General features: G+C 67.4%; 54 protein-coding genes and 1 pseudogene (2 of these 55 only partly in view). 31 read left to right on the forward strand and 24 right to left on the reverse strand.

Annotation, left to right across the window (positions count from 1 at the left end; translation table 11 throughout):
- The 3 genes from tatC to glmU form a co-directional block, all read left to right on the forward strand.
- Nucleotides 1-260, forward strand: the end of a protein-coding gene (tatC, locus tag B9A95_RS15975; protein ID WP_084048215.1) for a twin-arginine translocase subunit TatC. The gene continues 514 nt to the left of window position 1, outside the view; the window shows 260 of its 774 coding nt (coding positions 515-774); the start codon falls outside the window, past its left edge; the stop codon is at nucleotides 258-260.
- 130 nt (nucleotides 261-390) lie between these two features.
- Complete coding sequence (locus B9A95_RS15980; protein WP_084048216.1) at nucleotides 391-1,326, forward strand: prolipoprotein diacylglyceryl transferase; 936 nt, start codon at nucleotides 391-393, stop codon at nucleotides 1,324-1,326.
- Between the two features lie 106 nt (nucleotides 1,327-1,432).
- On the forward strand, nucleotides 1,433-2,881 hold the full coding sequence (glmU, locus tag B9A95_RS15985) for a bifunctional UDP-N-acetylglucosamine diphosphorylase/glucosamine-1-phosphate N-acetyltransferase GlmU (protein WP_084048217.1): 1,449 nt from the start codon (nucleotides 1,433-1,435) through the stop codon (nucleotides 2,879-2,881).
- 321 nt (nucleotides 2,882-3,202) lie between these two features.
- Here the strand turns inward: glmU and B9A95_RS15990 are convergent, their stop codons facing one another.
- Nucleotides 3,203-4,585 carry an MFS transporter gene (locus B9A95_RS15990; protein WP_084048218.1) on the reverse strand — a complete coding sequence of 461 codons (1,383 nt, stop codon included), beginning with the start codon at nucleotides 4,583-4,585 and terminating at the stop codon, nucleotides 3,203-3,205.
- A gap of 83 nt (nucleotides 4,586-4,668) precedes the next feature.
- On the opposite strand from B9A95_RS15990, the gene B9A95_RS15995 reads away from it, so the two are divergent.
- Nucleotides 4,669-5,076, forward strand: coding sequence for a GNAT family N-acetyltransferase (locus B9A95_RS15995; protein WP_170928672.1), 408 nt, complete (start codon nucleotides 4,669-4,671; stop codon nucleotides 5,074-5,076).
- Here the strand turns inward: B9A95_RS15995 and rnhA are convergent.
- Entirely contained in the window at nucleotides 5,063-5,623 is a 561-nt protein-coding gene (gene rnhA, locus B9A95_RS16000) for a ribonuclease HI (RefSeq protein ID WP_084048220.1), read from the reverse strand. The two genes, B9A95_RS15995 and rnhA, sit on opposite strands and share 14 nt — an antisense overlap.
- 40 nt (nucleotides 5,624-5,663) lie before the next feature.
- Between rnhA and B9A95_RS16005 the strand changes: the two genes are divergently transcribed.
- Genes B9A95_RS16005 through B9A95_RS16015 form a run of 3 tightly spaced genes read left to right on the forward strand, consistent with a single transcriptional unit; the run spans nucleotide 5,664 to nucleotide 7,503 of the window.
- Nucleotides 5,664-6,164: a DUF4870 domain-containing protein gene (locus B9A95_RS16005; RefSeq protein ID WP_084048221.1), complete on the forward strand. Its 501-nt coding sequence runs from the start codon at nucleotides 5,664-5,666 to the stop codon at nucleotides 6,162-6,164.
- Nucleotides 6,165-6,174: 10 nt separating this feature from the next.
- Nucleotides 6,175-6,747, forward strand: coding sequence for an NADPH-dependent FMN reductase (locus B9A95_RS16010; RefSeq protein WP_245808332.1), 573 nt, complete (start codon nucleotides 6,175-6,177; stop codon nucleotides 6,745-6,747).
- A gap of 3 nt (nucleotides 6,748-6,750) precedes the next feature.
- Entirely contained in the window at nucleotides 6,751-7,503 is a 753-nt protein-coding gene (locus B9A95_RS16015; RefSeq protein ID WP_084048222.1) for a PIG-L deacetylase family protein, read from the forward strand.
- Between the two features lie 465 nt (nucleotides 7,504-7,968).
- Here the strand turns inward: B9A95_RS16015 and B9A95_RS37195 are convergent.
- A pseudogene (locus B9A95_RS37195) lies at nucleotides 7,969-8,349 on the reverse strand (DUF4384 domain-containing protein); the annotation flags it as partial.
- Nucleotides 8,350-8,456: 107 nt separating this feature from the next.
- On the opposite strand from B9A95_RS37195, the gene B9A95_RS16025 reads away from it, so the two are divergent.
- From B9A95_RS16025 to B9A95_RS16065, 9 genes are all read left to right on the forward strand, one after another.
- Complete coding sequence (locus B9A95_RS16025) at nucleotides 8,457-8,999, forward strand: SRPBCC family protein (RefSeq protein WP_084050770.1); 543 nt, start codon at nucleotides 8,457-8,459, stop codon at nucleotides 8,997-8,999.
- Between the two features lie 1,596 nt (nucleotides 9,000-10,595).
- Nucleotides 10,596-11,666 (forward strand): phosphogluconate dehydrogenase (NAD(+)-dependent, decarboxylating), encoded by a 1,071-nt coding sequence (gnd, locus tag B9A95_RS16030; RefSeq protein WP_084048223.1) that lies wholly within the window; start codon nucleotides 10,596-10,598, stop codon nucleotides 11,664-11,666.
- Nucleotides 11,663-13,288 (forward strand): glucose-6-phosphate dehydrogenase, encoded by a 1,626-nt coding sequence (gene zwf, locus B9A95_RS16035; protein ID WP_084048224.1) that lies wholly within the window; start codon nucleotides 11,663-11,665, stop codon nucleotides 13,286-13,288. Before gnd ends, zwf begins: the two co-directional genes overlap by 4 nt.
- A gap of 96 nt (nucleotides 13,289-13,384) precedes the next feature.
- Entirely contained in the window at nucleotides 13,385-14,359 is a 975-nt protein-coding gene (locus tag B9A95_RS16040; RefSeq protein ID WP_084048225.1) for a glucose-6-phosphate dehydrogenase assembly protein OpcA, read from the forward strand.
- Entirely contained in the window at nucleotides 14,356-15,033 is a 678-nt protein-coding gene (gene pgl / locus B9A95_RS16045; protein WP_084048226.1) for a 6-phosphogluconolactonase, read from the forward strand. The genes B9A95_RS16040 and pgl overlap by 4 nt, the downstream gene beginning before the upstream one ends.
- 310 nt (nucleotides 15,034-15,343) lie before the next feature.
- Nucleotides 15,344-18,109, forward strand: a complete 2,766-nt coding sequence (locus B9A95_RS16050; protein ID WP_084048227.1) for a M16 family metallopeptidase — start codon at nucleotides 15,344-15,346, stop codon at nucleotides 18,107-18,109.
- 77 nt (nucleotides 18,110-18,186) lie between these two features.
- Nucleotides 18,187-19,290: a tRNA epoxyqueuosine(34) reductase QueG gene (gene queG, locus B9A95_RS16055; RefSeq protein WP_084050771.1), complete on the forward strand. Its 1,104-nt coding sequence runs from the start codon at nucleotides 18,187-18,189 to the stop codon at nucleotides 19,288-19,290.
- 62 nt (nucleotides 19,291-19,352) lie between these two features.
- Complete coding sequence (locus tag B9A95_RS16060) at nucleotides 19,353-19,748, forward strand: nuclear transport factor 2 family protein (protein ID WP_084048228.1); 396 nt, start codon at nucleotides 19,353-19,355, stop codon at nucleotides 19,746-19,748.
- Nucleotides 19,749-19,801: 53 nt separating this feature from the next.
- Nucleotides 19,802-20,659 (forward strand): glutaminyl-peptide cyclotransferase, encoded by an 858-nt coding sequence (locus tag B9A95_RS16065; protein ID WP_084048229.1) that lies wholly within the window; start codon nucleotides 19,802-19,804, stop codon nucleotides 20,657-20,659.
- Nucleotides 20,660-21,190: 531 nt separating this feature from the next.
- On the opposite strand, the gene B9A95_RS16070 is transcribed toward B9A95_RS16065, so the two are convergent.
- Complete coding sequence (locus B9A95_RS16070) at nucleotides 21,191-21,382, reverse strand: hypothetical protein (protein WP_139806827.1); 192 nt, start codon at nucleotides 21,380-21,382, stop codon at nucleotides 21,191-21,193.
- Nucleotides 21,383-21,530: 148 nt separating this feature from the next.
- Here B9A95_RS16070 and B9A95_RS16075 point away from each other — a divergent pair, with 148 nt between their 5' ends.
- Together B9A95_RS16075 and B9A95_RS32375 are read left to right on the forward strand one after the other, a co-directional pair.
- Nucleotides 21,531-21,956, forward strand: a complete 426-nt coding sequence (locus tag B9A95_RS16075) for a PadR family transcriptional regulator (RefSeq protein WP_084048231.1) — start codon at nucleotides 21,531-21,533, stop codon at nucleotides 21,954-21,956.
- Nucleotides 21,957-22,475: 519 nt separating this feature from the next.
- On the forward strand, nucleotides 22,476-22,769 hold the full coding sequence (locus B9A95_RS32375; protein ID WP_139806828.1) for a hypothetical protein: 294 nt from the start codon (nucleotides 22,476-22,478) through the stop codon (nucleotides 22,767-22,769).
- Nucleotides 22,770-23,026: 257 nt separating this feature from the next.
- Here B9A95_RS32375 and B9A95_RS16085 read toward each other — a convergent pair whose 3' ends face one another.
- A complete protein-coding gene (locus tag B9A95_RS16085; protein WP_084048233.1) occupies nucleotides 23,027-23,515 on the reverse strand; it encodes a peroxiredoxin family protein in 489 nt (162 codons plus the stop codon).
- Between the two features lie 44 nt (nucleotides 23,516-23,559).
- Between B9A95_RS16085 and B9A95_RS16090 the strand changes: the two genes are divergently transcribed.
- Both B9A95_RS16090 and B9A95_RS16095 read left to right on the forward strand, forming a co-directional pair.
- On the forward strand, nucleotides 23,560-24,321 hold the full coding sequence (locus B9A95_RS16090; protein ID WP_084048234.1) for an ABC transporter substrate-binding protein: 762 nt from the start codon (nucleotides 23,560-23,562) through the stop codon (nucleotides 24,319-24,321).
- Nucleotides 24,322-24,334: 13 nt separating this feature from the next.
- On the forward strand, nucleotides 24,335-25,030 hold the full coding sequence (locus B9A95_RS16095) for an amino acid ABC transporter permease (protein WP_084048235.1): 696 nt from the start codon (nucleotides 24,335-24,337) through the stop codon (nucleotides 25,028-25,030).
- Nucleotides 25,031-25,081: 51 nt separating this feature from the next.
- Here the strand turns inward: B9A95_RS16095 and B9A95_RS16100 are convergent, their stop codons facing one another.
- The 3 genes from B9A95_RS16100 to B9A95_RS16110 form a co-directional block, all read right to left on the reverse strand.
- Complete coding sequence (locus B9A95_RS16100; RefSeq protein ID WP_084048236.1) at nucleotides 25,082-25,408, reverse strand: DMT family transporter; 327 nt, start codon at nucleotides 25,406-25,408, stop codon at nucleotides 25,082-25,084.
- Nucleotides 25,405-25,740, reverse strand: coding sequence for a DMT family transporter (locus B9A95_RS16105; RefSeq protein WP_084048237.1), 336 nt, complete (start codon nucleotides 25,738-25,740; stop codon nucleotides 25,405-25,407). Before B9A95_RS16105 ends, B9A95_RS16100 begins: the two co-directional genes overlap by 4 nt.
- Nucleotides 25,741-26,803: 1,063 nt before the next feature.
- Complete coding sequence (locus B9A95_RS16110) at nucleotides 26,804-27,094, reverse strand: hypothetical protein (RefSeq protein ID WP_084048238.1); 291 nt, start codon at nucleotides 27,092-27,094, stop codon at nucleotides 26,804-26,806.
- 35 nt (nucleotides 27,095-27,129) lie between these two features.
- Between B9A95_RS16110 and B9A95_RS34645 the strand changes: the two genes are divergently transcribed.
- The 6 genes from B9A95_RS34645 to B9A95_RS36325 all read left to right on the forward strand — a co-directional run bounded on the left by B9A95_RS34645 (nucleotide 27,130) and on the right by B9A95_RS36325 (nucleotide 31,907).
- A complete protein-coding gene (locus B9A95_RS34645; RefSeq protein ID WP_084048239.1) occupies nucleotides 27,130-27,321 on the forward strand; it encodes a helix-turn-helix transcriptional regulator in 192 nt (63 codons plus the stop codon).
- A 53-nt stretch (nucleotides 27,322-27,374) separates the two neighbouring features.
- Nucleotides 27,375-28,091 carry an AzlC family ABC transporter permease gene (locus B9A95_RS16120; protein WP_245808333.1) on the forward strand — a complete coding sequence of 239 codons (717 nt, stop codon included), beginning with the start codon at nucleotides 27,375-27,377 and terminating at the stop codon, nucleotides 28,089-28,091.
- On the forward strand, nucleotides 28,088-28,390 hold the full coding sequence (locus tag B9A95_RS16125; RefSeq protein WP_084048240.1) for an AzlD domain-containing protein: 303 nt from the start codon (nucleotides 28,088-28,090) through the stop codon (nucleotides 28,388-28,390). The genes B9A95_RS16120 and B9A95_RS16125 overlap by 4 nt, the downstream gene beginning before the upstream one ends.
- Before the next feature lie 61 nt (nucleotides 28,391-28,451).
- Nucleotides 28,452-30,233: a PASTA domain-containing protein gene (locus B9A95_RS16130; RefSeq protein WP_084048241.1), complete on the forward strand. Its 1,782-nt coding sequence runs from the start codon at nucleotides 28,452-28,454 to the stop codon at nucleotides 30,231-30,233.
- A gap of 48 nt (nucleotides 30,234-30,281) precedes the next feature.
- Nucleotides 30,282-31,415, forward strand: a complete 1,134-nt coding sequence (locus tag B9A95_RS16135; RefSeq protein WP_084048242.1) for a cysteine desulfurase family protein — start codon at nucleotides 30,282-30,284, stop codon at nucleotides 31,413-31,415.
- Nucleotides 31,416-31,772: 357 nt separating this feature from the next.
- On the forward strand, nucleotides 31,773-31,907 hold the full coding sequence (locus B9A95_RS36325; protein WP_281255876.1) for a hypothetical protein: 135 nt from the start codon (nucleotides 31,773-31,775) through the stop codon (nucleotides 31,905-31,907).
- Nucleotides 31,908-32,121: 214 nt separating this feature from the next.
- On the opposite strand, the gene B9A95_RS16140 is transcribed toward B9A95_RS36325, so the two are convergent.
- Nucleotides 32,122-32,790 carry a Nif3-like dinuclear metal center hexameric protein gene (locus B9A95_RS16140; RefSeq protein ID WP_084048243.1) on the reverse strand — a complete coding sequence of 223 codons (669 nt, stop codon included), beginning with the start codon at nucleotides 32,788-32,790 and terminating at the stop codon, nucleotides 32,122-32,124.
- Entirely contained in the window at nucleotides 32,787-33,245 is a 459-nt protein-coding gene (locus B9A95_RS16145; protein ID WP_084048244.1) for a P-loop nucleotide/nucleoside kinase family protein, read from the reverse strand. The genes B9A95_RS16140 and B9A95_RS16145 overlap by 4 nt, the downstream gene beginning before the upstream one ends.
- A gap of 249 nt (nucleotides 33,246-33,494) precedes the next feature.
- On the opposite strand from B9A95_RS16145, the gene B9A95_RS16150 reads away from it, so the two are divergent.
- Together B9A95_RS16150 and B9A95_RS16155 are read left to right on the forward strand one after the other, a co-directional pair.
- Nucleotides 33,495-34,679, forward strand: coding sequence for a sugar ABC transporter substrate-binding protein (locus tag B9A95_RS16150; protein ID WP_084048245.1), 1,185 nt, complete (start codon nucleotides 33,495-33,497; stop codon nucleotides 34,677-34,679).
- Between the two features lie 53 nt (nucleotides 34,680-34,732).
- Nucleotides 34,733-35,212, forward strand: coding sequence for a hypothetical protein (locus B9A95_RS16155; RefSeq protein ID WP_139806829.1), 480 nt, complete (start codon nucleotides 34,733-34,735; stop codon nucleotides 35,210-35,212).
- Nucleotides 35,213-35,283: 71 nt separating this feature from the next.
- Here B9A95_RS16155 and B9A95_RS16160 read toward each other — a convergent pair whose 3' ends face one another.
- A complete protein-coding gene (locus tag B9A95_RS16160; RefSeq protein ID WP_084048247.1) occupies nucleotides 35,284-38,049 on the reverse strand; it encodes a valine--tRNA ligase in 2,766 nt (921 codons plus the stop codon).
- Nucleotides 38,046-38,543, reverse strand: coding sequence for an NUDIX domain-containing protein (locus B9A95_RS16165; RefSeq protein ID WP_245808334.1), 498 nt, complete (start codon nucleotides 38,541-38,543; stop codon nucleotides 38,046-38,048). The genes B9A95_RS16160 and B9A95_RS16165 overlap by 4 nt, the downstream gene beginning before the upstream one ends.
- Before the next feature lie 570 nt (nucleotides 38,544-39,113).
- Between B9A95_RS16165 and B9A95_RS16170 the strand changes: the two genes are divergently transcribed.
- Entirely contained in the window at nucleotides 39,114-39,785 is a 672-nt protein-coding gene (locus B9A95_RS16170) for a GNAT family N-acetyltransferase (RefSeq protein ID WP_084048248.1), read from the forward strand.
- A gap of 110 nt (nucleotides 39,786-39,895) precedes the next feature.
- Here B9A95_RS16170 and B9A95_RS16175 read toward each other — a convergent pair whose 3' ends face one another.
- The 3 genes from B9A95_RS16175 to B9A95_RS16185 all read right to left on the reverse strand — a co-directional run bounded on the left by B9A95_RS16175 (nucleotide 39,896) and on the right by B9A95_RS16185 (nucleotide 42,483).
- On the reverse strand, nucleotides 39,896-40,417 hold the full coding sequence (locus B9A95_RS16175; RefSeq protein ID WP_084048249.1) for a DUF4388 domain-containing protein: 522 nt from the start codon (nucleotides 40,415-40,417) through the stop codon (nucleotides 39,896-39,898).
- A 150-nt stretch (nucleotides 40,418-40,567) separates the two neighbouring features.
- Nucleotides 40,568-41,707 carry an NAD(P)/FAD-dependent oxidoreductase gene (locus B9A95_RS16180; RefSeq protein WP_084048250.1) on the reverse strand — a complete coding sequence of 380 codons (1,140 nt, stop codon included), beginning with the start codon at nucleotides 41,705-41,707 and terminating at the stop codon, nucleotides 40,568-40,570.
- A gap of 296 nt (nucleotides 41,708-42,003) precedes the next feature.
- Nucleotides 42,004-42,483, reverse strand: coding sequence for an FKBP-type peptidyl-prolyl cis-trans isomerase (locus B9A95_RS16185; RefSeq protein ID WP_084048251.1), 480 nt, complete (start codon nucleotides 42,481-42,483; stop codon nucleotides 42,004-42,006).
- A 101-nt stretch (nucleotides 42,484-42,584) separates the two neighbouring features.
- On the opposite strand from B9A95_RS16185, the gene B9A95_RS16190 reads away from it, so the two are divergent.
- Nucleotides 42,585-43,790, forward strand: a complete 1,206-nt coding sequence (locus tag B9A95_RS16190; RefSeq protein ID WP_084048252.1) for a molybdopterin molybdotransferase MoeA — start codon at nucleotides 42,585-42,587, stop codon at nucleotides 43,788-43,790.
- A 65-nt stretch (nucleotides 43,791-43,855) separates the two neighbouring features.
- Here the strand turns inward: B9A95_RS16190 and B9A95_RS16195 are convergent, their stop codons facing one another.
- Nucleotides 43,856-44,284: a CoA-binding protein gene (locus tag B9A95_RS16195; protein WP_084048253.1), complete on the reverse strand. Its 429-nt coding sequence runs from the start codon at nucleotides 44,282-44,284 to the stop codon at nucleotides 43,856-43,858.
- Nucleotides 44,281-45,636: a glutamate-1-semialdehyde 2,1-aminomutase gene (gene hemL / locus B9A95_RS16200; protein ID WP_084048254.1), complete on the reverse strand. Its 1,356-nt coding sequence runs from the start codon at nucleotides 45,634-45,636 to the stop codon at nucleotides 44,281-44,283. Before hemL ends, B9A95_RS16195 begins: the two co-directional genes overlap by 4 nt.
- A 145-nt stretch (nucleotides 45,637-45,781) precedes the next feature.
- On the opposite strand from hemL, the gene B9A95_RS16205 reads away from it, so the two are divergent.
- A complete protein-coding gene (locus B9A95_RS16205) occupies nucleotides 45,782-48,271 on the forward strand; it encodes a G8 domain-containing protein (protein WP_084048255.1) in 2,490 nt (829 codons plus the stop codon).
- Nucleotides 48,272-48,334: 63 nt separating this feature from the next.
- Here B9A95_RS16205 and B9A95_RS16210 read toward each other — a convergent pair whose 3' ends face one another.
- The 7 genes from B9A95_RS16210 to B9A95_RS16240 all read right to left on the reverse strand — a co-directional run.
- A complete protein-coding gene (locus B9A95_RS16210; RefSeq protein ID WP_245808335.1) occupies nucleotides 48,335-48,889 on the reverse strand; it encodes a hypothetical protein in 555 nt (184 codons plus the stop codon).
- Between the two features lie 144 nt (nucleotides 48,890-49,033).
- The gene (locus tag B9A95_RS16215) at nucleotides 49,034-49,915 is read right to left on the reverse strand and encodes an aldo/keto reductase (RefSeq protein ID WP_084048257.1); all 882 of its coding nucleotides are present in this window, start codon (nucleotides 49,913-49,915) and stop codon (nucleotides 49,034-49,036) included.
- Between the two features lie 45 nt (nucleotides 49,916-49,960).
- A complete protein-coding gene (locus tag B9A95_RS16220; protein WP_084048258.1) occupies nucleotides 49,961-50,587 on the reverse strand; it encodes a thiamine diphosphokinase in 627 nt (208 codons plus the stop codon).
- A gap of 20 nt (nucleotides 50,588-50,607) precedes the next feature.
- A complete protein-coding gene (locus tag B9A95_RS16225; protein WP_084048259.1) occupies nucleotides 50,608-51,660 on the reverse strand; it encodes a hypothetical protein in 1,053 nt (350 codons plus the stop codon).
- Between the two features lie 60 nt (nucleotides 51,661-51,720).
- Nucleotides 51,721-52,680 (reverse strand): ABC transporter ATP-binding protein, encoded by a 960-nt coding sequence (locus tag B9A95_RS16230; RefSeq protein WP_084048260.1) that lies wholly within the window; start codon nucleotides 52,678-52,680, stop codon nucleotides 51,721-51,723.
- Nucleotides 52,677-53,807, reverse strand: coding sequence for a serine hydrolase (locus tag B9A95_RS16235; RefSeq protein WP_245808336.1), 1,131 nt, complete (start codon nucleotides 53,805-53,807; stop codon nucleotides 52,677-52,679). The genes B9A95_RS16230 and B9A95_RS16235 overlap by 4 nt, the downstream gene beginning before the upstream one ends.
- A 44-nt stretch (nucleotides 53,808-53,851) precedes the next feature.
- Nucleotides 53,852-54,589, reverse strand: the end of a protein-coding gene (locus tag B9A95_RS16240; protein ID WP_084048261.1) for an ABC transporter permease. It continues 801 nt past the right edge of the window; 738 of the gene's 1,539 nt are visible here — the last part of the coding sequence; its start codon lies beyond the right edge, outside the window; its stop codon occupies nucleotides 53,852-53,854.

A 54,589-nucleotide genomic window follows, 5' to 3' on the forward strand; every position in this document is an offset into this window, starting at 1 on the left:
TTGGGCTCGCCTTCGAGTTGCCTATCCTGGCCGTGATCCTCACGCGCATCGGGATCGTCAACCACGTCATGCTGCGCAAGGGCTGGCGCTTCGCGCTCGTGGGCGCAGCGGTGGCTGCCGCCGTCATTACGCCCACGCCGGACCCCATGAACATGATGATCGTGGCCGTGCCGCTGTACGGACTGTATGAACTGGGCGTCGTGCTGTCGCGCGTCTTCCGCGTGCTGCCCGCCGAGGAGATGCCGGCCATCGGGGCGTAGGTGAGCGGTCAGTTTCCAGCGCCCAGCGGTCAGGTTGTTCTGGCCGCTGTTCTTTTTGTGTTGGCCTCCCACCGGTTCAGGCATCCTGTCATCCACCTGTCCCCCAACGGGCTTACACTGCTCCCAAGCTATGGACCCTGTCTTCTTGAAAATCGGCAATTTCACGATTGCCTGGTACGGCGTGCTGATGACGCTGGGCATCGTCGCGGGCGTGTGGGTCGGCACGCGGCTGGCGCGGGCGCGCGGGCTGAACGTGGACCTGTTCGAGCGCATGATCATGTGGATGATCGTCTGGGGCTTTATTGGGGCGCGGGCGATGTTCGTGCTGACCTCGTGGCACCAGTTTGCGGACATTCCCTTTCCGCGAATTCTGCTCGACATCGTGAATATCCGCGCTGGGGGCATCTCGATTCACGGCGGGCTGCTGGGCGGCGTGCTGACGCTGATCTACTTCGCGCGGCGCCACAAGGTCAACTTCTACGAGTACGCGGACCTCGCCGTGCCGGGCGTGGCCTTCGGCATCATCGGCGGGCGGCTGGGCAACATCATGAACGGCACCGACACGGTGGGCCGCGTGACAGGCTGGCCCATCGGTTTTCACTGGCCTGCCTCGGCCCGCGCCTTCCACGAGGGCATGTGCGTCCGTAACCCCAACCCCGACATGGACCTGTCCAAGTACTGTCAGGACGTGGGCGGCCAGATCATGATGACGGCCCCGGTGCACTTTACGCAGATGTACGGCGTGATTATCGGGATCGTATTGTCCTTCGCCGCCTTTTACTGGCTGCGCTCGCGCAAACCCGGCTACGCCTTCTGGCAGTTCTGGCTGTGGTATTCGGTCCTGCGCGCGGGGCTTGAAGAGACCTTCCGCCTCAACCCCCTGCCCCTCAAGTCGTTCCTGAGCCAGGGCCTCGACAAGCCGGGCATCGGCCTGTGGACCGAGACGCACCTGATCTCCATTCCGCTGATCCTGGCGAGCCTGTGGATGCTAACGCGGCTGCGCCAGCGGGGAGAGGCAGCGGCGGTGCCGCCGCCGGTCACCCGTCGTCAGTCGCCAGAAGTTTGAATCTGGTTCCCGCCGCAGCGGCAGCTTCCCACACGGGGGCTGCCGCTTTTCGCTGACGGCCGAAAGCGGTCCGCTTTCCCTTACACTTGCCCCACAGGTGAAGAACATGACCCAAACCAACCGTCCCCTGGACGTCATCATTCTCGCGGCGGGGCAGGGCACCCGCATGAAATCCACTCTTCCCAAGGTGTTGCACCCCGTGGCGGGCCGCCCGATGGTGGCCTGGGCCGTCAAGGGCGCGCAGGGCCTCGGCGCGCGCAACGTCGTCGTCGTGACGGGGCACGGAGCTGAGCGGGTAGAGGCCACCCTGCAGGCCCCCGACGTGCGCTTTGCCCGGCAGCATCAGCAACTGGGCACCGGACACGCGTTTTTGTGCGGCGCCGAGGCCCTGGAGGGTGAGGGCGAAGCGGACGTGCTCGTGCTGTACGGGGACACGCCCCTGTTGAGAACGGAGACGCTGGGTGCGCTGATCGCGGACCACCGCGCCCAGGGCACGGCCCTGACCATCCTGACCGGCGAACTGCCCGACGCCACTGGCTACGGGCGGATCATTCGGGGACCCAGCGGCGAGGTGGAGCGCATCGTGGAGGAAAAGGCTGCCACGCCCGAGGAAAGGGCCGTGCGCGAATTCAACAGTGGCGTGTATGTGATGGACAGCCGCGCGCCCGAACTCGCCCGGCGCATCACCAACGAGAACGCAGCGGGCGAGTATTACCTGACGGACCTGCTGGCCCTGTACCGGGCCGAGGGAGACCCCGTACGCGCCTTTCAACTGGCGGATGCCGACGAGGTGATGGGGGCCAATGACCGCACCGGCCTGGCCGAAGCCGAGGCCATCTTGCGCCGCCGCATCAACACCGCCCATATGAAGGCGGGCGTGACCCTGCAAGACCCGGAGAGCGTGCGCATCGAGGACACCGTGACCCTGGGCCGCGACGTGACCGTGGAGCCGGGCGTCATCCTGCGCGGGGCGACGCAGGTGGCCGACGGCGTGACGCTGGGCGCGTACTCGGTGATCACCAGCAGCGTGCTTGGGGCGGGCGTCACGGTCAAGGCCCACAGCGTGCTGGAAGAGGCGTATGTCGGCGCAGGCAGTGACGTGGGCCCGTTCGCCCGCCTGCGCCCCGGCAGCGTGCTCGGTGAGGGCGTGCATATCGGCAACTTTGTGGAGACGAAAAACGCCCAGCTCTCGGCAGGAGTGAAGGCTGGGCACCTCGCTTACCTGGGCGACGTGGAGATCGGCGCGGAAACGAACGTGGGGGCCGGAACCATCGTCGCCAACTTCGACGGCGTGAACAAGCACCGCACGCAGGTGGGCGCGGGCGTGTTCATCGGCTCAAATTCCACCCTGATCGCCCCGCGCGTGGTGGGTGACGCCGCCTTTATCGCTGCCGGAAGTGCCGTCCACGAGGACGTACCGGAGGGAGCGCTGGCGGTGGCCCGGGGCAAGCAGCGCGTGCTGGAAGGCTGGTCCCGCCGTTACTGGGGCGGCATGCGCGAGAAGGTAGAGCGGAAGTTGCCGTGGCTGGCGGGCTGGTTGGCGCGGCAGGAGTGAAGCTGGTGGGAGACCGGGGAGACGCGAAGGGGAAGCGTCTCCCGCCTTCACGCTTGAACATTCGGTTCCTCGGGAACCAGCCGCCAGGGGCGCGCACCAACCCGTAAGGGCATCCGGGGCGTGATCCGCGATCAAGCCGCTTTCTGCTTCAGGCAGTGGCAACGCTCCGCCTCGGCGGAGGAACGCCAGGAACTGCTTGCAGCGCCTTCTTTTGGACCACCCCGACGTAAAGCTCCTGCGTGAGCCGCCGAAGGGCGGGTGCGGGCCGGTCTTCCGCAAGCGCTTGCCGGTCGTGCCGCACCGGCCGGTCTTCGGTCTCCATCAGTCGCTCGCCCCCACTGCTCCCACTGGCCTGCCGGCCAGCGGCTCTTCCACCCGGCGGATCACCGGATTGAGTAACTGGGCCGCCGCCAATCCCATCAGCAGCAGGCCGGACCACAGCAGGATGCCGCCCGCTGCGCAGCGGGCGGCGAGCAGGCCTGCCACCGCCGTGCTGACCGGCGAGGTGAACTGCGCGATCAGGCGGCGCACCGAAAAGACGCGCCCCTGCATCTGCGGGGGCACCTGCGCCTGCCAGATGGCCTGCGAGTGCGAATTCATCACGGGCGTCATCATCCCGCAGGCAGCCACCGCCACGCACACGGCAACGAGCGAACCGGCGGCCCCACTCGCCGCCTGCGCTGCGCCTGCCACAACCACAGGCACCAACACGCCCAGGACCCGCCGCCGCTTTAGCCCACCCCAGGTGCTGACCACCACGCCTCCCAGCACACCTCCCACACTGAAGGAGGTCCACAGCGCCGCCAGCGCCGCCTGCGCGGACAGCCCCAGTGCCCCGCCATTGGGCAGGAGAGCAAAGCGCACCAGGAGGGGATGCAGCACCTGGGTCCCGCTGAGCAGCAGGTTGACCACCGCGAAGGTGCCCAGCAGGTGCAGCAGCGGGGGCCGCGCAAAGATGTAGGTCCAGCCGAAACGCATGTCGGCCCAGACGGAGGGCTGGGGCTGCCCCGCCTCCAGGTCCGCGCGCGGCGGTGTGGAAATGGACAGCCGCCACACCACCAGCCCCGCGAGCAGGAACGAGCCCCCGTCCAGGGCAAAGGCGAAGGGCACGCCGTCACTTATCCGGCCGAGCCAGCCGGGCCCACCTCCCGAGCGGACCAGGGCGGGCAGGCCGATCAGCAGGGCGGCCAGGGCAGGGCTGAGCAGGCCCGACAGGCTCCAGACGGTCTGCATCATGCCGTTGGCGCGCGGCAGCTGGGTTTTTGGGACGAGGGCCGAATACCCCGTATCAAAGGCCGAACCGTGAAAGGCGCCGATGAGGCCCAGGGTGGCCGTGAAGCTCACCAGCCCCCAGATCGGTGGCGTGCCCAGCGTCACGAGCGCCAGCGCGGCCCCCATCGTCAGGGCGGAGAGCAGATCGCAGGTCAGCATCATCCGGCGGCGGTCCAGGCGGTCGGCAAGCGCTCCGGCCAGCGGCGCGCCCAGCAGCGCGGCGAAGGTCCAGCCCAGGGCCGTCAGCGAGAGGGCCGCCGCCAGTTCGGCCCGCTGGGCGCCGTGTGGAAAGCGCGTCTGCGTCAGGTAGATGTTCAGGGCAAAGCCGCTCACCCCACTGCCCAGCACGCTCAGCGCCTGCGAGCCCCACAACCACATAAAGGTGCGCCACCGCTGGCGCTCCGTGGGGGAGGCGTGGGCAGAGGCGGTCATGCTCCGCAGCGTAGGGCCGCCGGGGAGGCCAGACCATACGCCGGATGGCGGGGAGGGACGGGCGGGGCTGTACCTTCGGGCCCATGCTGACGGAACTGGAAGTCCTGCCGCCAGAGGTGGAGCGCCTGCTCGCCCGCGCGATGTTTCCCGATCCCGAGCGAATTCGCCGGTGCCTCGACGCTTACGGCGCTGTCCCTTCACGCCGCGCCTTCGTCTGGAAAGTGGACGAACGGCCCGTCAGCGCGGCGGGGGTGCAGCAAAGGGGCGAGGAAGTGGAGGTGCTGCACCTCGGCACGGCCCTGGGACAGGAAGGGAGGGGGTATGCCCGCGCGCTCCTCCACGCCCTGTTGACGGAACTGAAAGCGGCACGGCTGGTGGCCGAGACAGATGACGGCGCGGTGGACTTCTACCGCCGCGCCGGATTTGAGGTACGGGAGGCTCCGCCGAGGGGAGGGCGCCCCCGTTACCGCGTGACCCTCACCTGGTCCTGAGTTTCTTGCGTTCCTCCACGGCGAGTTTGTCCACCCGCTCGTTCTCGCCGTGTCCGTTGTGGCCGCGCACCCACACGAAAGTCAGGGCGTGAATCTTCGCCTGCCCGATCAGTTCCTCCCACAGGTCCTGATTTTTCACCGGTTCGCCGCCCGCCGTCTTCCAGCCGTTGCGCTGCCACTTCAGAATCCAGCCATCGGTAAAGGCCTTGCGCAGGTACTGGCTGTCGGTTACCACCCGGATCTGACAGGGCCGCTTGAGCACCTTGAGCCCCTCAAGCAGGCCGCGCAGCTCCATCCGGTTGTTGGTGGTGCCCTCCTCGTTGCCGCTCAGCACGAGTTCCTTGCCCCGGTAATTCAGGATGGTGGCCCAGCCGCCGTGCCCCGCCTGCGTGTCGCACGCCCCGTCGCTGTACAGCTCCACCTGCTCGCCCGCCACGGGGACCTCGGGCTGGATGCCAGCCTTGATGGGCAGCAGGTCGCGGACAGCGTCCTGCGCTTTCTTGGCGGGCGATTTTCTAAACTGCGCCTTCCCGCCGGACCTCGTCATAACCCCGGAACTGTAGGGAAGGTGGGCGCGTACTGTCAACATGACTGCCCCCGATCCGCGTTCCCCCCCCACCCACGCCTTGGAGCGGGGTACCGGTTTCATTCCTGAGCCTGAACGGACGCCCGCCCTGCTGATTCACCTGTCCCCACTGGCAGGTTTCTTGCTGCCGGGTTTGGGCAACGTGCTGGGGCCGCTCGCCGCGTGGCTGGCCTACCGGGACCGCTCGGCGGTGCTGGACCAGCAGGGCAAGGAGGCGCTGAACTTTCAACTTAGCGTGTGGCTGTATTCGTTCCTGATTGGACTGGTGTTTTTCGTGCTGTTCAGCCTGGGCCTGCTGGGGGGCGTGTTTGGGGCGGCGGCGGGACACCCGGACGCGGGGGCCTTCGCTATATTCGGCAGCTTGGCCGCCTTTTTCACCGTCTTTGTCCCCGTGAGCTTGGCGCTGTGGGCCTTTCCCCTGGTGCTGATGCTCCTCGCCGTGGTGCGCGTGAACCAGGGCCAGGGCTACCGTTATCCCCTCAGCTTCCGCTTCATCCGTTAGCCTGCGGGGCATGATGCGCTCCGTCCGCCTGCTGCTGATCTCGGGAAGCCTGCGGGCAGGCTCGGCGAACACGGCCCTGCTCCGTACGGCGCAGGCCGTGGCTCCGGCAGATGTGGAGGCCCTGGTCTACACCGGTCTGGCAGCGCTGCCCCACTTCAACCCGGACGACGACCGCGCGCCCCTCCATCCCGCCGTCGCGGCGTTGCGCTCCCAGGTGGGCCAGGCCGACGCCCTGCTGTTTTGCACGCCCGAGTACGCCGGGGCGCTCCCCGGGTCCTTCAAGAACCTGCTCGACTGGCTGGTGGGCGGCGAGGAAACGTACGGCAAGCCCGCCGCCTGGGTCAACGTCTCCAGCCCTGCCTCGCCCACAGGTGGACGTGACGCGCACGCTTCGCTGAGGAAGGTTCTGCGTTACGCCAGCTTGCCCACGGTAGAGGAGGCGTGTGTGCGGCTGCCCCTGACACGCGCAGATGTGGGTGAGGACGGCCTGCTGCTCGGTCCAGAGGTGAGGGCCTCCGTAGCCGGAGTGTTGCAAGTCCTCGCCGCGTATGTGCGGAGTGCCCGCTCAGCGCCTATCCTCTGAGCCATGCGAATCATGGCTGTGTTTGCCCACCCCGACGACGAGATCGGCTGCATTGGCACGCTGGCGAAGCACGCGGCGCGCGGCGACGAGGTGCTGCTGGTGTGGACCACACTGGGCGAACTCGCCTCCCAGTTTGGTGACGCGCCCCATGGGGAAGTCACGCGCGTGCGCCGCGAACATGGGGCCTGGGTGGCGAAACGCATCGGGGCAGGGTTCCACTTCTTCGACATGGGCGATAGCCGCATGACGGGTGGGCGCAGTGAAGCGCTGCAACTCGCGCGGCTGTACGCCCGCTTTCGCCCCAACGCGGTGATCACATGGAGCGACGATCATCCCCACCCGGACCACCGCATGACGGCCAAGATCGCCTTCGACGCGATTACGCTGGCCCGGATTCCCAAGATCGTCAACGAGGCGGGGAGCAGCGCGCCGATACCTCCGGCCCCCGATCTGGGCGACGCAGCCCCGGAAAGCGGTCAGGACGTGGCCCAGCTCGAAGCCTGGCGTGAACCCGTGCGGCTGTACCAGTACCACGCGCCTGCCAGTCCCTATCCGGAAATGTTTGTGGATACCACCGATACGGTTGACGTGGCCGCAGACGTGGCTGCCTACTACCAGGCGTTTTACAAGTGGGCCTGGACCCCAGAGCAGTACCGGGAGACACGCGCCCAGCTGGGCCGCCTCGCCGGAGTGAAGTTCGCCGAACGCTTCAACGTGCGCGGCAGCCACCTGCGGGCGCGGGAGTATCTGGATTGATTGGGAGAGGTGGGACGCGGGGAGGGGTGTTGCCCGCCGCGTCCCACCTCTCCCCTTACTTCCGGATGATCTTGACCCCGAAGGTGTGGCCCTTTTGCTGCACCTCCAAAGGGCGTTTCTGGACGCTCCACCACTGCGGCCGAAGACCCCAGAGGCATACGTTTGCCGTACCGTGATCTGGCCGTAGCCTTCTGCACGCAGGCGTTCACGGAATGCTCCATACACGCCCCGCAGGCTGCCCCGGCTCTCGAACACCGAGCGGTACGGGGCGCTGGTAAAGCCCACCTCCCGAATCTGGTAACGCGCCGTGTCGGTGGTCCAGCCTTCCGGCTGGAGGGGCGCGAGCAGCGTACTCAGGGCCGGTGTCAGTCCTGCCTCGCCCTGCACGTTGACGGCGGCAAACCCACCCAGGCCCTTGCGCGGCAGCGTCTGTTTGCCAAGGTCCAGGGGCACCAGGCTTGCCAGAACGAAGACCTTGTTCACGCCCACCGTCCCGGCCCAGGTAAACGGCGAGGGCTGGCCCTTGGGCGGAAGCGCCAGCGTGGTGTTCGCCTTTACGAAATTTCCGGTACTGGGCGTGAGGAGGCCGGCCTTGCCACCTGGGTCCACGTTGAAGAGGTACACGTAGGCGTCCTGATCGGCGTGGGTAGACAGTTCCAGCCGGTCTCGCAGGCCCTGTCCGCCCGGATCACGGTTGGTGCGGACGTTTCCTTCAGGAGGCTGGAGACCGGGTTGACGATAATGCTCTGCGCGCTGATGACTCGACCGGCTGAGGCGGAAGTGAGTAGACCCGCGGACATCAACGAAATGTAAGGAACAACCGTTTCCATGAGAAACACTTTGCAGTTGTAAGGTGACCTCGGCCTGACCGGAGCTGACGAAGCCATTGAGAAGTAGGGGTGGCGTGCGTCCTCCCCGCCGCCTACCTCCTCCGCGCTACAGTGGCCCCAGACATGTCCGAAGATATTCGCATTAAGCAGAGCATCGTGGTGCGCTCACGTCCGGACGTGCTGTACCGCCTCGCGCTGGAGCCCAAACGCCGGGTGCGCTGGGACCCCCACCTTGCCGTGGCCGAATACGAGGGCGGCGACGGACGGCTCGCCAACAACGTGCTGGTGCGCTTCAAGTTCACCCGGCGGCTGCTGGGCCTCGGCTTTACCGCCAAGTACGGCCAGTTGCAGGCCCCGCTGCGTGGCGGCTGGGAAAGTGTGCGGCACGTCGGCCCCCTCGAGAAACTGACGCAGGGCTGGGTGTTCAAGGCCATGCCGGGCGGCACCGAAGTGACCCTGACCCTAAACGCCCGCATCCGCTACCGCTGGATCAGGCAACCGCTGGAACGGGTGCTGAACAACATGGTCGTAACCACCCTGCTGGAGTTGCAGCGCCAGGTGGACGCGCCTGGGGCGCAACTCGTGGAGGACATGGGCCGCGAAATGGCGCAGAAGCAGAAAGAGGAGCAGAAGGCGGCGAAGAAGGCGGCCCGGGGCAAACGGTAGGAGCGCTTTCCGTCCCCTAGAGCCTTTCGCAACCATTTTTAAACCTAATACATGTTGCATGTATATTGCCCTGGCATCCTTTCTAACCATAACGACCAATCCCGTGTGTAACGTCTGCCTGCTGCGCATGTCCCTGGGTCGTCAAAAGATGAGGAAGCCGAATACTCAAGGAATTGAATCGGCAAGAGGTACAGATCCTACAGGGTAAAAAAAGGATGTGTAGGACTTTCTGAGAGGCGCAATCCTCATTCCGTGGGAAGTGGTTGCAAATGGAGTTTCCAATATGTTCGTCAATGCGAAAAAATCGGTGATGGTGGGAGCATGCAGGGTGAGAACAAGCAGCAGGTCTGAGAAAACCGCTTTCAGTAGCAGGAAGACTATACAAAGGTGATCTGGATGTGTAGAGAGCAAGACCTCAGTGGATTGAAGTCCTGAGGCGAAAACCTGCGTATTCTTCAAACTCAAACCCTACTCAATTCATTTCCGTGCTGCTCTTCTCCAGAGAGGAGGGGGAATATGATAAGGATCCCCGTTCACCAGTTGCGAGATAGCGGTCCAACTCCAGCAGGTCGAGCAGGAAAAACGGTAACGAGAAGCGTGGAAGCACCGAGGCAAAGCGGATGGGATGATCCGGAGACCGTTTGACTTGGCCTCTGCGGGTATACAGGACGGCTGCCCAGAACGAATAAGCCGTTGAAGAATTCTTGGACTATTTTCGGTACCTGCTCAACACAGCCTGATGGATCCGTTTGCCATCTTTGCTCTTTTTTATTCGGTTGTCCCATTTTTCACGGTCCACTTTTTAACCGATGTGATCTACCTCTATCTGTTCCAACTTTGGTGTGAAAGTTGTAGCTACTCGGCGTGAAATTCCTCCTCGTGCCGCCCGGTTCCACAGCACACAGGCCCATGGCGTCTTCCCCTTTGCTGTCACCAGGAAAGGACGCGTGTCCGTTGGGCCTTTGAGTTCTGTAGTCCAGCCTTTTCTGCTCACCGTCCACCGGTCATGCTGCAAGTGGACCACTGCTGACATCCTATGGGCACTTGCTGCCATCAAATGCAGGGCCAAGACTGCTGTGTTGCGGAGAATTAAAATGGATCCACCTTTCTCCACAGGTTCTTCGGCTCAAAGGGTTACGGCCCGGTACGAGAAGGAGAGTTGAGGAAAAACCACCGTAATTACTTGTCACGAAAATCACCCTCATGGTGAGTGGTTACTGAGAGTTTATATCTGCGGGCCTCCTGCACAACGTCCCTCGGGTCGTCACCGAGGTAATTCACAGCCTCTCTTGCTTTGCCTCGAGGGTTGGCGGTTCTGGCTCCGCTTGAGTTGAGGAGGCAATGGCTGCCCGTCAGCTCTTCAAATGTACCGGTGGGTCAGCGGCGGAAGTCTCTGGGACTTTGCCTCAAGGAGCGCAGGGAGAAGCGCCGCGTCTCCGGGGACCCGCCCCTGCCGAGACGAAGCGAGAACGGGCTGCGTCTAAACCTCCTCTTCAGAACGGATGGGGAACTGCGCGTATGATGCCGGGCAGAGCAGGTGCGGGGCCAGGGAAGCGCTTCCGCCTTCCCGGATTCCCCCTTACCAGGAGGTCACACATGAAAATCGGCATGATCGGGCTGGGCAAGATGGGCGGCAACATGGTGCTGCGCCTCACGCAGGGCGGGCAGACCGTGGTGGGCTTTGACCGCAACCCTGAGAACGTGGCGCTGGTGGAAGCTGGTGGGGCGCAGGGAGCCCGCACCATGGACGAGCTTGTCACAGCGCTGGGCGAGCCTGGGCAGCGGGCCGTATGGGTCATGGTGCCCGCCGGCGCCATTACCCAGAGCGTCATTGATGACCTCGCCGGACGCTTCTCACCGGGCGACATCATCATCGATGGGGGCAACTCCAACTTCAAAGACACCATGCGCCGGGCCGGGGCGCTGGCGGAAAAGGGGATTCACCTCGTGGACGTGGGCACCTCCGGAGGCATCTGGGGCCTCAAGGAGGGCTACGCGATGATGGTGGGCGGTCCGGAAGAAGCGGTGGAGCGGCTCCGCCCAGTGCTGGAGGTCCTCGCGCCCGCCGCTGACCGGGGCTGGGGCCGCATGGGGCCCTCGGGCAGCGGGCACTACGTCAAGATGGTGCACAACGGCATCGAGTACGGCATGATGCAGGCCTACGCCGAAGGCTTCGAGCTGATGAAGGCGCACGAGGGCTTCAACCTGGATATGGCCCAGATCGCCGAGTTGTGGCGGCACGGTTCGGTGGTGCGCTCATGGCTGCTCGACCTGACCGCAGAGGCGCTTAAAAACCAGGCTGACTTCTCGCAGCTCTCCGATTACGTGGCCGACTCGGGCGAGGGGCGCTGGACGATCATCGACTCCATCGAACTCGGGGTTCCCACGCCGGTGATCACGCTCGCCACGCAGATGCGCTTCCGCTCGCAGCAGGAGGTCAGCTACGCCGGGCAGATGCTTTCGGCCATGCGCCGCGCCTTTGGTGGGCACGCGGTCAAGACGTTGGAAGTCGGCAAGCAGGAGGGGCTGGTGCCCGAGGTGGAGCCTGGCCAGCACCCGAAGGTGGCCGCGCCGGAAAACATTCCCACCACCCAGGGCCAGGGCAACGGCACGCCTGCCGAACAGCTCGGCGAGACGGGGCAGCAGCGCGTGACGGGTGAGGTATGACCGGGGGGCGTAAGAAGAAGCCCGCCGGGCAAGACGGCGCGGGGCAGGCCGGACCCGAACAGGCCACCCGCAAGCCGCGCAAGACCCGCGCGCGTACGCCGGGGGCCGGAGCCGACGGTGAAAATCCCTTCCGTGCCCTGATGCGCCGCAACCGCGCTCCCGAACCCGCCACGCTGGTGATTTTCGGCGCGACCGGCGACCTTGCCCGTCGCAAGCTGCTGCCCGCCGTGTTCGGCCTGTGGCAGGACGGGCTGCTCGGGAGTGCTTTCAACATCGTCGGTGTGGGCCGTCAGGAGATGACGGACGAGGCGTTCAAGGACTTCGCCATCGAGGCCCTCAAGAGCAGTAAGGAAACGGACGCTCCCCAGCCGGGCAGCCTCGAGAAGTTCCGTGAACTGCTGTACTACGAGTTCGGCGACTTCGGTGGCGACGAGGTGTACAGCCTCGTGCAAAAGGAACTCGACCGGGCCGAAGAAGCGCACGGCGGACGCAAGAACGCCCTCTTTTACCTCTCCACCCCGCCCAGCCTCTTTGAGCCCATTTCCAATGGTCTAGGCCGCCTGGGGCTGGACGACGAGTCCGAGGGCTGGCGCCGCATCGTAATCGAGAAGCCCTTTGGCCGCGACCTGGAATCGGCGAGGCACCTCAATGACGCCATTCACAAGGTCTGGGACGAGTCGCAGGTCTACCGCATCGACCACTACCTCGGCAAGGAGACGGTGCAGAACCTGATGGCGATTCGCTTCGGCAACGCCATCTTCGAGCCACTGTGGAACCGGGGCTATGTGGACCACGTGCAGATCACGGCGAGCGAGGACCTGGGGCTGGAAGGCCGCGCCGGGTACTACGAGGAAGCCGGGGTGGTGCGCGATATGCTGCAAAACCACCTGATGCAGCTGTTTGCCCTCACGGCGATGGAAGCCCCCGCGGCCTTCGACGCCGACGCCATTCGCGACGAGAAGGTCAAGGTGCTGCGGGCGGTCAAGCCGATTCCGAAGGGCCGTGTCAAGCAGGTGGCCGTGCGAGGGCAGTACGGTTCCGGCACCATGTATGGCGAGCGGGTTCCCGGCTACCGCGAGGAACCCGGCGTGAGGGAAGGCAGCTCCACGCCCACCTACGTCGCCGTCAAGCTGGAGATCGACAACTGGCGCTGGCAGGGCGTGCCCTTTTACCTCCGCACAGGCAAGCGGCTGCCGAAAAAGGTCACCGAGATCGCCGTGGTCTTCAAGCGCCCGCCCCTGGGCATCTTCCCCGGTGGCCTGGAGCGCAACGTGCTCGCCTTCCGCATCCAGCCCGACGAGGGCGTGAGCCTGAAGTTCTCCTCCAAGACGCCCGGGCAGGAGATGGTGCTGCGCGAGGTGGTTATGGACTTCCGCTACGACGCCTTTGGCGCGCAGCTCGAAAGCCCATACTCCCGCCTGCTGCTCGACGCCCTGCTCGGCGACGCCACCCTCTTTCCCCGCGAGGACGAGGTGGACCACGCCTGGCAGATCGTATCTGGCATTCTCGAGGCCTGGGACGGTACGAAGGCCCCCGAGTTTCCCAACTACCCGGCGGGAACGTGGGGTCCGGACGCTGCAGACGAGTTGCTGGGTCCGGACCGGCGCTGGAGGCGGCTGTGAGGGGAGCCCTTGGCGTTTGGCCGTTGGCCGTCTGCCAGACCGCGCCCGCTCAAGGCCATCCCGGAGATGCGAAGCCAAACAGCGGAGGCAACCAATATGACCTACGCCACTGACCTCCGTCCTTTCGGCCCCGTGGAGACCACCGTACGGCGGGCGCAGTTCGCGGTGGATGACCTGTGGGCGCAGACGAACGTGGAGACGCGGGCGTATACGGGCAACATCATCGCGCTGACCGTCAAAAAGCATCTGGTGAGGGTGGAGGAGGCGCTGGCGGGTCTCGAAGGGCGCTATGCCGGTCGGCAGATCATCGGTGTGATGGACGCGAAGCCCCACCCGGACGTGCGGGTGCAGGCCAGTCTGGTGCCTCAGCGCGGCGGGCTGTACATCGAGCGGCTGCGGCTGGAGGCGGATCCCGAGCAGCTTCAGGGAGCGATCCTGCCCCTGCTGCGCCCGGCCACCGTCAACCACGTCTGGTGGGGTGCGGACACCAAACCGGGGGGCGTGCTGCTTACCGAACTGACCGACATCGCCGATCAGGTCATTGCCGACAGCCTCACGCTGGACATTCCCCCAGCGCGGCACTACGCCCTCGCGGACCTGGGCTGGAGCCGTTCGGCGGGCTGGCGCGAGGCGCTGGCGCAGATTTTCGACAGCCCTGACGCTGCGCGGCAGTTGCCAAACGTGACGCAGCTGACTGTGCGCTACGCGGGCCGCAACGAGCTTCCCGCCCGCCTCTTCGCCGGCTGGGTGGCCGATACGCTGGGCTGGCGCGACTTCGGGAACGTGGCCTTCCGTGGAGCGCGTTGTGGGCGGGAAAACGGGGACCTGTGCGGCGTGGAGCTGAGCGGCGAGGGCAGCGTGCGCTTTGCCCTGGCCGCCGAATCCGCCGAGGAGGGCGACGTGGTGCGCGCCGTGGCCCAGTGGGGCGGCATGGAGCGCGTTACCGAGATCAACGTGCCCCGCATGAGCCTCGCTGAGGGCCTGGGCCGCGTGATGGCCCGCCCTGAGCGCCGCGAGGTCTTCGAGCGGGCGTGGGCACGGGCCAGAGCCAGCCTGGAGGCAGGCAAATGATCAACGCCTGCGTTTTCGCCACCCCCGAACAGACCGCGCAGGCCGCCGCCGAAGCCTTTGTGCGGGTGGCCCAGGCGGCGGTCGCCGGGCAGGGGGCCTTTCACGTGGCCCTCTCCGGCGGCAGCACGCCGAAGCTGATGTACCGCGCCCTGCGGGAGATGAATGACGTGCCGTGGGAAGCCGTTCACATCTACTTCAGTGACGAGCGCAGCGTTGGGCCAGACAGCCCCGACAGCAACTACCGGCTGGCACAGGATGAGCTGCTCGCCCACGTGCCGGTGCCCGCGTCCCAGATTCACCGCATGGAAGGCGAGCGCCGTCCACTGGAAGAGGCGGCACACGCTTACACCGCTCTCCTTCCCGAGCGGCTGGACGTGGTGCTGCTGGGCATGGGCGACGACGGCCACACCGCCAGTCTCTTTCCGGGTACGGAGGCGCTGGCAGCGGGTGGGCGCGTGGCCGCCAACTGGGTACCAAAACTCGACACTGGGCGGCTGACCTTCTCCTTCGCCGAGATCAACGCCGCGCGTGAGCGCTGGCTACTCGTGACGGGCGCAGGCAAGGCGGGTGTGTTGCGTGAGGTGAGTCTCGGCCAGGGTGAGCATCCTGTGGCCGGTGTGCAGGACCCTGTGTGGTATCTGGACGAGGCGGCAGCGGGGCAACTGGGCGCGTAGTTCGTCGCTTGTCGAGGGGTCTGGTAAGGATGGCCGGGCCCCTTCGCCTTTTCGCTTCTCGCCTCAAGTGGAGCGGCACGAAGGGCAGGCGCGGGATAGGCTCTGACGTGGAACTTGGCCGACAGTTGCCCGCTTGGCGTTCTGACAGGCTGAGGTTCCGACAAATGGAAGTCTTTCCCCTCTTCCCTGGAGCGCTTCGTAGCGCTGCGCGCGAGAGAAGGCCCAGGATGGCCGTTACAGCCCGCAGAGCGGGGGCCGCCCCGCGTCCTTGACCGCCCCTCACCCACCTTCCCCCTTTCCCGGAGGCTGCATGTTCACCCGCTTTTCCCCCCGTGTCCTGTTTCTGACCCTGGCCCTGCTGCCCGGCACCGTCGCCACCGCCCAGACCACCCCTGCCGCCCCCGCCAAGACCGCCACTGCCGCGCTTCCCCAGGGCGTGACCTTCATCACCGAGGTGGAGGGCATCCGCGAGTACCGCCTCGCCAACGGCCTGCGCGTGCTGCTGTTTCCCGATACGTCCAAGACCACGTTCACCCTGAACGTCACGTATCTGGTGGGCAGCCGCTTTGAAAGCTACGGCGAGACGGGCATGGCCCACCTACTGGAACACATGCTGTTCAAGGGCACGCCCACCAGCGGCAACATTCTCGAAAGCCTGGGCAAGCGTGGCGCGGACTTCAACGGTACCACCAGCGAGGACCGCACCAACTACTTCGAGACGATGACGAACACGGGGGACAACCTCACCTGGGCCGTCAGGATGGAAGCCGACCGCATGGCAAACTCCAAGATCAGCGGCGACGACCTCAAGACCGAGATGACCGTGGTGCGCAACGAGTTTGAATCCGGTGAGAACAACCCCTTCGGCCTGCTGTACAAGGAAGTCCGCTCGGTGGCCTTCGACTGGCACAACTACGGCAACACGGCCATCGGCAACCGCTCGGATGTGGAGAACGTGCCCGTCGCCAACCTCAAGGCCTTCTACCAGCGCTACTACCAGCCCGACAACGCGGTGGTTACGCTGGCGGGGAACTTCGGCCCAGCCGAGGCCCTCAGCCTGATCGCCGCCGAGTTCGGCAAGATCAAGAAGCCCAGCCGCACCCTGCCCACCTTGTATACCGAGGAACCTGCCCAGGACGGTGAGCGCAGCGTGACCGTACGCCGCGTGGGAGACCAGCAGATTCTCTTGACCGCCTACCACATGCCCAGCGTCCGGCACCCCGACATGCCCGCTCTGCTGGTGCTGGATCAGATTCTGGCCGACGAACCCGCTGGGCGGCTGTATAAGGCGTTGGTGCAGACCAAGCAGGCCACGGCCATCGGCAGCCTGACGAACAGCGCCTCGGACCCAGGATTGATGATGTACGCGGCAGTGCTGGGCAAGGACGACAACGCGGCTCCCGCCCAGGCCACCCTGCTCGCCACCCTGGAGAATGCCGGCAAGACGCCCTTTACCGAGGAGGACGTGGCCCGCGTCCGCACCCGCGTGATCAGCGGCTACGAGCAACTGCTTGCCAAGCCCGAAAGTGTGGGCGTCACCCTGTCCGAGTACATCGCTGCGGGGGACTGGCGGCTGCTGTTCAAGCTGCGCGACGAGCTGGACAAGGTCAAGCCCGCCGACGTGCAGCGTGTCGCCGCCACCTATCTCAAGCCCACCAACCGCACCCTGGGCGTGTTCGTGCCCACCACGCAGACGGACCGGGTGGCGATCACGCCCGCGCCGAGTGCGGAGGCCGTGCTGAAGGGTTACCAGGGGCGTGCGGCCCTCGCAGCGGGGGAGACCATTGCGCCCGAGCCCGCCGCCCTCGAAGCCCGGATCACCCGCGAGAAGGTGGCGGGGGCAGACGTGGCCCTGTTGCCCAAGAAAACGCGCGGCGAGCGGGTGGAGTTCGTGCTGAGCCTCGACTTCGGCAACCCCGACACGGCCCGCACGGGCGAGGACGCCGCCGCCTTTATCGCGCCCCTGCTGACGCGCGGCAGCCAAGGCCTCACCCGCCAGCAGCTCAACGACCGCCTCGAAGCCATCAAGACCCAGCTCAGCGTGACTGGGGGCGCGACGGGCGCGACGGTGCGGGTGAGCACGGACCGCAAGAACCTGCCCGAAGCGCTCACCCTCGTCGGCAAGGTGCTGCGCGAGCCTGCGTTCCCGGAAGCGGATTTCGCCGAGATCAAGAAGTCGGCCCTCGATGACCTCGAAGCGGGCCGCAACGAACCGCAGGCGGTGGCGGGGCAGGCCCTCGCCCGGGCATTCATGCCCGCTGGGGCCAAGCGCGGGGACCTGGGCTACGTGCCCAGCCTGGACGAGAGCATCGCGGACACGAAGGCCGTCACGCTGGCGCAGGTGCAGGACTACTACCGCAAGGTGTGGGGCGCGGCGCGGGCGCAGGTATCGGTGGTGGGCGACTTCGATCCGCAGACCATTCGCACCGCCCTGCCGAATATCCTGGGCGGCTTTGCCAGTGGCGTGCCCTACCGGCGCGTCACGCTGCCCCTGACCACCCCGAAGGCGCAGGACATCGTGCTGAATGTGCCCGACAAGGCGAACGCGGTGTATGTGGCGCAGCTGAACTTCCCCCTGCGTGACGACAACCCCGACTACCCGGCCCTGGCGGTTGCCATGCGCGTGTTCGGCGGCGGGACCGATTCGCGCCTCTTCAACCGCGTGCGGCAGAAAGAGGGCCTGAGCTACGGCGTGGGCGGCAGCGTGTCGGTGTCCAGTGAGGACGAGAAGGCGAATTTCACCTCCTACGCCATCTTCAACCCCGGCGTGACCGACAAGGTGGCGGGCGCGATGCGCGAGGAGCTGCAGCTCGCGTTGCAAAAAGGCTTTACGGCCCAGGAGATCGAGGCGGCCAAATCCGCCCTGCTGCAAGAGGCCCGCGTGGCCCGCAGTGAGGACGCAAATATCGCTTCCGGCCTCGCCTCACAGCTGTACCTGGGCCGCACCTACGCCTTCCGCGCCGCCTTCGAGGAGCGCCTGAAGGCCGTCACGCCCCAGATGGCCCAGGACGTTCTGAAGAAGTACGTCAACCCGAGCAACCTCGTGGTGGTGCGGGCAGGGACGTTCGGCAAGTAAGCCTCTCCCATGACGTGGGGGTTCCGGTGTTGCCGGGACTCCCTTTTCATTTTCTGGAGCGCGGCATACTCGGGCACGTGAGCGCTGCGGAACTCCTCTCTGACCTCGCCGTGTCGCTGGGCGCAGACGCCGTGGGCTGGGCTGCGGCGCAGGTTCCGGCATCGGCGGTGGCCGAGTACGCTGGGTGGCTGGGTGCCGGGCGGCACGCGGGGATGGACTATCTGGAACGCCAGCTTCAGGCCCGTTCGGACCCGGGGAGTCGGTTGGCGGGTGCGGGCAGCGTACTCGTGTTGGGGGTGTCGCACGCCTTCGCGCAGCCTCCCGTTCCGCATGGCGGCATCCGGGTGGGCCGCGTCGCCCGCTACGCCTGGACGCCCGACTACCACAGTCAGTTGCAGCCCCTGCTCACCCGGCTGGAGGAGGAAGCCGCGAGGCTGGGTGTGCGCGCCCGGGGCTACGTCGACCACGGCCCGGTGATGGAGCGCCTGTTCGCCTCGGGAGCCTTTCTGGGCTGGCGCGGCAAGAGCGGGATGACGGTCAGCACGCGGCTGGGGGCCTTCGTAACCCTGGCGGTGCTGCTGACCGATCTGCCCTTCGCGGGAACGTTGGAGGTCCACCCGGACCGCTGCGGACGCTGCTTTCGGTGCGTAACCGCCTGCCCCACAAACGCCATCGGCCCTGACCGGGCCATAGACGCCCGGCGCTGCATCTCCTACCTCTCCATTGAGCACCGTGGGCCTGTACCGCACGAACTGCGCGCCGCCATGGGTGAGTGGCTCTTCGGATGCGACGTGTGCTCGGAAGTCTGCCCGTGGAGCGCGAAGGCCGGGCCGCTCGCCCGCCTGCTGAAGCCGGACCCCGAACTCGCGCACCCGGACCTCTCCGCCTTTTTTGGCGTTGGTGAGCGGCAGTTCGAGCGGCGTTTTGCTGGAACGGCCTTCCTTCGCCCCCGCCGCAAGGGGATGGCCCGCAACGCGCTGACCGTGCTGGGCAACACCCGAGCGCCGCAGGGTTGGCCCCTGCTGCTCGCGGGGGTTGAGGACTCCGCCTGGGAGGTTCGGGAAGCGGCCGCCTGGGCGCTGGGCCAGTGGGGAGAGGCGGGGCCCCTCACTGGTCTCCTCTCCGATCCCCATGAGGTGGTGCGGGGAGCTGCTCAGGCAGCCTTGACTTGGGCTTCATAGGCCCTCAAAGGTGCAAGATCGCTCACGCTCTGCCCGCCTCCGGGCGTGTTCTGCTGCCGGGTATGGCGAACCTGACCGAGACGTTTATGCAAGCGCTGAGAAATACCGAGGACAGCCGAGATCCCGCCCCCCTCGCTGCGCTGTTCGCGGAGGACGCGTCGTTGCGCAACCTCACCACCCAGACGTGGACAGGCGTGGACGGCGCGCGCGAATTCTGGTCCGCCTATCTGGCGAACTTTCGGCGCATTCGCAGTGAGTTCACGCACCATACCGACGACGGACATACGGGCGTGATGGAGTGGGAGGCCACGGGGCAACTTGGCGACGGTACCGACATTGCTTACCGGGGCATCAGCGTCATTGAGCACGACGGGCAGAGTGTCCACGCCTTCCGCACCTACTACGATTCGGCGGCGTTCGTGAAGCCTGCGGTGCAAGGGGAAACGGGCGCGCGGTAGGGATCAACAAGTTCTGAAGCGGAGAGGGGGAGGAAGCCGCTACCATGCGGGGGATGCGCCCCCTCTTCCCGCTGTTTGCCTTGGCCCTGGCGCTGCCCCTCCTGAGTACCGGGGCGGGCGCGCTGCCCCAGAACGCACCCACCCTGCGCCCCCAGATTGCGGCCCGTTACACCCACGACCGCGCCGCCTTTACTGAGGGTCTGGAATACCAGGGTGGCGGCGTGCTGGCCGAAAGCACTGGGCTGCTGGGTGAGTCGGGCGTGCGGCGGGTGGAGCTCAAGAGTGGCAAAGTGCTGTCCCAGGCCGTCACGCCCATCGCCAACGCGTTTGGCGAGGGCGTGACTGTGTTGGACAGCGTGATGTACCACCTGACCTGGCAGACGGGCGTGGCCTTCGCCTTCGACGCTGCCACGCTGCGCGAAGTGGGGCGCTACCGCTACCGGGGCGAGGGCTGGGGCCTGACGAACGACGGCAGGAGCCTGATTATGAGCGACGGCTCCAGCACGCTGTTCTGGCGCGATCCCCGGACCTTTGGGGTCACACGCACCGTGCGTGTGACCGATGGGGGCCAGCCCATCAAGAACCTGAACGAACTCGAATACGTGGGGGGCAGCGTATACGCCAACGTCTGGTTGACCCCGCGCATCGCCCGCATCGACGCGAAGACGGGTCGGGTCACCGCCTGGATCGACGTGCAGAACCTGATGCAGGAGGCCAGCGACAGCGCTGGCGCTGCCGGGAAACCCCTGACCTTCGACGACGTGCCCAACGGTATCGCTTACGTTCCTGAGCGCGGCACGCTGCTGCTGACGGGCAAGCGCTGGCCCACGCTGTTTGAGGTGAAGGTGCCCGGCGTGAAACCTGGACTCCCAGGTGGAACCCAGGGCCGAGGAAGTCGCCGAGTCCATTGAAGCTGCTCTGGAGATTCACAGCGCAAAGCGAGAACCGAAACCCTCCTCTCCCGTTTCGGGTGCCTCCTCAAGCAGTTGAAACGTGAGGTGTAGCGTCCTTCGCCGGGGCCTTGCTCCAGCCGGGAAAGCCCCACGGGTCCGTCTGGGAGGGTGCATCCACCCGCGCCGGGTCATGCACGCGCACCTGGGGGGAAGACGGGCGCCGGGAACAGGGAGCGCACCGGGTTCAGGCTGACCCAGTGTGGCTCACGAACTCACCCCAGTCCAGGCCAGTCACCGGGGGGCATCGGCCCACAGCCCTCACGCGGCAGCGCATACACGAAGCTGGGGGAGCGCAGAGCGCGCCCTCCCGTTTCCTCCGGGTCCTGCAGGGCGAGGCAGAGTCTGCATCTGGAAGGCCATATCCAGCGTCCGTTTCACCCGGAGACCACGCAGGGCGTATACCATCGCCCACCGGACGCCGCGAAAACTCCGTGGGCTTGCTGAAATCGTCGGCGCTGAGGTCATGCGGTGTGCACGGACCGAACTCGCTCAAGTCGCTCCGGTCTGCACCGTGCGGCAAAAACCCTTGCCACGCTGCCGACCACTCCGGAAAACAGCCAGCGCGGAACGCCCGAGGGCAGCAAGCAGATCAGGGTTACTGACCTGCTGCACGTCCTCGAAAGCCCGCACGGCATCCTCCGGCAATTTGACCCTCGGGGCTGCCTCCATCCATGGGCGCATGGTTCCGGCCTACTCTCCAGGCAGGCCGGGCCTGGAGAGTAGGGCCACCGAGACAAACTGTGTAGACGGACAAAGCGTTGTAGGACCGGCAACCGCGCGGGACGCTGCTCGGCCCACGGTCCACCCTGAACCACCCCGGAGGGCCCCCATGAATCCTGAGCTGCCGCGCGGCAACCTCGGCCTGATCCTGCTCTCCATCCTGGAGACGCGGCCCCGGTACGGCTTTGCCATTATTCAGGCGGCGCGAGCGAACCGGTGGGACTTCGATTTCAAGGAAGGCAGCCTGTACCCGGGGCTGCACCGGCTGGAAGGCGAGGGTTTGCTCGCGCCGCAGGACGGGCGAGGTGGGCGCAATGGCGAGCCCCGCAAGTACTACGCGCTGACCGACAAGGGCCGTGAGCGGCGGTGGGTCAAGCGGGAGGAATGCAGCGCCTTCACGGGCGGGGTGCAGCGCCTGCCCACCTCCGGCGTGTCACCTGGGGCCTGCCTGGCGGCAACAGAAAGTGTGGGACGAACTCGAAGAACACGTGGTGACGCGGGCCAATCACCCGTCTTTAAGCGGCACGCCCTCTGAAACGGCCCTCTCAGGCGCTGCGCGAACTTGGCCCGCCGACCTGCGTGAGCGGCGGAATGCTCCCCGTGTAGCTGATGCCCAAAGTGATTCGGGCGGCGGCAGCTGCCGCTGTGGCGGCGAGTGCGGGCGGTGCAGGCAGTGGGAGCGTGACGCAGCCGGTCCTGACGCAAGGCCCAATCAACCCCCCCCTGTGTTCAGGGAACGAAGCCGGTAGGCATCAACCTCACGGTTGTCCGCGAGAAAGACGGTGTTGCCCGCGCTACCTTCAGTGACAAAGCCGCTTACCGGGAAGATTTGCTCCCGCTGGGTGCCCTTTGCGCAGCGATGTCTTCCCAGGGCGGGAGGGTACGGAAGTTGCCGGAGAACGTCGCGGTACTTCAGGTGAAGGATCCCGGTTCATCCGTGGTGAACCAACGGGCCAACCCGAGCGGCGCGGGCAGGAAAGACGGTGACGGAGAGGCGTGGAATCACCGCGGCCGAGCGGACTTGCAAAGCTGCGCAGCAGAGGGGACGGAACGGATGATCCGGAAACCGTATCACCCCGAAAGCGGCTCCACCGGGTGGAAGATTGGCCCCCTGTTTACCCGGTTTGGGGAGGGGTATGTCTGCGCTGCCCAGGTGTTCTCCTTTTCCGTCAGGGAAGAAAGCGGCGCTGTTTTGCAGGGGTCTGGCAAGCCTGTCTTGCAACTCGGGAACCTTTGCCCCCAGTTCGTCAACGGCACGGCCAGCACCGCCGGCAATGGCTTTTCCAATGGGAGCGGCCCTGAAGTTCAGCGGCTGGCCCGGGGCGAACAGTTCCTACAGCGTGAGTGATTGACGGTACCCGCACCATCCCGCCTCCCGGCAGGTGAAGCCGGGAGGCTCGGCGCGCCAGGGGGAGAACTATGCGGCCAATATCGCAGCGGTGGGGGCAGACGCGACGGTCATGCTCTTCAACAACCACCGCAAATTCCGCTTCGTCGCTGCTCCTGCCCAACCCGGTTCCTTTCTGAGCGGTGGCCGCATCAACGCGCTCCTCGTCCGCGTCACGGGCGTGCTCCTCAATAACCTCAAGTGGGGCATTTCCCTTCTCAATCAGGCCACCTCCGACGCTTCCAACTTGCCCCCTGCTCCGGGCCGCCGTCCACCTGCTCTTCCAGCAGGTACTGGAGGCGGGTCTGGGCGTTGTCCTGGCTCCCGTACACGCTCCGCAGCAGCTCGCCGCCTGGTGCAAAGGCCAGCCAGTGGGGCGTGCCCTCCGTTTCCCAGGCGAGGGCCAGATCACCGCTCAGGTCCAGCGCGACGGGAAAGGGGAGACGGGCGAAGTCGCGGGCAAACTTCAGAAGCGTCGGCTCCACGTCATTACGCGGCAGCAGGCGGTGGCCCCGGCTGGTGTGGATGGTCAGCAGGTGCGTCCGCTCCGTGAATTCGGCGTGCAGCCGCTTCAGGAAGGGAATGCCGCGTGACACGCACCCCGGACATTCGAGGTTGAAAAACATCACCAGACCAGGCCTGTCCCACTGTTCCGGTGGGGGCAACGGCTCACCGTATACGAAGTCTTGCGGAGCGGGCCAGTCCATAGGACAGGGTAACGCCGGCGCGGCGCGCGGCCTATGCTGGAGCCATGAAGCGCCTTTCGCTCGTGCTGCCTGCCCTGCTGCTCGCCTCGGTTTCCCACGCCGCGACGGTGGCGCAGGTGAAGGCCAAAGGCGTACTCGTGCTGGGCACCGATCCGACGTTTGCACCCTTCGAGTTCAAGGGGCCAGACGGGCAGATTCAGGGTTTTGACATCGACATTGCCCGTGCGGTGGCGAAGGATCTGGGGGTCAAGCTGGAGATTCGCCCTGTGGGTTTTGGCGCCCTGATGCCCCAATCCGTAACCTCCGGCCGGGTCGACATGGCGATGAGCGGCATCACGATCACGCCCGAACGGGCGAAGGTGGTGGCCTTCAGCGGGCCGTATTACCGGAGCGCGCAGGTGTTTATCGTGCGGGGCGGCAACCCCGGCAAGTTCACGTGGCCCAGTGACGTGAAGGGCAAGACCCTCGGCGTGCAGGCCAACACCACCGGGCAGTACACCGCCAACGGCATGCTGAAGCCCAAGGGCGCGGTGCTGAAGGTCTACGACGACTTTGCCGCGGGACTGGCCGACGTGCGCGCGGGCCGCATCACCGCGTTGATCGGGGACGCGCCCACCGTGGCGGACCTGGGCAAGCGGCTGCCAGGGCAGTTTGCGCAGGCGGGGCAGCCCCTCGCTGCTGAGGATTACGGCATGGTCTTTGCGAAGGGCAGTGACCTTGCCGCCGCTGCCAACCGCACGCTCGCCCGGCTGAAGGCGAGCGGCGAATACCAGAAACTGCTGAACACGTGGATCGTGCAGAAGTAAGTTCCGGCTGAACGTGGCTGATCTCCTCACCGGATTTCGCACCATCCTCGCGGGCGAATACCCGGCCCTGCTGCTCGCAGGGCTGCGGCTCACGCTGGCGCTGAGCCTGTGTGCCCTGGGCGTTTCGGTGGCGGTCGGGACGGGGTTGGGCGTGGTGCGCGTGTTCCGGGTGCCGCTGCTCGGCGCGCTTGGCAACGCCTATGTGGAGGTGGTGCGCGGCATTCCCCTGATCGTGCTGCTCAGCGTGGTGTATTACGGCCTCCCCGCGCTGGGACTCACGCTCGACGGCTTTCCGGCGGCGGTGCTGGCGCTGGGGCTGTATTCGGCGGCATACACGAGCGAGATTGTGCGGGGGGGCCTGAACAGCGTCCCGGCGGGTCAGATCGAGGCGGCGCGGAGTCTTGGCCTGAACAGGCTGGGGGCCCTGCGCTTCGTGATCCTGCCGCAGGCGTGGCGGGTGGCGCTGCCAGCGCTCGGCAACGAGTTTGTCAGCCTGATTCTGGGCAGCAGTCTGGCGAGCGCCGTGACCCTGCAAGAACTCTTCGCCCAGGGCAAGTACATCACGGGCGTCACCTACCGCCAGTTTGAGGTCTACGCCGTGCTGGCGCTCGTTTACTTCCTGCTCACCTTCACCCTGACCCGATTGGTGCGGACGCTGGAACGCCGCCTGAGCCGGGGTGAACGGCTGGAGGGGCGGCGGGTGATTTAGGGAAGCCGTCCGCTTGCCGCAGTCGGGTTTCGCTGGCGGCCGGTTGCTTCCTCAATGCCCCAGGTGCAGCACCGTCACGCTTCCCAGAATGAGCGCCAGTCCGGCCCACGCGCGCGGCGTGAACTGCACGCCTTCCAGACGGCGGCTCAGCAGCGCGGCTCCGACGATGCCCAGACCGCCCCAGACGGCGTAGGCCACGCTCAGGGGCACGGCCCGCAGGCTCAGCCCCAACAGGCCGAAGGCGGCCAGCACGAGCAGCAGGGCCAGCACGCCGGGCAGGGGGTGGCGAAAGCCGTCCGAGCGCTTGAGCAGCAAGTTGGCGAGGATGTCCAGGCCCGCTGCCCCCGCCAGGCACAGCAGGGCGAGGGCCGGGGTCATGCCCGTCCCCCCTCCTGGGTACCGCCGTGCAGCAGCCGTGCGCCCAGCAGCAGTCCGCCCAGGGCGAGCAGTTGCGTGAGGCTGAGGTGATCGCCCAGCAGCCCTACGCCCAGCAGGGTAATCAGGGCCAGGCCCACGGCTTCCCATACGGCGAAGGCCACAGCCACCGGAATGCCCCGAAACGCCAGCGAGAGCAGCAGGTACGAGAGAACGACGGCGCTGCCCGTGACGGCAGCAGCCAGCCACGGCGTAGAAACGCCAAACAGTTTGAGGGCCATCGTGCCCGTGACCTCACAGGCGATGGCCGAAAAGAGCGCGATCCAGGCGCGCATGAAAAAACACCTTCCTTCACAAGAGGTAAGGGAGGGCCAGCACCACGCAGTGGAGTTGGCCGACGTACCGCATGGGTTGAATCTGTGCCAGAGGCCGCTCTATCCGCGCCTCTGCCGCGTTGCCCATCCCACCAAAACCCGCCGTACCGGCACTGGCCGGGCACGTCACATCCGGGTTTTTCGTCGCGTGCCCGGCCTACGTCCAGTGGAGGACGGAAAAGGTGGACATCAGCAGTTCATAGGCGGCTATGTTTCGACACGCATCTCTGCGCATTCTTCGTTTCACCCGTCACTTTTAAAGAGTTCCGGGCCGGTGTTCGGCCCGCGCAAGAGCACCTGCCCCGGTTGGGTGGACTGCTCCTGACGTTTTTTCATTGTAACGTCCGCCCGTCATTACAACGTCAGCCGAACTCACTATGCAGTGAAGTCGCTGCCGGGTGATGGTGTGGGCATTGCCCCGGGGGGAGAGAGAAGGCAAAAAGTGACTGGAGGTGTGAGGTGCAATTGCCTGGCTGCACGGCAGAGCGCTTCCCCGGGCTGTGTGGGGTCGGCCATGGCGTGCTCTCCCCCTTGCCTTAGGGCTTGGGAGTGGAGGCACCTGTAGGCGGCGGTTCCCAGAGCGGCGCGAACATGGGTGGCGTCAACTGCACCACGTCATGCTCAACCACGCCGCACAGCAGGGCCACCTCGGCTGGATACGCGCAGCCCCCAATTCCCAGGGAGCACGACAGCCAGCAGTTTGGGGCGCCCCTCGGTGCTGTTCCCGCGGTGCGAAACAGCTGTTCCGGCCGACCTCGGCGCCGTGCTGAAAAGCTGCACGCGGAGAAGGAGTACCGCGCGGACACGGTGTCGCCTGGCCCTGCGTGCGGCATCACGCCGCGGACCGCAGGTCGAGCATGGCGGGCACCCCGCGCCTGGGACGCTGGAGGTGGCGGGGGGAACGCACCCCGTCGCGGTTGATGTCCTATCCGCAGGCTGACGGTGCGCCGCGAGCGGTGCGCGCGGACCCTCACGGCGCTTACCGAATTGGCGTGCGCGCCGGTCGTGTGGCGCACGGCCAGCGTCAGCTCTGCGTGACCTGATGGAGCTCGCGCAAGCGTGTGCCGATGAAGCGGACCTGCCGCTCAGCGGCCGCCACTCGTTCGGCTTGGGCCTCAGGTTCGCCCACGCGAATCGCGCCTTTGGCGATCGTGCGCGTCAGATTGAGCAGGGATGTTTCGAATTCTGTGGCGGCAAGCATGGCGCCGGGTACATCCAACGCCACGTCCTGCGCCATGCTGCCAAGCGCGTCCATGAGGCTGACCTGCCGAGGAGCGAGCACTTCGGGGTCACGCGCGGTCTTCTTGCGCGGCACGGCTCAGTCTGTCCTCCCCCTGCTCCACCTTCCAGATGGGTGCGCGGGTCCGGCGGGCGCGCGAACTGTTCAAGATTGGGATCCCTCCTGCCGAGGCTGCGTTGCTCGCGGGCTTTGCTGATCAGGCGCATCTGACGCGGGTGTTCAAGCGGGGTGGGAGCGCCGCTGGGGGCCTACCGGGGGGCGGGTCTGACCGGATGCAGCGGGCTGCTCCAGACGCCATATAAGGAGAGCAAGACCGTTCGCGACATTCCCCACGTTCAGCCCGTAGCCTCGGTGCATGCCTGCCGTCCCTGCTCCCTTCTGGCCCGCGTTCTGGCGTGGGTTTCGCGCGCTGATGCCGCTGTGGTTGGGTCTGGTGCCCTTCGCCGCGGCTTACGCAGTCACGGCCCGCGCCGCGCACCTCTCGCTGTTGGAGACGCAACTGATGAGCCTCACCGTGTTCGCCGGAGCCTCGCAGTTCGCGGCGGTGGGGCTGTTTGGCGCGGGGGCATCCGGCTGGGGGATCGTGGGCACCACCTTCCTCCTGAACGCCCGGCACATGCTGTACGGCCTCAGCCTGTCGCGGGACCTGCCGCTGACGGTGCCCGAGCGCCTGCTGGGGGCTCTGTTTTTGACGGACGAGGCCTACGGGGTCACTGTGGTGCAGGGCCCGCGCGAACCGGGCGGCGTAAGTTTTGCCTTCCTGCTGGGGGCCGAACTCAGCCTGTACGCGGTGTGGAACGCCTCGACGTTCGTGGGCGCTCTCGCCGGGGCCGTGCTGCCCGACCCGGCAGCGCTGGGCGTTGGGGTGATCTTCCCCCTGGCGTTCCTGGGCCTGCTGACGCCGCTGCTGAAGGAGGGCCGGCCTGCGCTCGTCGCGCTGCTTTCCGGTTTGGGCGCATGGGGCTTGTCGCGTGTGCTGCCCGGCGGCCTCGTCGTGCTGCTGGCGGGAGTGGGCGGCGCGCTGCTGGGTGCGGTGCTGGTCACGCGGTGGCCGGAAGGCGGCGAGGCGTGAGCGTTTTGCTCGTCATCGCCTTGATGTGGCTCGTCACGTACCCGGTGCGGTTGCTGGGCCTCAGCCTGGGCAGGTTGCGGCTGCCGCCCTTCTGGTTGGCCTTCCTGCGCTTCGTGCCAGTCTCGGTGTTCGCCGCCCTTATCGTTCCGGACGTGCTGGGCAGCCCGGAGTGGCCGCTGCGTCTGGTGGGGTGCGCTGCCGGGGGCGGGTTGATGTGGCGCACCCGAAATCTTGGCCTGGGCATCGTGGGGGGCTTCGGGGCGTACTGGGCGGTGCGGGCGCTGCTGGGCGCGGGGTAGGGCAGAGGCCTGCCCTCTCCCCGCTTCCCTCCTCACCTGACCGCGCTATGCTGGCCCACGGATGACGGCGCAGGCGACGCTTATCGATGGGAAGTACCAGATCGTGCGGGAACTTTCGCGCGAGGGCCACGTGACCCTCAGCGAGGTGCTCGCGGGCGAGGGCGTCACGCGCCGCGTCGCGTGGTTCGACGTGACTTCTCCGGCGGCGCGGCAGGGCTTTCACGCCTACCGCGCCACGCTGCGCGCGGCCTCGCCCGCCGGACTGACCGATGTGGTGGCGCGGCCCGGGGCCTACTACGCGGTGTGGCAGCCAGTGACCGGCACACCGCTGGAAGAGGTCGCGGCCCAGCCCAAGCCCCACGAGGAGGTGGTGGAGGCCTTGCAGGACCTTGCCGCGCGCCTCGCGGAACACGGCTCCGCCCTTCCAGACGCCGACGTGCTGGTGGAAGGCCGGGAAGTCCGCGTGGCCTACCTGCGCCCTGCGCCGGAGGGCCGCACCCCCGAGGAGGTCGCGCGCCTGAACGCGGCGGCCCTCGCGCCCTTTCTGGGCAAGCGCGTGCGGCGTAAGCGGCAACCGGGCGTGTGGCTGACCTTCGTGCCGGGGCTGCTGTTTCTGGGTGGAGCGGGGTACCTGGGCGCGCAGGCGGCCAAGATTTACCTCAATCCCCCTGTACAGGAGGTGGTCGGCGTGGTCGGCCAGCCCGCGCAGGCAGCGGCGGGGCGTCTGGTGGCCCAGGGCTTCCGGGTGGAGTACGTGCCGGACAATGCGGGGGGAGCGGCCATCGGCACAGTGGTGCGCCAGGAGCCGTCGGCGGGGACCAACCTGCCGGCGGGGCGTCTGGTGACCTTGACCTTCAGCAATCCGCCCTCACTGACCGTGCCCCGGCTGGAAGAACTGACGGTGGATCAGGCGCGGGCCGCTCTGCGCGACGCTTCCCTGACCCTGGGCAAGACGGTCCTGACTGTGGACGGCACCCTCTCCAAGACGCCCCGGGGCCGCATCATCGCGCAGATCCCCGAACCCGGCGCAACCACCCAGCGCGGTCAGCCGGTTCAGATCCTGGTGTCGAGCGGGGTGCGGGGCAAGGAGACGTGGCTGACCAACCTCTCAGGCCTGGCGTTCGAGGCGGCGCGGGAGCACGCCCGGGTGGCGGGGCTCAAGGTCACCCGCATCATCCAGCAACCCAGCGACGCCCCCGAGAACACGGTCTTGGATCAGAAGCCTGCCCCCTACGCCCGCGTGCCGGTGGGCAGCCCCGTCACGCTGACGGTGGCGGTGGCCCGCTACAGCCCCCCCACGCAGCCCACCGGCAGTCTGCCCCTGCCCCCACCCCCCGCGCCCGTGGTGCAGGCGCCGGTCGGCGGGCAGACCCCCGGGGAGAACGGCGCTGAGGAGAGCGCCCCCAACGGGAGCGCCGGCACGCCGGACGCGGCCCAGACCGGCACCGAACCGGACGCCGCGCCCAACACGAGCGCCATACCGGACACCTCGCAGGACATTCCCCAGCAGCCCGAGGGGCCCACAGACCCGGGAACCGATCCCGGCACCTCGGCGTCCCCGGACGCGTCTGGCGACGCGTCCACCCCGGGCGCCGAGTCGACGCCAGCCGACGCGGCGCCCCGCAGCGTGCGCCTGCGCTACCAGTTTCCCGCCGACCTGCCGGAAGGCACCTATTCGATCTTCATGCGGGACGCCGACGGCGAGCGCGAGGTGCGCGGCGCGACGGCAAGCGCCGAACTCGCGGGCAACATTGCTGAGGGCGACGTGACGGCGCGCGGTGAGACCGTGTTCATCATTCGCCACGACGGCGAGGACTACGCGACGGTCACGCCGACACCGTAAGGCGGTCGCTCAGGAGACGTTCCCGCAGATCCTCACCCTTACTCCGACATGATCTATCTCGATTACGCCGCCACCCACCCCATGACGCCCGAGGCCCTGGCCGCCTACGCCGAGGCCGCCGCCCTGCCGGGCAACCCGGCCAGCGTTCACGTCGCCGGGCAGGCCGCCCGCGAACGGCTGGAGGAGGGCCGCGCCCGCGTGGCCGATGCCCTGGGCGTAGATCCCCGCACCCTGATTGCCAACGGCGGCGGCACTGAGGGCGACAACCACGTGCTGCTGGGCGCCGCGCGGCTCTGGGAAGAACAGCACGGACGCCCCGGCCACCTCGTGACCACCCAGACCGAGCACTCCGCCGTGCTCGCCCCCGCGCGCTGGCTAAGCGCCCAGGGCTGGGACGTGACCTTCCTGCCGCCGGACCGGGAGGGGCGTTACGTTCCCGAGCAACTGGCCGAGGTGCTGCGTGGGAACACCGCCCTGGTGTCCATCCACCACGCCAACAACGAATTGGGCACGGTGCAGGCCACTGCGGCCCTGGCCGCGGTGGCCGCAGCTTATGGCGTGCCTTACCACACTGACGCGGTGCAGGCTCCCGGAGTGTTGCCGCTGGACCTGACCGGCTGGGGCGTTTCTTTTGCCACCTTCGCTGCCCACAAGTGGGGCGGGCCGCGTGGAGTGGGCTTCGTGTATGTGCGGCGCGGCAGCGAGTTGCCTCCCGTGACCCTGGGCGGCGGGCAGGAGGGTGGCCTGCGGCCCGGCACGCAGAACACCGCGGGGGTGTACGCGGCGGGGGTGGCCCTGACCCACGCGGCGGCGCGGCGCGAGGAAACGTTCGCTCACCTCACCGCGTTGCGGGCCCGCTTTATGGACCGGGCGGCCTCCATCTCCGGCCTGCGGGTGAACCATCCTGGTGATGGCAGCCCCAAGATCGCCTCGGTCACCGTGCCGGGCGCGGACGGTGAGGCCCTGCTGATGAATCTGGATCTGCTGGGGATCTCCGCGAGTGCCGGAAGCGCCTGCGCCGCCGGAACGATGCAGGCGAGCCATGTGCTGACCGCCATCGGCCTGGGCGAGCAGGACGCCCGCGCCTCGCTGCGCTTCAGTTTTGGCCGCCCCACCACGCCCGCCGAGGTGGAGACGGCGGCGGACGCGCTGCGGCAGGCGGCAGAGTTCAGCCGCCCATAACGCTGCCCGACTTGGACACGGCCGAGCGTTTGCTGCGAGAGGCTGGGGCCCTCAACCCCGGCGGCTGGGTTCCCGGTTCCGCCACGCGGGTTGCCCTCACGCTTTCCCTTGTCATTCCGGACTTGGGCACGTTGCAGGGTGATACGGTTTCCGGATCATCCGTTCCGTCCGCGCCGCTTCGGTGATTTTGCGCCTCTGTGTCACCGTTTTTCCTGCTCGCTCTGCTGCGCAGCGTTGCGCGTGCGCTCGGGTGAGTCGGCCCTTTCATTACGGATGAACCGGAATCCTTAAGGGTGGGACGGCACGGTTGCCGAGTGGACCCGGCCGGGTGAGTTGCTGTCCGCCCCTGTTCCCCGGATGACCGAGGAAGACCGCCCGCTGCAATTGTGCGGCGCGCTGGCTGACGGCTTTTGCATCCTGGAGGCACCGATGGTGGACGTGGGCTTACGCTACGGCGTCAATGTCCGAACACCTGAGAAATGGCGCGGCTAGAGCATTTGTCCGAATTGCGCCGCAAGCGGAAGGGCCCCCCTCACGGCTCCATTCTCCGCAATGCCCATTCAGGTGTGCTCGCTGGGCCCAGTCAAAAAGAAGTCCGCACGTTGACAAATGCACCCGCTGTCCCTCAAAGCGGAGGTTGGCCGGGCCTGCGGCGTGAACATCTACCGCCTGCTGCCCGGCCTCTGCGAGCGGCCGCTCACCTGACTCAGCCCGCATACACCGCCGTCTCCAGCTCTGGAAATGCCACCCGCAACTCCCGCGCCAGCTGCCGCAGTCCCCACAGTTCGGTTCGTCGGTGCCCCAGCGCCACCACACCCAGGCCCAGCTCCCGCGCTGCCGCCACCGCCGAGGGCCTCAGCTGACCCGTGAGGTATATGGTGCCACCCAATCCCGCCACGTGGGTTAGCAGGGACGGATTCATCGCGTTGATCAGCGCAACCCGGAGGAAAGCGGTGTCAGCAGGCGGCCAGGACGAGTCATTGCCACCCAGTTCAGCAAGAAGTGCGGCGTGAAACGCCTGTTCCGTCGCCTCCGGCGGGGTGGCGATGAGGCCCACGGTGCGGCCCCCCCACGTCACCTCCTCCACTTTCCGCCAGCCCAGCTTACGCGCCAGCCTCCAGTTGGGTCCGGTGGTGAGGTGCATGTCAAAGCCGTCGTGGACGGCCAGCACACCTATACCCGGCCAGCGCTCTCCCAGCCTTCGGGCACGGTGAAGAAAGAGGGCATCGGCCGTGGGCCCGGGCGGTAGATCGGCCGGTTCGAGGGCCAGGGCCAACCGCTGAACGGGGGAGGGACCGCTGCGCAGCAGGGGCGTAGGCTCGCCGAGGTGCGCCCCCAGCCAACCCGCCAGGTCCTGCAGGGTGGGTGGCGTCACGCGCGGGGCTCCTGTTCATCTGCCTCTGGCCGCTGGAACCAGCGCAGCCACTCCCTGAGCTCAGCCCGGGTAATGGGAAAGGTGGCGGGCGGTAAGCCACGGTTGCGGGCCTCCAGCCGCCACAATTCTTCCGGCAGCACGCCGAGGAAGTGCAGTTGCGCCCCCGCGCCCAGCGCCTCGCCGCGTGCCCGGGATGGCCCGCGCTCCTGCCGGGTCCACAGGCCGCAATCCAGCACCACGCCCACGCCCAGGGTCAGTACCCGGGCCGCCACGCTCCGCAGCAGCCCGCCTTCCAGCGCCCAGCGTCTGCTCCTGGATTCGTCCGCCCCGAACAGCGGCTCCATCCACCCGTCGGGCGTCAGGCACCGCGCGTGGTGTTCGGCTTCCCACCGCCGCGCAAGCGTGGTTTTGCCCGAGCCCGGCAGGCCGACGAGGAGAAGGAGGGGAGGCGCCACGCCCGAGCATATTCCACCCCACCAGCGGCGAGAAGTGTCAGATCCCCGTGACAGGCGCTGCCCTATACCGGTGCGGGCCGATCGACAACTTCGCGTGCCTCCCCACCTGGCCGTCCCTATGTGCCTCCTGGGGAACGTCGCCTCCACCCGGACGGATTCCCCCAGCCGGAGCGGTGCCTCCGCGACGATGGGCCCGGAGGGCGCGCGCGCGCCCTCCCCAACTCAACCCCCCGCTTCAAGGAGCGTGCCATGAAGAAATTGATTGTCCTGATGTCCCTGGCCCTGGCGGGCAGCGCCGGCGCCGCTTCCCTGACCGTCTGGAGCCACTTTACCAATGCCGACGAGGTGGCGTGGCTGCGGGCGCAGTCCGACGCCTTTGCCCAGGCCACCGGCAACAAGGTCACCATCGTCGGTGTGCCGCTCGACCAGATGGCCGACCGCATGATTCAGAACGCCGCCAAGGGCCAGGGCCCGGATCTGATCGTGTCCCTGCCGCAAGACCGCCTCGGCCAGCTCTCGGCCGCCGGGGTCGTCGCGCCGATGGACCGCTACGTCTGGCGCGCCTCGGACCTGGACCGCTCGGTGACGCAGGCCATGACCCTGAAGGGCAAGCTGCTGGCCCTGCCCATGTTCGCCGAGTCGGTGGCACTGATCTACAACAAGAAGCTGGTGCCCAAAGCGCCGACGACCTGGAACGAGTTCCTCAGTGCGGCCCGGCAGAACACCGGCAACGGACGCTTCGGCTTTCTGACGGACCTCAGCAACGCCTACATCAACTACGGCGTGTTCAGCGCCTACGGGGGCTACATCTTCAAGAACAACGGCGGCACCCTGGACGTCAAGAACGTGGGCCTCTCCAACGCTGGCGCGGTGCGCGCGGTCTCGCTGCTCAACGATCTGCGCTACAAGGACAAGCTGGTGCCCGAGGGCATGACCGCCGACGCGGCCAAGAGCGCCTTTGTGGACGGCCGCCTGGCGATGCTGGTGACGGGTCCCTGGGACATGGGCGACATCAAAAAGGCGGGCATCGACTACGGCATCACGACCCTGCCGACGCCTTCCGGAGCGCCGGGCCGCTGGTCCCCGCTGGTGGGTGTGCAGGGCATCGTCATGAACGCCTACAGCAAGGACAAGGCCGCCGCCGGCCGCCTGGCCCAGGCGCTCGTGACGAGCACAGCCCAGGTCTCCTTCAACCGTGCGGGCGGACGCATTCCGGTCAGCCTCAAGGCGCGTGAGCAGCTCAAGGCCGATCCCGTGGTCACCGGCTTCAGCAAGGCGATCTCGGTGGGCACGCCCATGCCCAACGTGCCTGAGATGGGCGCGGTGTGGGGTCCCTGGACCACCGCCGTGACCCAGAGTACCCAGACCCCCACCCCCAACTACGCCTCCATTCTGACCAATGCGCTGATGGAGATCAGGAAAAATATCAAGTGACGCGCCTGCCAGAGGTAAGCCCCCCGTCAGGTCCGCCGTGTTTTATTCGGGGAATGAAAAGCAGCGTGCTGGCCTGCCTGGCCCTCCTGAGTGTGTCGGCCCGCGCGGCACCGACGCCCGCGCGGGTCTCTCCCAGCCTGGGTGTGGACTGGGCGTCGGTGCCGGGGGTCAAGAGCCTGAATTTCGGCTCCTACAAGGACACGCCCTACCTGCGTGACGCCGGGTACTTCAAGAAGGCGGCCACCGAACTCGACCGGCAGTGGAGCGCGCAGGGGCAGAAGGGCCGCTGTAACGTCAAGACTGCCGAGATTGTGTCTTTCAGCATGACCAAGGCCGCTGAGCTGCCACTGCTGGAAAATACGGTGCTGGCGCAGATCCGGACCAGGATGAAAGTCCAGCCCCTCGGGGCCGACTCGCCCCCGAAGTTCTTCCAGATCACCGGCCCCGGCAAGACCGCCTTCATGAGCTTCAGCCGCGTCTTCCTGCCCGATCAGCCCCCCGTCCTGACCCTCCGCACCTGCCAGATGCAGTAGCGCCGGCACAGGAAACAGGCCCGCTTCCCTACCCGGGGCGGGCCTGTTGTGCTGATGCCCCGAAGCGGACCTTACCCAAACTGCGCCAGCACCCCAGCCAGCCGCGCGCGCTGGGCGGAGAAGTCGGCCACCCGGCGGCGCTCTTCCTCAATCACCTCGGTGGGTGCGCGGGCCACAAAGCCCTCGTTGCCGAGCTTGCCCTGCGCCTGCTTGATCTGCTTGTCGAACTCGGCCAGCCTCTTTTTCTGCTTGCCCAACCAGTCGGCGAGGTCCACCGTGCCTTCCAGCGGCGCGCGCACGGTCACGCCCGCCTCCACCGCGCTGAGCGTCCGGCCTTCCAGGGCATGCACGAGCGTCACCCGGGCAATGCCCTCCACCACACGGGCGTTTTCATTCACCACGCCGCTCATCTCGCCCTCCACGGCCACGTTCAAGCGGTCCTGCGGCGCGAGCCCCAGTTCGTTCTTGAGGCTGCGGGCAGCGCTCACAGCGGCGCGCAGGGCATCAAAGGCGCGGGTGGCGTCGGCATCGTGCAGCGCCGCGTCCACCTCGGGCCACGCGTGCAGCGCGAGCTGGCGGCGATGCCCCAGCGTGGCGTAGAGCTCGGAGGTGAGAAAGGGCATGAAGGGATGCAGCAGCTTGAGGATGTGCTCCAGCGTGGCCTTGAGCGTGGCGAGCGTGCCCAGTTGCCCGGCGGCGAGCGCGGGTTTGGCCGCTTCGATGTACCAGTCGCAGAACTCGTCCCAGGTAAAGGCGTACAGGGTGCGGACGGCCGCGCCGATGTCAAAGGCCTCCAGCTGTGTCGTGGCTTCCGCCGTCACCGCATTCAGGCGGCTGATGATCCAGCGGTCTGCCAGCGTGAGGTCCTCGCGGGCACGCAGGGCGGTCAGGGCATCACGGCTGCGCATAGGCTGGCCCCCTGCCTCCTGCACCGCGCCGCGCACATAGCGGGTCAGGTCGTCGTCGCCCGTCAAAGTGGGCGCGGCCTCCGACAGGCGCAGCAGAGCAAAGCGCGCCGCGTTCCACAGCTTGTTGGCAAAGTTGCGCCCCTGCTCGAAGCGTCTCGGATCGTGCCGGATGTCTTGCCCGCCGGTGCTCAGGCTGGTAAAGGCGAAGCGGCAAGCGTCCACCCCATACTGTTCGAAAAGCTCCAGGGGATCGATGCCGTTGCCCTTGCTCTTGGACATCTTCTGGCCCTTGGCGTCCAGATACAGGCCGTGCAGCATCACCGTGGAAAAGGGAGCCTGAGTCGTGAAGTGGTAGCCCGACATCTCCATCCGGGCCACCCAGAAAAACAGGATGTCGTAGCCGGTGACGAGCACCTGCGTGGGGTAGAACTTGCGGTAATCCTCATGGTCGGTGTCGGGCCAGCCCAGCGTGGAAAAGGGCCAGAGGTTGCTGGAAAACCAGGTGTCAAACACATCGGGGTCGCGCCGCAGGTTGAGGTGCGAGTAACGCGGGTCCTGATCGCAGTCCAGCTCCGGGTTCTCTGGGTCCGGCACGTACACGTTGCCGTCGTCGTCGTACCACGCCGGAATCTGGTGGCCCCACCACAACTGTCGGGAGATGTTCCAGTCGCGGATGTTCTCCAGCCAGTCGCGGTTGACCTTCAGGTAGCGCTCGGGCGTGAGCCGGATTTCGCCCGCGTCCAGTCCCGCCAGCACCCGCTCGGCCATCGGCTTCATGGTCACGAACCACTGGGTGCTCACGATGGGCTCCACCGGCACCTTGGTGCGTTCACTGAGGCCGATGGCCGTGTCGTGGTCTTTTTCCTCCACCAGATCGCCGGATTCGGTCAGGGCCGCCACCACCGCCTTGCGGGCGGCGAAGCGTTCCATCCCCCGGAACTGCTCGGGCACGAGGTCCCCCGACAGATTGCCGTGCAGGTCAATCACGCTGGGCCGCGCCAGCCCGTGCCGTTCTCCCACCTCGAAGTCGGTGGGATCGTGGGCTGGGGTGATCTTCAGCGCGCCGACGCCGAACTCGCGCTCCACGGCCTCGTCCGCAATGATGGGGATGAAGCGGTCCGTGAGGGGAATCCTTGCCTTTTGCCCCACCAGATGCCGGAAACGCTCGTCCTCGGGGTGCACGGCGATGGCCTGATCCGCAAAGACCGTTTCCGGGCGCACGGTGGCGATGCGGATCTCGCCCACCTCGCCGTTGCTCGCGCTCAAGGTGGCGTCTTCGAGCTTGTAGCTCAGGGTGGTCATCTTGCCCTTGCGCACCTCGCGGTCAATCTCCAGTTCCGACAGGGTGGTCTGCGAGGCTGGGTCCCAGTTCACGATGCGCTCGCCCCGGTAGGCCAGCCCCTCGTGGTACAGGCGCACGAACTGGGCGCGCACGGCTCTGGACAGCCCCTCGTCCATCGTGAAGCGCTCGCGGGTCCAGTCCACGCTGACGCCCAGGCGGGTGAGCTGGTCGAGGATCATGCCGCCCGACTGGGCTTTCCAGTTCCACACGCGTTCCAGAAAGCCCTCGCGTCCCAGGTCGAAGCGGGAGAGGCCCTCATCCTTGAGCTGCCGCTCCACCACCACCTGCGTGCTGATGCCCGCGTGGTCCATGCCCGGCAGGTACAGCGCCTCAAAGCCCTGCATGCGCTTGAAGCGGATCAGGGTGTCAATAAGGGTGTTGTCCAGCGCGTGTCCCAGGTGCAGATTGCCCGTCACGTTGGGGGGCGGGATCACGATGGTGAAGGGGGGTTTGCCACTGCTGGCGTCCGCACGGAAGGGCTCGTTCTTCCAGCGCGTGGCCCAGGACGGTTCCACAGTTTGCGGATCGAAGGCTTTGGCGAGGGCGTTCTCGGCGGAGGACGCTTCGGGCGTGGGCAGGTCAGTCATGCGGATTCTCCTGTGGGGCGGCCTGAAGGTGCCGCAGCAGTTCGGGCAGGGCCGCGTCCATCTCCCAGTCCAGCCCGGAATGTGTGGAGGTCGGCCCAGCGAAAGCGGAAGAGGTACTGGCCCCCGGCCAGCGTGTCCCAGGTGGTGGAGAGATTCTTCGGAGCGGCGAAGGTATAGGCGTGACACACCTGCCGGGTAAAACGGTGGGGCAGCTGCGCCTTCCATAGGTAGGAGGCGAGATACTGCGGATGCTCCAGGGTGAGCCCAGATTCCTCCTGAAGTTCGCGCACAGCCGCCTGCGCCGGCGTTTCGCCCGCTTCGACGCCGCCCGCCACCACCTGGACTCCCGCGGCTTCATTCGGACTATGCCCGAATACCAACAGCTCAACACGATCTTGCGCTCGGCGCACAACGAAGCACAGCACCTTTTCGCGCAGTTGCCGTTCGTGGGCGTCAGCCCGGGCCTCTTCCTGCGTGGTGTGAAACGTCACCATCTCGCCTCCTTTCCTTGTGGGCCTGCGGGAAATACAAAAACGTCCCGTCCGCCGGCGTGCGCCGGATGCGGACGAGACGTGAAGGGTCCCGCGATACCACCGCTGTTCCCCCCTGCATGGAGGGCGCTCGTGCTGCGCTGTAGCGGGCGCACCCGTCCGGGTCTACTCACCCCCGTGAGGGGCTTTCTTCCGGCGTGCTCGCGGGCGACGTTCTCCGGCGGCCTTCCCGGCCCTGCTCTCAGTCGTGGCAGGAGCCTTCCTGTGGGGGCACGCTCCGGGTACTCTTCCCGGTCACTGCCCGCACAGTATACGGAGAAGTGGCCGTGAGGGGGATGCGTTGGGTGGCGCATGGGGGGAGGGTACCGGGGGCATTCGGGGCTGTCCCCCGCTGATGCAGAAAGGTCACCTTCAGCGCCTGGGCACAACCTGGGCGACCCGTTGCAAGAGGCGGCGCCGATAGAGGAGAGGGTGTCCCGGTCTCCTCCTCCGGGGTGAAGGCTCGCACCGCAGACCGAGAAGTGAAGCAACTTGACGCATGGACGGCTGGGTGATCTGGATTCTCCTCTGTCCATGTCTCTGTATCCGCCCCCCGGTCTGAGGGTCGTCAGGCCCACATTGGCGCTTCACGGAGCCACGGATGACCTGCTGGCCCAACTGCTGCCCGTCGTTCGTGACGGTGTGGTTGGGCCACCAAGTCATCCGTTCGGTGGTCCCATGTCGCTGTACGAAGACAACCCCTGGCGGGAAAGGAAGTGGTTGCAGGCCATCTGGCCTGGGTGCGGCAACGTTCGCCCGGATTCCCGGCGGTTGTGCTTGGTGGTCCTGCTGGCCGGGCAGGCGGCCGGCGTGCAGGACCCGATTGGTGTGGACTTCGACACCTGCAAGACGGGCAGCAGTTTTTCCTGGTTGGCTCCGGGCCTCCGGCAATGGGGCCTGGGACGGGAAACGCGGGCCGCCGCCCTTCACCTCGCGCTCCAGGGCCTCGGCGCTCAGGAAGCGGCCAGCGAGGCGTTTTTCGACAATGGAACGTCCAACCGCGTATTCGAGGTCATGGGGTACCGGCCGAACGGCACCGCCTGGGCCACACAGCGCGGCGAGCCGGCCCTGCTAAACCGTTGGCGACTGGAGCGCGACGCGGGGGAAGCAGGCCGCCGCAACGACATTGGGTTGATTGGTGTGGAGGAGTGCAAACCCGTGTTGTACATCGCGGGGGTTTCTCTACCCCCATTCAAAGCCTGGTAGGGACGCCAGAGGGCGCGGCACGCCTGGCCGCCTATGCTGCGCCTCTGGCCCGGCGTGTTCCTGAACGCGGTGAAGCAGTATGGGCGGCCCAGCCGCAACGTCAAGGTGGCTCAACCCAGTTCCACCAGGCCCGCTGCGACGAAGGGCCGGATGACTTCGAGCACCTGTCGGGGTGGCTGGTCCAGGCGGTCGAGCATCGTTCGCAACGGCAGGCCCTCGGGCAGGAGGCTCAGGGCCACGTACTGCGGACGCGTGACGGGCTGACCGTCGCTCCAGCGGCTCGTGAAGCGCAGCGGGCGGTTCCAGTCGGGAAACATCCGCATCAGCCCCTCCCACGCGCCGCTTTCTTCGATCAGCCGGCGCAGGGCCGCGTCACGCCGCAACTCCAGCGTGCGCTCACTGGGCGGCACATCGGGCGCGAAGGTGAACTGGCCCGCGTCCAGCGTGCTCATGACCTGCAGCGCCGCGTCGCCAGTAAGTGAGCCGGCCCGCGCGTGAACCAGCTCGCCCGGGTCAAACCACAGTTCGCCGCCCCGCGAATGGGTCACGCTCAGCCGCCCAGCCCGCCCACTCGACAGCAGCATCTGCATCACGGGCATAAAGGGAAACACTGCCAGATCACCGCGCACCATAGGAGACAGTCTAAGGGTCTAAGGGTCTAAGGGTCTAAGGGTCTTGACGGTGGAGGCAAAAGGCAAGGGCCCAAGGAGAGCTGCTCCGTAGAGCAGCTCTCCTTGGGCCCTTTGACTCTCGAACCATGGACCGGGCGAGGCCGCGCTCCCTCAGTCGATGCTGGCCCGCCAGCGCCACTCGGAAGCGCGCTTCATCACGTGGGCGAGACCGCCGGTGATGGCGAGCTTCTGGTTCCAGGGCAGCTTCATCCAGCCCACGGCCATCAGGCCGCCGAGCGACACAAACTCGCCCAGGGTGGTGGGTTCATAGGCTTCGAGGTCCTGGCCCTGGGCGAGGCGCACGAGGTTCTTGCCCGTCAGGCGGCCCTGCTGCCCGGCGTGCTGCGCGGTGGTGGGCACGGGCTTGCCTTCCTGGTTGAGCGCCAGACCCATGTCGCCGATGATGAACACGTCGGGATAGTTTTTGGCGCGCAGGAATTCGTCCACAGCGATGCGTCCGCCGGGACCCTTTTCCAGATGCTCGCCCTTCACGATGTCGCGCGCCTGGATGCCGCCCGTCCAGATGATCTTGCCCGCCGAGATGACCTTCTGCTCGCCATCCGCGGTCTGCACCGTCACGCTGTCGGGCGTTGCGCCCATCAGGCGGTGACCAGTGAGGATGTGAATGCCGTAATCGCGCAGCACTTGCTCAGTCTTGGCGCGCAGGGCGTCGTCAAGCACGGGCAGAATCTTGGGTCCAGCTTCCACGAGGTAGATCTGGAAGGGGGGCAGACCGCGCTCACGGCTGAGCAGGCTGGCCCGCTGCGCGAGTTCGGTCACGAGTTCGACGCCCGTCAGGCCCGCGCCGCCCACCACGATGTCGCGGTTGCCGGTGTACTCGTTGGAGAAGACGCGGTTGACGAAGTTGAAGATTTCGTCGGCGTCGCTGAGCTGCTTGAGCTCGGCGGCGTTTTCCGCGAGGCCGGGGATGCGGTAGAAGTTCGTGACCGAACCCAGCGCCACCACGAGCTTGTCGTAGGTCAGCACGCGGCCGTCTTTCATCGTGACCTCGCGCTCGTCGAGATTCACGCCGTCCACCTGCGCCTGCTCGAACTGCACGCCAGTGCCGCGCAGCAGCGGCGTGATGGGCAGCGTCACGCGGGTGTTGTGCGCCGCCGCCTCGTGCAGGCGGGTCTCGAAGGTGTGAAAGGGATTCTGTTCCACGAGCAGCGCTTCCAGTTCGGGAACAGGCTTCATTTTGGTGGCCGCCGCGAGGCCCGCGTAGCCAGCACCGAGAATTAGGGTCTTCATACAAACCTCTCCTGTGAACCAATTCACGAGAAGGCTTCACGGCACAATCCGCCCATAAAACCTGCCAGAGGCACCCCCTGGCCGTGACAACAGCGTACACCTTACAACAAAGGGCGCTGTGACTTCACCTGCAGGTCGGTGCGTCTATGGGGGAAGGTTAAATGTGCGTCAGGAAAGAGGACGGTAAGGCGCAGTCTACACGGTCCAGATGGCAAAATTCCTCCTGCTGGCAACAGGAGGAACCCGTGAGGGCTTGCCCACAGACGTTTTTCGCAGTGGCCGTACCCCGTGGGGCCTTACTCGTGGTCGTGCATGCCCGGCGTGTGGGCGTGGCCGTGTTCAAGCTCCTCGGCGGTGGCGTCGCGCACGTTGCGCACCGTCACGTCGAAGTTCAAGACCATTCCGGCGAGGGGCGCGTTGAAATCCACCTGTACCTTGTCGCCGTCTACTTCCAGCACGGTGAAGGGCAGCACGCTGCCGTCTTCCGCTTGGGCGTAGTAGGTGGCCCCAACTTCGGGCGCGTCGTCAAAGTCCTCGCGGTCGAGCTCTTCGACATTGTCCTCGTCGCGCTCGCCGTAGCCGTCTTCGGGCTGCACCGTCACGTGCAGGCTGTCGCCGGCCTTCTTGCCTTCCAGGGCCCGCTCGAGGCCGGGGATGATGTTGTTGTGCCCGTGCAGGTAGGTCAGGGGCTCGCCGGGTTCGCTCTGGTCGACGACCTCGCCCTCGACCTTGAGCACGTAATCCATTTCGACGACTTTGTCCTGGGTGATGTTCATGGTAACTCCACTGTAGAGGCTGGGGAAATGAGAGGGCTGGATGTACGCCGCAGTCTACCCTCTCCGGCCCGTTCGGGCCGAACAGTCCCTATCCTGCCCCCATGGCTGCCCCTTCCTTTCCCTCGCCGGCCTTCCCCATGCACGTCGGCGTGCAGGAGGCCCGCGAGCTGCTTGCCGCCCTGCTGCCCGTACCCGGCGCCGAGCGTGTTCCGCTGCGGGAGGCGCGGGGCCGCGTCCTGGCCGTGGACCTCCCAGCCCTCGTCAGCCACCCGAGTGCCACTGAGAGCGCCCTGGACGGCGTTGCGGCCCGTGCGGAAGATACGGATCAGGCCACGCCCGGGGCACCTGCGCGACTGCGTGTGGTGGGGGAGAGCCGCGCAGGTCTGGCTTTCGCGGGGAGGGTGGGGTCCGGCGAGTGTGTCCGCATCTACACCGGAGCGCCCATGCCGCCGGGCGCGGACGCGATCTGCCCTGTGGAACAGCTGGCGGAGGACGGGCCGGACCACGTGTTGCTCCAGCGCCCAGCCCGGCGTGAGGACGTGCGGCACGAGGGCGGCGATTTCCGGACCGGAGAAGTGGTGCTGCGCTCTGGCGTGCGCCTCACGCCGTCCCGACTGGCCCTTGCAGCGGCCCTGGGCCACCCGCAGGTGCCCGTCCTCCGCCGGGTGCGGGTGGCCCTGCTGTCTACCGGAGACGAGGTGATCGAGCCTGGCAGGCCGCTGCACCCGGGACAGGTGTACGACAGCAACAGTGCCGGCCTGGGGGCCATGTTGGAGGACTGCGGCTGCGAGGTGCTGCCCCTGGGCCACGCGCCGGACCGTCCCGAGGCGTTGGCTGAGGTCATCGCTGGGGTAGGCGGGGCGGACGTGCTCCTCACGAGCGGCGGAGTGAGCATGGGCCGGTACGACTTTATGCGTGACCTGCTCGTTCAGCAGGGCCGTGTCGCCTTCTGGAAGGTGCGGATGCGGCCCGGCGGCCCGGCGCTCGTGGGGGGCTGGCATGGCCTCCCCGTCGTCGGGTTGCCGGGCAATCCGGTGAGCAGCTTGGTGGTCTTTCACGTCATTGTGCGTCCCGTATTGACCGGTCAGCCGCTGGAGACGCTGAAGTTCCGGGCCGCCACACCCTTTCGGGGCCTGCCGGACAAGACGGCCTTCTGGCGGGGCGTGGTCCGGGGCGGCGAGGTGCGCGACTACGGGCAGCAGGGCAGCGGCGTGTTGCGCTCGCTGAGTGAGGCAAACGCCCTGGTGATTGTGCCCGAGGGCGGGCAGGTGGAGGTGGGCCAGGAGGTGGAGGTGGCGCTGCTGTAGGGCGGGCGGCGAGACTGTGCGCGGAGCGGCTCGGCCCTCCTGCTAACCGCTGAAAGCCACTTCTCCTACAGCAGCGCGCGGTGGTCCGCCAGCATGCAGCGGTCCTGAATCACGTCGATGCCGCGCGCTGTGAGCGCCCCCGCCGTCTCGTCGTCGCGGATGCCCTGCTGCAACCACACCACGCGGGGCAGAGGCTGCATGCTCAGGATGTCGGACAGATGCTCGTGCACCTTGTCGCTGCGGCGAAACACCTCCACCACGTCCACCGGCACGCCGATCTCCGCGAGGGTGGACACGGCCTTGTGCCCGAAAAAGCTCTCTCCACGAGCGGCGAGGGCCGGGTTGACCGGAATGACGCTGTAGCCGCGGCGGTACAGGTACTCGGGCACGTAGTGGGCGGCCTTCATGGGGTCGCGGTGAAAGCCCACCACGGCCACCACCTTGTTGTCCTTCAGCACGCGGATCACGTCGGGCAGGGCGGTCAACAGGGTCACGCGCCTCTCCCCAGGTGGAGGTAGGCGGCGCGGGCCACGTCCAGCGTGCGGCTGAGTTCCGCCTCCCCATGCGCGGCACTTACGAAGATGCTCTCGAACTGAGAGGGGGCCCAGTAGACGCCTCCAGCGAGCATCTGCTGGAACCAGCGGGCGAAAGCGGCGGTGTCGCTGCGCGCCGCGTCCGTGTAGGTGCGTATAGAGCCGTCCGGCGCGTCCTGATGAAACGCAGTGAGCATCGAGCCGACGCGGTTGACCGAGAGGGGCACCCCCGCCTCGCGTGCCGCAGCGCTCAGGCCACCGGCGAGCTGCGCGGTGTAGCTCTCCAGCTTCACGTAGAGGGCCGGCTCATTCTCCAGCACCTGCAGCGTGGCGAGGCCCGCAGCCATGGCCAGCGGGTTGCCACTCAGCGTGCCCGCCTGGTACACCGGCCCCTGCGGCGAGACGTAATTCATCACGTCCGCCCGCCCGCCGTATGCGCCCACCGGCAGCCCGCCCCCGATGATCTTGCCCCAGCAGATCAGGTCTGGGGTCAGGCCCAGCAGGCCCGTCGCGCCCCGCAACGAGAGGCGAAAGCCCGTCATTACCTCATCGGCGATCAGGAGCGTGCCGTGCTCGCGGACCCGGTGCAGGGCAGCCAGGAAGTTGGGCGTGGGAATCAAGACGCCCGCATTGCCCACCACGGGCTCGAAAATCACGGCGGCAACCTCATGCCCCCGCTCCGCCATCAGCGCGTCGAGGGCGACTGGATCGTTGTACTCGCTGACCAGCGTCAGCGCGGCGTATTCCTCGGGGACCCCGGCGCTGCTCGGCGCGGCGCGGCCCAGGTGTCCCTCGGCGTTCGTCATGAGGCCGCTGCCCGCTTCCACCAGCAGTCCATCGGCGTGGCCGTGGTAATTGCCCCGGAACTTTACGATGAACTTGCGTGCCGTCGCTCCGCGCGCCAGCCGCAGGGCGCTCATGGTGGCCTCGGTACCGCTGTTGACGAAGCGCACGCGCTCCACGCCTGTCAGCCGCGTGACCGTCTCGGCGAGCCGCACCTCACCCTCACCGGGCGCACCGTAACTGGTGCCGCGCGACAGGGCGTCCGCAACCGCTTCGCGCACTGCCGGATGATCATGGCCCAGGATCATCGGTCCCCAGGAGCCGATGTAATCCAGGAGGCGGTGGCCGTCGGCGTCAGTCAGGTACGCGCCGTGGGCCTCCCGGATAAAGCGGGGCGATCCGCCCACACTTTTAAACGCCCGCACCGGGCTGTTTACGCCGCCTGGCGTCACCCGCTGCGCACGGCTGAACAGGGCCTGTGACTGCGCCGTACTGGCCTGCGTGGCGGGAGGAGAAGTCTCGCTCGTCATGCAGTCACCTTACGGCAAGGGTCCGCAGCGTTTGGGGCCGTGGGCGACACTCACACCCACGTAAAGCCTGTCCGGATCCTTCCACGGATCTCCTGTGAAAGCAGCTCTACGAAACGTTCATTTAAACCTGCCATATTAAGCGTGGATGAACAGGCTCCTCATTCTTGTTCTGAGCTCGCTGCTGCTCTCCCCACAGGCAGGAGGGGCTGCCCCGGCGGTAGGCAGTCACGCTGAAATACACGGCGGCGCAGCGGCTGAAGCTGTAGCGGGTGGGCGCTGGAGCGATCCTCACACCTGGCCGGGAGGACAGGTTCCGGCCATGGGGGCCGCGGTGACCATTCCTGCTGGAAAAGCGGTGGTTCTGGACGTGAGCCCACCGCGCCTGGCAAGCCTGACGGTGCAGGGGCGGCTCACCTTCGCGGAGAAGGACCTGGACCTGAAGGCCGACTGGATCATGCTGGACGGCGGCACGTTGGAGGTGGGGCGCGAGGGCCAACCCTTCGCGCACCGCGCTACCCTGACCCTCACCGACGCCCGCCCCGGCGAAAACGTCATGGATATGGGCGATAAGCTGATAGGGGTCATGGACGGCGGCCATCTGGAATTGCACGGCCAGCCACGCCTGTCGTGGACCCGTCTGGCGCAGACAGCGCGCGTGGGAAGCACCGCCTTGCGCCTACAAACCTCCCCGAACTGGGGGCCCGGGGACCGGCTGGTGCTCGCCAGCACCGACTTCGACGCCGCGCAGCAGGAGACCGTGACGGTCCGCAGCGTGTCGGGCTCCACCGTGACCTTGACCGCGCCGCTGAAGTTCATGCACTTCGGCGAGGTGCAGACCTTTGGGGGCGGAACCCTGGACGAACGGGCCGAGGTGGGGCTGCTGACCCGCAACGTCACCGTGCAGGGCAGCGTGGAGCGCCGGAACGAGGCGTTCGGCGGGCAGATCATGGTGATGCGGGGCGGGCAGGCCCGGGTAGAGGGCACCGAGCTGACGCGCATGGGCCAGGCGGGGCTGCTGCGGCGCTACCCGCTGCACTTTCACATGGTGGGTTCGGCCCGCGCCTCCTATGTGCGCGGCAACAGCTTGCACGACCTCTTCAACCGCTGCCTGACCCTGCACGGCACCAATGACCTCAACGTGGACGGCAACGTGATGACCGGGACCGTTGGGCACTGCCTGTTTCTGGAAGACGGCGCGGAAACGGGCAACGTCATCACGGACAACCTCGTGCTGGGCACCCGCGCTCCTGATTCCAAGAAGGGCGAGAAGGCTGTGTTGCCCTCGGATACCGGATTTCCCGGCCCTTCGAGCTACTGGATTTCCAACCCGGCGAACACCCTGCGCGGCAATGTGGCGGCGGGGGGCGACGGAGTGGGCTTCTGGTACGCGCTCGCTGAACATCCCACGGGGCTGAGCCGTTCGGAGGGTATCTGGCCGCAGCGCACGCCCCTGACGGCCTTCGAGAACAATGTGGCGCACTCCTACGTCACGGCGGGGCTGGACGTGGACCACGGACCTGGGGCAGACGGCTACGTGAACCCCACCGAGTACCACCCCCTGCGCAATCCTGCGGACGAGAAGTCGGCGGCGGTACCCGCTTACTTCGACCGCTTCACCGCCTACAAAAACCGCAACAGTGGGGCGTGGTTTCGCGGTTTCAACCAGGTCCTGCGCGGCGCGGTGCTGGCCGACAACGCCGTTGGCGTGACCTTCGCTTCCAGCCTCAATGCCATGGAGGGCGGCCTGATCGTGGGCGAGAGTGCCAACGTCGGCACGCCGCCGAACTGGGAGAAGCGCGGGGCGGAGGGCCGCAGCCTGCCGCTGCCCCAGCAGGCGGACTTTCCCATTCGGGGCTTCGAGTTCTACGACGGTACAGTCCGTGCCAGCGGCGTCACCTTCGCCAACTTCTTGCCCAGCGCGCTGCGTCCGGCGGGCGCGCTGGGCTACCGCCGGCAAAACCACTATCCGCTCAGTCCGGTCAACGCCGCCGAGAACCTGCGCTTCGTCGAGGCCAACCGGGTCTATTTCGAGACGCCCCTGGGGGAAGCCGATGGGGACAAGTCCGCCACATTCCTGGACCTGAGCGGCAGCGTGACGGGTCAGGCGGGGCGCTCCGTCGTGGCCAGTAATCCACTGCTGTTCGATTCCAGTTGCACCCGCCGTGCCGAGTGGAACGCCTACATCTGCGACAAGCCGTATGGCCGCCTGTGGTTGGACGACGTGGAACGGGGCGGTGTGGGCTCGGTTACCCTGCGGCGTGCGGACGGCGCGACGGCGGTGCTGGCGGGAACGCCCGGCGCGCGCGCCCTGTTCTCCACCACCGCGCCTGCCCGGTTGAACTACACGGCCACCCTCGCGCGTGGGTTGCCCCGTCATCTGCGCCTGGGCATCAACGACCGCGTGCCGGGCGACTGGGTACGGTTGGACCTGGCCGTGCCCTACGAACCCGTCATCTACCGCGACTGGTGGATCGATGCCCGCAGCCGCCTGAAGAGGGTGTCCCGGCAGGCCTTGGACGCCACGAACGGCGAGGGTTACGCCTGGGAAAACGGCACCCTCTTTCTCAAGCTGAGCGTGCAGCCCGGCCGTACCTACGCGGCGCTGGACCTGTGCCGCACCAACCTCTGCCAGTAGGGCACCGGGGAACAGGGAAAGCAGGCCCGTTCCTCAGGAACGGGCTTGCTTTCCCTCCGCTTTCTACAACCCCAGCAAACCCGCCGCTGCCGTCTTGGTCAATTCCTCCCGGAAGGGCGCGACGAGGGCGCGTTCCGAGGCGGTGGCCGTCTGAACCGTGGTGTTCAGGTCTGGAAAGCGGCCTTGCTGTAACGCGTTGGCCGCCTCGGCGAAATCCACCTCAGGCAGACCCAGGGCGCGGTTGACCTCACGCCGAACCGCGGCGTAGCGCGCGGCGCCCATTCCCTCTTTGGCGAGCGCTGCCGTCTGTGCCTGCCGGGCCTGGCCGATCCCACTGCCCACGCCGCGGACCACGTTCAGCACCGTGACCACACTGGGCGACTGGCCGTTCTGGATGTCGGTCCAGACCTGCTGCACGTTGGTAAAGCTGCTCCCCAGGGCTTTTTTGACCTCACGGCGGACCCGGACGAAGCGCTGCACGTCCGCTGTGGTGAGTGGTGCGTCGGCCTTCGTCCCGCCCGACTGCTGCGCGGTGGTCTGCACCTGAGCGGGGGGCTGCCACGACGCCAGAAACTCACGCGCGGGCTGAACGACGTAAAACCAGGCGAGCCCCGCCATCAGCGCGATTACCAGCAGGGAACTTCCCCCACATCCCAAGCATCCACATCCCAGCCCACGGCCTCTCATGGGGCCAGGTACGGGTCCAGGGGAAAGGAAGTTCCCCACCGTTTTTCCAGTCGGGCTGCATTCACCCCGTGTGGATCAGACCTCGCCTCCCCACGCCTGCCCGTGGGCCTGCCACGCCGCCTCCACGTGGGCGAGCAGCGCCTGGGGAAGTGGCCCGGCCTCCACCACCTGCGCGTTCCATTCCAGGTTCTGTAGGCTCGCCGTCCCCACGATGGCGCTGCTCACGCCGGGCGCAAATGCGCTGAAACGCAGGGCGAATTCGGGCCAGCCCAGCCCCCCGGGGTCCAGCCGCAAGGCCTGCAGGCGCTCCCAGTAGACCTCGGCGTACTGCCCCGCCGGACGTTCCCGGAACTGCCACGCGGCGTTGGCGATGGGCCGCTTGGCGATCACGCCCAGCCCTTTCTTGGCGGCGAGCGGCAGGGCGTGGTGCAGGCTTCGCTGGTCCGCCACGCTCACGCTCGTCTCCACACTGCCAAAATGCCCCGACTGCACGGCCCAGAACAGCGCCTCGTTCTCGCCGCTGTAGGCCGCCACCCCGATCAGTCCCGCCGCCCGGACCTCACCGAGTGCGCCCAGCAGGTCCTCGCGCTGCAGGGTGTCGAGCGGGCAGGAGTGCAGGTGGAAGATGTCGATGCGCTCCGTCTTCAGCAGGCGCAACGCCCGTTCCACGCCCCGGGAAATGCTCTGGGGAGACCAGTCCTCGGTGCCTTCCGCGCCGTAGCCGCCCTTGCTGCTCAGCACGAACTCATCGCGGCGGCGTGCCAGATGACGCCCGATCCGCTCTTCGCTCAGGCCGTAGCCGCGCGCTGTGTCGATCAGGGTCAGGCCCAGGTCGAGGGCGCGGTGAAGCAGCCGCTCGGCTTCGGTCTCGGACAGGGCTTCCGCCCCCACCTGGCCTGCACCCAGGCCCAGCACGCCGACCCGCAGGCCCGTCTTGCCAAATTCCCGCTGCATCATGGAGCGCACCCTAACGCCACGGAGCCGCGCTTCCTATCCCCCGGGTCACCCAGGGCCGGGCGACAGCACCGTGACCAGCGCTTGCCCGCCCTCCAGCGCGGCCCGCACCTCGCCGCCCGCCGCCTCGTTGCTGACCGTCCAGCCGCTGCCCTGGGGAATGTTTGCCCTGCGCAGGGGCCAGCGTACGCCGGTGAGCGTCAACCCCTGCAGGTCGGTGAAGGCCAGCACGCTCAGGGTGGTGCCCGCGGGCAGGTGCAGCGAAAGGGGCCGGTCCGGCAGCAGCGGAGAGCCGCTCTCATCGCCACTGTGGAGCGTCACGCCCAGGCCCTCACGCGTCAGCCGCAGCCCACCGAGCATCAGGGCCGCCGCGTGATCGAAGCGGCCGCCGAAGGCCCCGAGAAAGACCAGCCGGGTGGCCCCCCGCCTCCTCGCCACGCGCACCGCCAGTTCGGCGTCCGTTTCGTCCTTGGCCGCCGGGTGGACTTCACGCGGGGCGTCGAGGTGCAGCCCTGCTGAAGAATCGAAATCGCCCACCCAGGCGTCCACGCGCACACCGAGGGCTGCGGCATGTCGCCCACCACCGTCCGCCGCCACCACCAGATCGGGCCGGGGCAGGGCGCGCAACGCGCCCGTGGGGACAAGGCGGCCCCCGACGAGAATCCAGGCGGTCATGCGGTGAGTCTAGCCGCCTTTCAGCGCGGGGGGGGCAGCTTCAGAGCGCGGTGGACGTCGTCCAGCAACGTCTCCACGTTCTTGCTCAGGCCGTCCAGCGCCGGAACCGACGAGCGCAGGGGGTTGAAGGCCGAGAGGTACACCAGCCGCCTGCCTCCCCGCGCGTTGACGGTGGGGTCGGCGCTGACGGCGAGTTGCACGAACTTCTCCGGGCCGCCAGGCAGGGTGTAGCTCACGCCAATGAGCTGGTAGGGCCCCACGTTTTCGCCTGGCGTGACGGTCAGGCGTACCTGGGCAGCCAACGCGAGCGTCTGGGCGGTGGCCGCCGCATTCAGTTCCTTGAGTTTGACGGGGTTGTAGGGGTCACTGGTAAACAGCCCGTTGGCGTCGGCAAAGGCGAGGGCCCTCAGGTGGGCTTCGAGCATTTTCACGCTCTGCTCGGCCTGTTGGGGGGAAACGGCGGCAGACGGAGCCGGAAGTATGGGGGTGGCCGCCGGAGCGGGCGCAGGGGTGGCTGGGGTACCCGTCAGCGCCGCCCCGGGCGCAAGCGTGAGGTAGGGCTTGAGAACCGGGCTGCCCGTGAGCTTCTGTACCAGCTTGCCCGCACAGTCGGCGGCGGCCTTGCCGTCATCGGTGTCCAGGTAGATGCTGCCCGCCCACCAGCCCCAGGTGCTGAAGCCGCCGCTGGTGCCCTCGCAGGAATCGTTCCAGCGCACCTCGCCCGTGCGGCGGTCGGTCAGTTCGAGGTGGGCGCGCACCGTCGTGCCACTGACGCAGCCCACGAAGGGCAGGCAGACGCTGCCGCCCCCCGAGACGCTGGAGACGCCCGCCGTCAAATTTAGCGTCGCCAGGTCCGGTTCCCGCACTGCGCGGACGTAGCCGCTGCCGGTCAGGGCGCGCGTCAGCGCTTCCTCAAAGGCCGCCCCGGTGCCCCCCCCACAGTATCCGCCGCTGCACCAGGTGTCTCCGATGTACACGACGGCCTGGGGGCCCGTGTACACTGCGGCTCCAGCCACCGAACCGCCGAGTGCCAGCCCCAGGGCCACTGCCCACCGCCCGCTCTGTTTGTGCATCGTTTGCCTCCACCCCCAGCATAAGCTCAAGTGTGTTGGAATTCCCTTTCCTGAAAGGGCTCACCGGTCGTCCGGCAGGGGCAAAAGGCGCGGCGGAGTAAGGCTCAGGCGGAGGGTGTCGCCTTCCAGCTGCGCCGCTTCGCGTGGGCTGAGGTGCAGTGTCAGCGGGCCGAGGGGATGGCGCACCGTCACTTCCAGACCCGCGCCGGTGGTCTGGCGGGTCACGACGGGCAGCGCTTCCCCTTCCCCCAAGCGCACGGCGTTCTCGGGTACGAGGAGCACTTCGCCACTGGAGGCGGGCAGGAGGTTCGTGTGTCCCAGGAACGCCGCGACCCACGCCGTCGCCGGCTGAGCAAAGACCTCCTGGGCTCCGCCCACCTGTATAAGTCGCCCCGCGCGCATCACGGCCACCCGGTGCGCCAGCGCCAGGGCTTCCCGCTGGTCATGGGTCACGATCAGCACGCCCGCGCCCACCCGAGCGAATAGCGCGCGCAGGTCCGCGCGCAGCCGGGCACGCAGTTGCTCGTCGAGGTTGCTCAGCGGCTCGTCGAGCAGCAGCAGGGGCGAACCCGTCGCCACGGCGCGGGCCAGAGCCACCCGCTGCGCCTGCCCGCCGGAAAGCTGGGCTGGGCGACGGCCCTCCAGCGTTTCCAGGCCGACGAGCGCCAGCGTCTGCCGCGCCTGGGCCTCGGCGTGCGCGCGGGTCTTACCGCGCATCCGTGGACCGTAGGCCACGTTGCTCAGCACGTTCAGGTGCGGAAACAGCGCGTAGTCCTGAAAGACCAGCCCGACGTGCCGCGCTTCCGGGGGCAGCTCCGTCACGTCCCGCTGCCCCACCTCCACCCGGCCCGCGTTGGGGCGCTCCAGCCCAGCCACGCAGCGCAGCACCGTACTCTTGCCGCAGCCACTGGGGCCGAGCAGCGCCACCGTCTCGCCCGCCGCCACCTTCAGCGACAGGTCCTGCACCGCTGTGACGGCTCCGAAGCGCTTGGACAGGCCCGTTAGTTGAAGGGCGTTCATCGGCCCCGGGCCAGATCGGCCAGCGTGCCGTCCAGCCAGCGCACCAGGGCCGGAATCTGGCGCTCCATGTCCTCGGATTCCAGCGTGTCGCTGCGGTCATTGAGGTAGGCGTAGGCGAGGGTCTGCCCGCCTGGCAACTCCACCACGCCCGTCAGGGTCAGGAGGCGCCAGCCGCTGCCCGCCTTCGCGCCCCAGAACCCCGTCTTCAGGGTGGGCGCCTTGGGTTTGCAACAGCTGTCCGAGAGCCACGCGCGGAAGAGGCCACGGGTGGCTCGCCCCAGGGCTGCGCCGGGCAGCGTGCGCGCGAGCAGTCCAGCGTAGGCGCGCGGCGTACTTACGTTCTGTACGGCCAGTTCCAGCGCCGGATCATAGGTGGGGCCGTGAAAATACACGTCCAGCGCAGCTTCCACCTGCGGCCCCATCAGGCCCTGCGCGGCGCGGTTGAGGGCCAAAGACGTGGGCAGCCGGTCCTCGAAGGGAGCGGCGGCGTAGGCCGCGGCGTCCCGGCCGGGCCGCAAGACATTGGGGAGCAGGCCCGATTGCGTGCCCCACAGCGCCTTGGTGGTGTGCAGGACAGACGTGCAGGGACTGGCGGCGTGAACGGCCCGCGCCACCCGTTCCGTGCCCGCCGCGAGGTGCAGGATGTCGCTCGCGGTGTTGTCACTGTTGACGAGCGCGCGCCGTCCCAGCTTCTCCACCGAATTCTTCCCGGCAGGATAGCCTTCGATGCTTCGCCGTCCCGGCGTGGTTTCCAGCAGCGTGTTCAGGGTGAGCCGTCCCGCGTCCACGTCCTGCAACGCGGCCTGCACCACGAGGGGCTTGAAGGCACTCGCCAGGGGGTGCAGGGCGTCAACGTCGCCCAGCCGCACGTCGCGCAGGGCCTGACCATTCTCGCCGTACACAGCGGCGTAGAAGTCCACCCGCCCTGTCACGTCAGCGGGGAGGGGACGGCCGGGTGTGGAGGAGAAGCCCAGCGTGAGGGCTGGATCGGGCGCCTCGGTGCAGGTGGGCGGTTCTGGCGGCAAGAGGGGCGTGGAAGCCTCCGCACGGGCAGAGCCAGGCAGCAGGCCTGCCAAGATCAGGCCGGCAAGGGCGGCGCGGAGGAGGGAAGACGCGGCGAAGGGCACCGGCCCATTTTGCGGCCCTCGCCTCTCCAAAGGATGGGTCCGGCTCAGGTCACTTCCCCCTCCCCCGCGTCCAGCAGGGTGAAACTCAGGGCTGAGAGGAGCAGCAGCGCGGAGGCCAGCGCGCACGCCTCGCCCAGATTGCGCTCGCCGGGGCGGCCCAGGCGCTCGTACAGGCCCACGCTGAGGGTGGCCCACTCGGGGCGGGTCAGCACCAGCGTGGCTCCAAATTCGCCCAAGACGGTGGCGAGGGCGAGGGCAGCTCCACTGCGCAAGGCCGGCAGGGTCAGCGGCCAGGTGACGGTGCGGTGCGCGGCCAGGGACGGGGCCCCCAGCGTGCGGGCCGCCTCCAGGGTCCGTGGCGGCAGGGCGCGCAGGGCGGGCAGCACCGAGCGCGTGACGAGTGGAAAGCCGAGCAGCGTGTACGCGGCGATCAACATGGGCAGTGTGGCCGAGAGGGCCGGGTACGCCAGCAGGTAACCCACCGCCAGGCTGACGGGCGAGACCATCAGCGGCAGCAGCGAGAGCAGGTCCAGCACCCGGGACCGTGCCCGCCACGCGGCAAGGGCGTGGAGCGTCCCCAGCAGCGCCGCCCCCAGTAACGCCAGCACGGCGAAGCGCACCGTGTTGCCCAGCAGCAGCGGTGTATCGGGATCAGACACAATCCCCCGCCAGTACGTCAGGGTAGGGCCCGCCGAACCCAGCAACCCGCGCGCCACCACGGCCAGGAGCGGTCCAAAGCAGATCAGCGTGACCAGCGCCACCAGCAGCCAGAGCAGCGCCGC

Source organism: Deinococcus hopiensis KR-140, from assembly GCF_900176165.1.
GTDB lineage: Bacteria > Deinococcota > Deinococci > Deinococcales > Deinococcaceae > Deinococcus > Deinococcus hopiensis.

What these genes read in the sequence shown, in the direction of transcription:
- B9A95_RS15980 (WP_084048216.1), top strand. Translation starts at nt 391, where the DNA reads ATGGACCCTGTCTTCTTGAAAATCGGCAATTTCACGATTGCCTGGTAC.
- glmU (WP_084048217.1), top strand. Translation starts at nt 1,433, where the DNA reads ATGACCCAAACCAACCGTCCCCTGGACGTCATCATTCTCGCGGCGGGG.
- B9A95_RS15990 (WP_084048218.1), bottom strand. Translation starts at nt 4,585, where the DNA reads ATGACCGCCTCTGCCCACGCCTCCCCCACGGAGCGCCAGCGGTGGCGC.
- B9A95_RS15995 (WP_170928672.1), top strand. Translation starts at nt 4,669, where the DNA reads ATGCTGACGGAACTGGAAGTCCTGCCGCCAGAGGTGGAGCGCCTGCTC.
- rnhA (WP_084048220.1), bottom strand. Translation starts at nt 5,623, where the DNA reads ATGACGAGGTCCGGCGGGAAGGCGCAGTTTAGAAAATCGCCCGCCAAG.
- B9A95_RS16005 (WP_084048221.1), top strand. Translation starts at nt 5,664, where the DNA reads ATGACTGCCCCCGATCCGCGTTCCCCCCCCACCCACGCCTTGGAGCGG.
- B9A95_RS16010 (WP_245808332.1), top strand. Translation starts at nt 6,175, where the DNA reads ATGATGCGCTCCGTCCGCCTGCTGCTGATCTCGGGAAGCCTGCGGGCA.
- B9A95_RS16015 (WP_084048222.1), top strand. Translation starts at nt 6,751, where the DNA reads ATGCGAATCATGGCTGTGTTTGCCCACCCCGACGACGAGATCGGCTGC.
- B9A95_RS16025 (WP_084050770.1), top strand. Translation starts at nt 8,457, where the DNA reads ATGTCCGAAGATATTCGCATTAAGCAGAGCATCGTGGTGCGCTCACGT.
- gnd (WP_084048223.1), top strand. Translation starts at nt 10,596, where the DNA reads ATGAAAATCGGCATGATCGGGCTGGGCAAGATGGGCGGCAACATGGTG.
- zwf (WP_084048224.1), top strand. Translation starts at nt 11,663, where the DNA reads ATGACCGGGGGGCGTAAGAAGAAGCCCGCCGGGCAAGACGGCGCGGGG.
- B9A95_RS16040 (WP_084048225.1), top strand. Translation starts at nt 13,385, where the DNA reads ATGACCTACGCCACTGACCTCCGTCCTTTCGGCCCCGTGGAGACCACC.
- pgl (WP_084048226.1), top strand. Translation starts at nt 14,356, where the DNA reads ATGATCAACGCCTGCGTTTTCGCCACCCCCGAACAGACCGCGCAGGCC.
- B9A95_RS16050 (WP_084048227.1), top strand. Translation starts at nt 15,344, where the DNA reads ATGTTCACCCGCTTTTCCCCCCGTGTCCTGTTTCTGACCCTGGCCCTG.
- B9A95_RS16060 (WP_084048228.1), top strand. Translation starts at nt 19,353, where the DNA reads ATGGCGAACCTGACCGAGACGTTTATGCAAGCGCTGAGAAATACCGAG.
- B9A95_RS16065 (WP_084048229.1), top strand. Translation starts at nt 19,802, where the DNA reads ATGCGCCCCCTCTTCCCGCTGTTTGCCTTGGCCCTGGCGCTGCCCCTC.
- B9A95_RS16070 (WP_139806827.1), bottom strand. Translation starts at nt 21,382, where the DNA reads ATGCGCCCATGGATGGAGGCAGCCCCGAGGGTCAAATTGCCGGAGGAT.
- B9A95_RS16075 (WP_084048231.1), top strand. Translation starts at nt 21,531, where the DNA reads ATGAATCCTGAGCTGCCGCGCGGCAACCTCGGCCTGATCCTGCTCTCC.
- B9A95_RS32375 (WP_139806828.1), top strand. Translation starts at nt 22,476, where the DNA reads ATGATCCGGAAACCGTATCACCCCGAAAGCGGCTCCACCGGGTGGAAG.
- B9A95_RS16085 (WP_084048233.1), bottom strand. Translation starts at nt 23,515, where the DNA reads ATGGACTGGCCCGCTCCGCAAGACTTCGTATACGGTGAGCCGTTGCCC.
- B9A95_RS16090 (WP_084048234.1), top strand. Translation starts at nt 23,560, where the DNA reads ATGAAGCGCCTTTCGCTCGTGCTGCCTGCCCTGCTGCTCGCCTCGGTT.
- B9A95_RS16100 (WP_084048236.1), bottom strand. Translation starts at nt 25,408, where the DNA reads ATGACCCCGGCCCTCGCCCTGCTGTGCCTGGCGGGGGCAGCGGGCCTG.
- B9A95_RS16105 (WP_084048237.1), bottom strand. Translation starts at nt 25,740, where the DNA reads ATGCGCGCCTGGATCGCGCTCTTTTCGGCCATCGCCTGTGAGGTCACG.
- B9A95_RS34645 (WP_084048239.1), top strand. Translation starts at nt 27,130, where the DNA reads ATGGGTGCGCGGGTCCGGCGGGCGCGCGAACTGTTCAAGATTGGGATC.
- B9A95_RS16120 (WP_245808333.1), top strand. Translation starts at nt 27,375, where the DNA reads ATGCCTGCCGTCCCTGCTCCCTTCTGGCCCGCGTTCTGGCGTGGGTTT.
- B9A95_RS16130 (WP_084048241.1), top strand. Translation starts at nt 28,452, where the DNA reads ATGACGGCGCAGGCGACGCTTATCGATGGGAAGTACCAGATCGTGCGG.
- B9A95_RS16135 (WP_084048242.1), top strand. Translation starts at nt 30,282, where the DNA reads ATGATCTATCTCGATTACGCCGCCACCCACCCCATGACGCCCGAGGCC.
- B9A95_RS36325 (WP_281255876.1), top strand. Translation starts at nt 31,773, where the DNA reads ATGACCGAGGAAGACCGCCCGCTGCAATTGTGCGGCGCGCTGGCTGAC.
- B9A95_RS16150 (WP_084048245.1), top strand. Translation starts at nt 33,495, where the DNA reads ATGAAGAAATTGATTGTCCTGATGTCCCTGGCCCTGGCGGGCAGCGCC.
- B9A95_RS16155 (WP_139806829.1), top strand. Translation starts at nt 34,733, where the DNA reads ATGAAAAGCAGCGTGCTGGCCTGCCTGGCCCTCCTGAGTGTGTCGGCC.
- B9A95_RS16160 (WP_084048247.1), bottom strand. Translation starts at nt 38,049, where the DNA reads ATGACTGACCTGCCCACGCCCGAAGCGTCCTCCGCCGAGAACGCCCTC.
- B9A95_RS16165 (WP_245808334.1), bottom strand. Translation starts at nt 38,543, where the DNA reads ATGGTGACGTTTCACACCACGCAGGAAGAGGCCCGGGCTGACGCCCAC.
- B9A95_RS16170 (WP_084048248.1), top strand. Translation starts at nt 39,114, where the DNA reads ATGTCTCTGTATCCGCCCCCCGGTCTGAGGGTCGTCAGGCCCACATTG.
- B9A95_RS16175 (WP_084048249.1), bottom strand. Translation starts at nt 40,417, where the DNA reads ATGGTGCGCGGTGATCTGGCAGTGTTTCCCTTTATGCCCGTGATGCAG.
- B9A95_RS16180 (WP_084048250.1), bottom strand. Translation starts at nt 41,707, where the DNA reads ATGAAGACCCTAATTCTCGGTGCTGGCTACGCGGGCCTCGCGGCGGCC.
- B9A95_RS16185 (WP_084048251.1), bottom strand. Translation starts at nt 42,483, where the DNA reads ATGAACATCACCCAGGACAAAGTCGTCGAAATGGATTACGTGCTCAAG.
- B9A95_RS16190 (WP_084048252.1), top strand. Translation starts at nt 42,585, where the DNA reads ATGGCTGCCCCTTCCTTTCCCTCGCCGGCCTTCCCCATGCACGTCGGC.
- hemL (WP_084048254.1), bottom strand. Translation starts at nt 45,636, where the DNA reads ATGACGAGCGAGACTTCTCCTCCCGCCACGCAGGCCAGTACGGCGCAG.
- B9A95_RS16205 (WP_084048255.1), top strand. Translation starts at nt 45,782, where the DNA reads ATGAACAGGCTCCTCATTCTTGTTCTGAGCTCGCTGCTGCTCTCCCCA.
- B9A95_RS16210 (WP_245808335.1), bottom strand. Translation starts at nt 48,889, where the DNA reads ATGGCGGGGCTCGCCTGGTTTTACGTCGTTCAGCCCGCGCGTGAGTTT.
- B9A95_RS16215 (WP_084048257.1), bottom strand. Translation starts at nt 49,915, where the DNA reads ATGATGCAGCGGGAATTTGGCAAGACGGGCCTGCGGGTCGGCGTGCTG.
- B9A95_RS16220 (WP_084048258.1), bottom strand. Translation starts at nt 50,587, where the DNA reads ATGACCGCCTGGATTCTCGTCGGGGGCCGCCTTGTCCCCACGGGCGCG.
- B9A95_RS16225 (WP_084048259.1), bottom strand. Translation starts at nt 51,660, where the DNA reads ATGCACAAACAGAGCGGGCGGTGGGCAGTGGCCCTGGGGCTGGCACTC.
- B9A95_RS16230 (WP_084048260.1), bottom strand. Translation starts at nt 52,680, where the DNA reads ATGAACGCCCTTCAACTAACGGGCCTGTCCAAGCGCTTCGGAGCCGTC.